Below are 53813 nucleotides of genomic sequence, written 5' to 3'. Positions count from 1 at the left end.
GCGGCCGACTCCTGCTCGGCAGCGGCGGACCGCTGGTCGGCAGGCTGTCCGCACACTGCCTGCTGATCGAGGGCCCGACGGGGCTGATCCTGGTCGACACCGCATTCGGGGCCGACGACGTCGCCGACCCGCGGCGGCTCGGCCGGCAGTTCCTGTCGGTCGTCCGGCCCCGGCTCGACCTCGCGCGCACGGCACTGCACCAGGTCCGCGCGCTCGGGTACCGACCCGAGGACGTGCGCCACATCGTGCTGACCCACCTCGACCTCGACCACGCGGGCGGGATCGGCGACTTCCCGCACGCCCGGATCCACGTCCTCGACGACGAACTCCGGGCCGCCCGGGCCCGGTCCACCCGCGCAGAACGGGACCGCTACCTCCCGGCGCAGTGGGCGCACGGCCCGCTCTGGGTGGAACACCCGCGGGAGCGCGCCACCGAGGGCTGGTACGGCCTGCAGGGGATCCGGATCCTGCCGGGCGAAGTGCCCGACCTGCTCCTGGTGCCGCTGGCCGGCCACTCCCGCGGCCACTGCGGCGTCGCCGTCCGCGAGGCCGACGGCTGGCTGCTCCACTGCGGAGACGCGTACTTCTCGCACACCGACGTCGACCCCCGATCCCCGCGCCGCCCGCTCGGCCTGACGGCCTTTCAACGCCTGGTGGCCGTCGACGACCGCGCCCGCCGCGACACCCTCGAACGCCTCCGCGACCTGCGCCGCACCCACGCCGACGAGGTCCGGCTGATCTGCGCCCACGACCCGTTCGACCTCGCCACCGCGGCAGGCCGGTGATCGGTGTGCACCCCTGAGCCGACCACCCGAGTGCCCTTGAGAACGGCGGGGGGGGGTGGCGTCCGCCCTGGTCAACGAGGGGCGGTAGGCTCCGTGATCGTTTGTCGGCACGTTCGGGTCGGCCGGGCCCGTGGGGGATTTTCGATGTCGTTCCGACTGCGTGCCGTTCGCGCGCTGGTGCTGCTGGCCGGCTTCCACCTGATGAGCGTGGTCCTGCTGGGCGCCATGGGGGTGTTCGACTGGCTGCTCGTCACACGGATGTCCACCGAGCGGGCGGCCTGGTTCGAAGGCATGGTCCTGACCGTCACCGTTCTGCTGGCGGTGGCGATCCTGCGGGGCATGTCCGTCTCCCTGCGGGCCGGACGCCTCGGCCCCGTACCGAACGCGGTGGCGGTCACGCCGGAGGAGCAGCCCGAGTTGTGGGAACAGGTCCGCGCTGCCGCAGAGGTGACGGGGGAGCGGCCGCCGGACGAGCTCTACCTGGTCGCCGAGGTCAACGCGGCGGTCGCCGAACAGACCCGCCTGCTCGGCCTGTTGCCCGGACGGCGCCGGATGCTCCTGGGCGTGCCCCTGCTCGCAGGGCCGTCGGCCCGCAACTTCATCCGGCCCAAGGTCTTCGACGGGCTGGCGGGCCTGGTCCACCTGCACCTTGCTGCGGCCGGACACGCGGCCCCGGACATCGCATGGTCGGGGCGGCCCGGTGTCGTGTTCCCGGAGGCGTGGGAGGAGCACATGGACGACGCCGTCGACGCAGCCGTGGGCGACGCGCCCGACACGGCCCCCTTGCGCGCCCTGCTCGCCGGTACCCGTCCCCTGCCGGCCTGACCGCCCCGGAACTTCCCCTTCCGAAGGCCAGGGCGGCCGGCTCCCCGGGATCAGCTCGCCGACGTGGAAGGCCCGGCGGGCCGTGCCAGGTCTTCCAGATGTGCGTTCAGCACATCGAGGCACGCCTGGGCGTCCAGGAGGTCGGGGTGCAGGACGCCGCTGAGGCCGAGGCCGTCGAGCAGGGCCGTCAGCCGTTCGGTCTCCAGACCGAGGTCGAGCCCGGGACGCAGGGTGCCCGATGCCTCGAGCCGGGCGAGCACCCGGTGCACCAGCTTTCTGGTGCCTTCGGCGGCCCGGTGCGTCAGGTCGCCGAAGGCGGGGTCGGTGCGGGCGGCCGTGTTGAAGTCCAGGAAGACGGTGACCTCGGCGCGGCGGCGCTCGTCGAGCGGCAGGAGCTCGGCCAGGAGCCCGGTTGCGAGCCGGAGTTGTTCCGGCCGGGGCAGGCGGTCGAGGTCCCCGATCCGGCCGAGGTGTTCGAGCAGTCGACCGCCGACCCGGTCGAGCATCGACTGCATCGCGAACCGCATCAGGTCCTGCTGGCCGGCGAAGTAGTGGCGCAGCGAGCCGATGTTGAGCTCGGCCTCGTCGGCGACGGCGCGCAGCGAGGTGCGCTGGAGTCCGTCGCGGACGACGACGCGGAACAGCGCATCGACGACGAGGCGGCGCCGTGCCTCCGGATCCACGTACCTGGGCATGGAACCTTTCTATCACGGCTGTGATACAACGGGATGTATCACAGCCGTGATAGAACCGATGGAGGGTTCCTCGTGGAGACGTTCCTCAATCTCATGCTGATCAGGTTCGGCCTGGTCGTCGGCGGTCTCGTCGTGCTGGCGCTGTCGGCCTTCGCCGTCGCCCTGCACTTCAAGCGCAGGGGCAGGCTCGACGAGGTGCGCCGGTACGCGGACCCCGTGGTGAAGGCCGGGCTGCGCGCCGTCGCCCGGCAGCTCGAGAGCAGGAGCAGCGGCAGCGGCAGCTCCTGGTCGCGGCGGACGGACGGCCGGCGGTGACCGGCCTCGCCGTGGAGTCGTCCGAACTCCTCCACCACCTGCTGCTGGACCGTGCGGTCAAGGCCGCGATCGTCGTCGTGGCACTGGGCGTCCTGGCGCTGGGGATGGCGGCGATCTGGCGGAGGGCCGGACGAGGAAAGGACCGTGGCGACAGTGCCGGCACCGGCACCGGCACCGGTCCGCGTCGGCGCGGTGTCACGGTGCGCCGGTCGACACCCAGATCTTGACGGTGCTGCCCGGGTCGATGCGGGTGACGCTGTCTGGTTCCTGCTTGACCACCTCGCCGCGCGGCCAGATGGCGTCCGGGACGTGGTGCTCCTCCAGCTTGAGCCCGCCGATCTCGGCGCAGGCGCGCGCGGCCTCCACGGTCTTGTACTGGAGTTGCGGCGCCTCCGGGCGTTCCCCGGTCGAGCGGTCGCAGCCGGACAGCTCGCCCACGGCCCTGGGGTCGCCACCCGTGGAGATCCAGACCTTGACGGTGCCGCCGACCGCGATGTCCTCCGACTCCGGCTCCTGCCGGGAGACCTGGCCGGCGGGTGTGAACGGGTCCTGGACCCTGCCGGCCTCCACGAACACCAGGTGGGCGATCTCGGCGCAGACCTTGGCCGTGGAGGCCGTCCTGCCCTTGAGCCAGGGGGTGGGAACCTTGCCGTGGCGCTCCTCGGTCTCGCACACCGAGAGCTCGCCCTTGGCCCGCGGGTCGCCGCCCTGGGACACCCAGACGGTGACGGTCTCCCCCCGCTTGACCGATTTGGTGGTCTCCGGTTCCTGGCGGGTGACGGTGTCCTTGTTGCTCTTGGTGCCGCTGACGGTCTTGCGGTCCACCTTGAGTCCGGCGATCTCCGCACAGGTCTGCGCCTCGGCCGCGGACATGCCGGTGAACGACGGCGGGTCGAAGGTGCCGTCCCGGGACACGTATGGGTCGCACCCCAGGAACGCCCCGGTCGCCCGCGGGTCGGCGGTGCGGGTGCTGTGGCTGGTGAAGTCCGGGAGCAGGTACTGGGTGCCGAGCACGCCCGCGGCCAGCACCAGGACGGCGACCGGGAGCGACGCCCAGCCGGCGACCTTGAGGGAGCGACGGACCTGCCGGGAGTGCGCCTGCAGCATCCCCGAGGTCAACCGGACGCCCGCCGTGAACGCGTCGGCCGCCCAGGCGTCCGCGGCATCGGTACGTGCCCTGGACCCTCCTGCGGTTCTGGTCCCGCCGCCGTGGGGAGCCCCGCCGGCGGGGTCGGCTCCGGCCCCGGAATCCGCACCGCCGTGCGTGCCCGTCCCTCCGGCGGGCCGGGCATCCGCGCTGCCTTCCACGTCCGTCACGGCGCCGACGCCCTCCGCCGCGACGGTGGCTGCGGAGTGCAGGGAGTGCGGCCGGTCGACCATCGTGGCGGACCGGCCGTCGGCGAGCCGGCGGACGTCGTCGGCCATGGCCCGGGCGCTCCGGTACCGCTCCGCCGGGTCCTTGGCGAGGGCGCGGGCCACGACCGCGTCGACACCCGGGGGCAGCGACGGGTTGAGCGAGGACGGGACCGGCGGCGCCTGCTGGACGTGCTGGTAGAGCACGCTCATCGTCGACTCCCCGTCGAACGGGACCGTGCCGGTGGCGAGTTCGAAGAGCATGCAGCCGACGGAGTAGAGGTCGGAGCGGGCGTCGGCCGGCTTCCCCTGTGCCTGCTCGGGGGAGAGGTACTGGGGTGTGCCGAGCACGGTGCCGGTGCGGGTCATCGCGGTGGCGTCCGACTGCAGGGCACGGGCGATGCCGAAGTCCATCACCTTGACCGTGCCGTCGTCCGCCGTCATCACGTTGGCGGGCTTGATGTCCCGGTGGACCAGCCCCTGCCGGTGGCTGTGGTCCAGCGCGTCCAGCACGGCGGCGGTGACCGCCAGCGCACGGTCCAGCGGCACCGTGCCGGGGGCGGGACCGGCCGCCCGCTCCCGGACGAGCTCGCGCACCGACCGGCCCGACACGTACTCCATGACGATGAACTGGACGGTGCCGTCGGCCCCGGTGTCCTCGCCCGTGTCGTGCACGGCCACGATGTTGGCGTGGCTGAGCCCCGCGACCCCCTGGGCCTCCCGGCGGAAACGCTCGCGGAAGGACGGGTCGCGCGCCAGGTCGGAGTGCAGGGTCTTCACCGCGACGGTGCGGTCCAGCAGGGTGTCCCGGGCGCGGTACACGGACCCCATGCCGCCCTCGCCGAGAGGTGCCTCCAGCACGTAACGGCCCTGCCCGACCGATCCGATCGGCTCCGCCGCGTGCGCGTTCCCGCTCTTCCCGACGCCCATGTCCCCCGCCTCGTCCCCCTGCGACCGCCACGGTGCGAGGCCCACCGTGCGACTGACGGTCCTTCACCGGCCGGTATGGGCCCGGCCTCTACTGCCCGTCCCGCGCTCTGTGCATGTCAGGTGACCGTATCGTGCCGTCCGTCCGCGCGTCGAACCGATACCCGTCACAGGGGCGCCGCCGCGGCCCGGCCCGCACACAACGGCGGGACCGGGCCGCGGCTCCTCGCGCGGCCGGCTCAGCCCCGGCCCTGCTGCCCGGGCTTGTCGACGATCGTCCGGCTCAGTACGGCGGTCTCGGCGACCACGTCGCCGGGCTTGCCGAAGGCGCCGGCGCTCACCACGAGCTGGCGCTCGCCGAGGTACTCGAAGGTCTTCCGGTCGAAGATCCATTCGACCCGGACGCCGGCGCTCGAGGTGAGGCCCACCGCCACACCGTGCCGTCCGGAGGCGTCGACCGAGTCCTCGATCACTTCGACCCCCGGGATCTTCGCGGCGGCCCGGTAGAGCGCGGCGGCGACGGCCGGCGGGGCGATCTGCTCGCGCAGCAGGTCGCCGATGGTGCCGAAGGGGCGCTGCTCCGTCCAGCTCTTGGTGCGCGGTTCGGAGTTGAGCAACCTGAACATCTCGTCCGGGTCCGTGGGCAGGGCGGCCAGGTACCGGTACGTCGGACTGTGCAGGTTGGGGCTGGTGTTGGTGTCGAGCGGCAGGGTGCCGTCGGGGTTCGCCCCGTCCCTCCTGAGGGACTCCGGGTCGGTGCCCGAGACCAGGGTGCGGTCGAGCAGCAGGCCCTTCCTGCTGCCGTCGACCGAGAGCCAGACCTCCCGCTCGTGGAGCTTGCCCGGGATCGGCCCGTGCGGCGTGTTGTCCGGGAACTTCACCAGTGACTTCACATGGACGAACTGGTTGTCCTTCACCTCCTGGGCAGGCTTGGCCGCCGCCACCTGTGCGATCCGGTCGAGCAACTGCACCGGGGCGGACGGTTTCACGGGCGTGCCCGACGCCGCCGATGCGTTCGGTGTTCCCGGCGTTCCCGGCGACGCCGGTCCGACCGCCGCGGGCGGCGGAACCGGGTTCGTACCGTCCCCGGTGTTCAGCACCACGGCCAGCGACAGCGCGCCGGCCAGGGCGGGCAGGGCCACCCAGCCGATCCGCCGTACGGGCCGGGCGGTCGTGGCGGTCTCCCTGTTGATCTCGCTCATCAGATGTTCCCTCAACAGCTGGTGGCGGTCGGCGGGAAGCACCGGCCTGTCCTGCTCCGGCATGCCGTTCATGAGACCCTCCCCTGCGTCGACCGGACCGCTCCGACGCGGCCACCCCGTACCTGTCCGCCGCCCCCGGCGGGTTCCGTGCGATCCCGCATCGCGGCCAACTCGTCCTCGGCCAGGACGCGCAGGCGGGCCCGCGCCCGGGAGAGCCGGGACCGTACGGTGCCGACCGGCACCCCGAGCGCCTCGGCGGCGGACGCATAGTCGAGGCCGGACCACACGCAGAGCGCGAACACCTCCCGCTCGCCGCGTCTCAGCCTGGACAACGCCCGTCGGGTCGCCGCCAGTTGGGCGCTGCCGTCGAGCCGTTCCACCAGCTCCTCGGTGAAGTCCGGCACGGCCTCGCGCACCGGCATCCGGGCCAGCGCGGCCCGGTGCCGACGGGCGGCACGCGCGGTGTTGCGCAGCACGTTGGCGGCGATGCCGAACAGCCAGGGCCGTACGGTGCCGCCGTCCTCCTGCAGCTTGCCGCGCAGCCGCCACGCCTCCAGGAAGGTCAGCGAGACGGCGTCCTCGGCGGCCGCCCAGTCGCCCGACGCCCGCAGGGCGTACTGGAAGAGGCCGTCCGCATGGTCATCGAAGATCTCCCCGAAAGCGCTCTGGTGCCCGGCGCGCAGCCGGGACCGCAGTGACAGTTCCACACCCCTACCTGTCCGCTCGCCCGGGGGAGTTCCATGGGCAGGACGACGTCTTTCGGCAAGTTCCCGGCTAGCGGCCCTCGAGGGCGGCGACGAGCTGCGGCAGGTTGCCGCCGGCCGTGGTGAGGGCCAGGTGGTCGTGGAAGTCCCGGCTGTGGACGATCAGTCCGTCGCGGACCCGCAGGACCTGGATGTTGGCGGCCTCGAAGGTCCTGCCGGTGGTGCGGTGGTGCACGTGGTAGTCGAACTCGGCGACGACCACCTCCGGGTCGTCGGTCTCCCGGACCACCACGTTCGCGGCCCGGAGTTCCAGGGGCGAGTGCGCGGCGACCGCGGCGAACCGCTCGTCGAGTGCGGCGCGCCCCTCGATCCGGCGCGGCCCGACCGGTTCGAAGACGGTCTCCACCACGGCGTCCTCGGCGTAGAGCCGGGCCAGCTCGGAGAACCGCCCCGTGGTGATGCCCTCGAGCAGTTCGAGGAAGACGTCGCGCGGCGACAGCGTTTCGGACATGATCAACCCCCATCGACAGACGTCGCTAGAATCGGACTGGCGACTCCGTTTCAAACGATACGGACTGGCGGCTCCGGTTGTCCAGGGGTGGTCCGCCGTGCACGGAAAGGGAACGAGCGGGATGAGCGATGCTCCGGAGCGGCCGCTGCGGGCGGACGCGGCCCGGAACCGGGCCAAACTGCTGGACGCCGCCACAGAGGTGTTCACCACCCGCGGCGTCGGCGTGCCGACCGAGGAGATCGCCCGCGCCGCCGGCGTCGGGGTCGGCACGCTCTTCCGGCACTTCCCCACCAAGGAGGCGCTGCTGGAGGCGGTGATGGTGCGCAGACTGGAGACCATCACGGCCCGCACCGCGCAGCTGGCCGCCGAGGCCGAACCCGCCGAGGCCTTCTTCGCATGCTTCCGCCTGGTGGTCGAGCAGTCCGCGGGCAAGAACGAGTTCGTCCGGGCGCTCGCCGCAGCCGGAGTGGACGTCCACGCCTCCCTCCAGGAGTCGACCACGGCCATGCGGACCCAGCTGGCCGACCTCCTGTCCGGAGCCCAGCAAACCGGGGCCGTCCGCCCGGACCTGGGCCTGCCGGAGCTGCTCGCCCTCCTGGTCGGCACCGGCGCCACCATGGAACAACTCCCCGCGGACCCGTCAGCCCGCGAGCGGATCTACGAAGTCGTCTTCGACGGCCTGCGACCGCACTGAATGCCACGCCGAACGCCCGCCGCCGGATCGGGGCGGGTGTCGGAGGGGGCGGCTACGGTTCGGGACCGTGGACGCTGAAGATCTCGACTACCGCGAACGAACGAGGGCCGGCGGATGGATTCCCCCGGAGCTGGTTTCCCGACTGGTCGAACTCGGGCACGTCGGGGAGGTGGAGCTGCAGGCCCGCGGCGGCGACTGGTCCTGCGTCAGGGAGTGGGTGCGGATTCTCGACGGGCAGGACCGGCGGGACGAGGCCCTGGAGATGCTGGCCCCGTACGTCGCCACGGGCTGGTGGCAGGCCGCCGAGACCGTGGCCGGGCTGCTCGAGCGCCGGGGGCGGGCCGAGGAGGCGGTCGCACTGGCCCGCCCGTACGCGGAGGCCGGGGACCGTTCGGCCCTGCAGTACTTCGCGCGGCTGCTCGCCCGGCACGGCCGGGGCGAGGAGGCGTTCGACCTGCTGCGCCCGCACCTCGAGGACTGGTTCCTGGCCACTGCCCTGGTCGACGTGGCCGCCGACGCCGACCGTGACGAGGAGGCCGCCGCGCTGCTGGCCGCCCGCATCGAAACGCCGCGCCGGTGCGGCAATCCGTGCGACTGCCGGAACATCGAGCCCTCGAATGCCGTCGGCCTGCTCGCCGGAATCCGGGAGCGGCAGGGGCGGGTCGACGAGGCGATCGCCCTGCTGCACACCCGCGAGATCACCTCGGTCAACAACCGCGACCAGCTTGCCGATCTGCTGGCCCGCCACAACCGCCTCGAAGAACTCCGGCAGTACGCGGCGACCGAGCACCTCGGGCACGCTGTCCGGCGCCTCGCCGAACTGCTCGAGGATCGCGGCGACCTGAACGGCGCGATCGAGGTGTACCGGCAGCACGCCGACGACTCGTCGACCTGCCCGGTGAGCTCGGCCGTCCAGCTTGCGCTGCTCCTGGGCCGACACGGCCGAGGCACCGAGGCGATCGACGTGATGCTGGCCCTGGCCGACGGGCCCGTCGGCGCGGACGACTGGATCGTCGACATGCTGTGCGGGCTGTACGCCGACCACGGCCGTGCCGAGGACGGCCTGGCGTACCTCGACGGCCTCAAGGCCCGTCGCGGAGCCGAGGATTGGGAGTACTTCCGGTGCCGGTTGCCGCTCCTCACAGCCCTGGGCCGCCGGGAGCAGGCGATCGAGGAGGCACGGGCGCATCCCGAGGCGAACACCTGGTACGCGGCGTGGAGCGTGGCGAAACTGCTGGCCGACGCCGGCCGAGCGGAGGAGGCCGTCGCACTGCTGGAGGAGCACCCCTCGGCCAACCGCAACGCCCTCGCCGCGCAGCTCGTCGAACTCGGCCGCATCAAGGACGCCGTGGCGGTCCTTCACCGGCCCGAACCGGCGGTATCGTTCAGCAGCCACGGGAGTTGGACCGACTGTCCGCCGTTCTGACGGCGGCCGAACACCGGCCGGACTCAACCTCGTTCTCCTGATCCTTGCGGTGGTGGCCGCATGGGCGGGTGCCGCGGTCTGGCTCTGACCGGGGACGGACGGACGCGGGCCTCAGCCGAAGGTGCGGCGGTAGGCGTGCGGGCTGACGCCGGCGGTGCGCTTGAAGCGGTCGCGGAACGCGGTCGGCGAACCGAACCCGACCTGGGCGGCGATGCGTTCGACGGAATGGTCGGTGGTCTCCAGCAGGTGCTGCGCCCGGCGGATGCGGGCCCGGTGGACCCACTGGAGCGGGGTGGTGCCGGTCTGCTCGCGGAAGCGGCGGATCAGCGTCCGGGTGCTCGTCCCGGCCCGGGCGGCGATGTCGGCGAGCGCCAGGTCGCGGCCGAGGTTGTCGTCCAGCCACGCGAGCAGCGGTTCGAGGGTGGCGCCCTGAGGGCTGGGCGCATAGTCGTGGACGATGAACTGCGCCTGCCCGCCCTCGCGTTCGAGTGGCATGACGGACAGCCGGGCGGCGTCGGCGGCGACCGCCGAGCCGTAGTCACGGCGGATCATGTGCAGGCACAGGTCCAGCCCCGCCGCGGCGCCCGCCGAGGTGAGGATCTGCCCGTTGTCGACGTACAGGACGTCCGGGTCGACCTCGACGTCCGGATGGGCGGCGGCCAGGAGGTCGGCCGCGATCCAGTGGGTGGTGGCCCGGAGCCCGTCGAGCAGACCGGTGGCGGCCAGCGGGAAGGTGCCCGAGCAGATGGAGGCGATGCGGGTGCCCTCCGCGGCGGCGGCCCGCAGCGCGTCCCGGACGGCGGGCGACAGCGGGTCCGCCGCCGCGGCCGTCCCGGGCACGACGATCGTGTCCGCCCCCTTCAGCCCGTCCAGCCCCCACGGCGCGCGCAGCGTGAAGGCACCGGCGTCGACCTCCGGCTGCTCGGCGCACACCCGCACCCGGTAGCCGGGTCGGCCGTCGGGCAGCCGGGTGCGGCCGAAGACCTCGATCGGGGTGGACAGGTCGAACGGAATCACCTGGTCCAGCGCGAGAACGGCGACGGTGTGCATGGCCAGAACCTACCTCCCCGCCGGACGGACCCACCCGCCGCCGCCCGCCGGGAGACCCGGTTCTTCCCAGCTCGACAGCCCTGCCGACCCGACTGGCAATTTTCCGTCGGAAGCAGTCACTACTGCCACTGGGAGCGGGCGCGGAAGCCGAATACGTTCGGGGCGTACCCGGCCGAGGCCGAACCTGCCACGCCCCCGAAAGGCCCACCATGCACGCCCAGATCGTCCTGTTCGACGGCTTCGATCCGCTCGACGTCATCGCCCCCTACGAGGTCCTGCACGCCGGCGGCACCGCCTCCGCTGGCGCGGTGACCGTCGAGCTCGTCACCGCCGAGGGACCGCGCGAGGTGGTCAGCGGCACCGGCGGGCTGGCGCTGCGCGCCACCGCCGCCCTCGACCCCCGGCGTCCGGGACTCGTCCTCGTCCCCGGAGCCTCCGGTCGCGTCGGCGAGCCCGACGAGGTGCCCGACCAGGACGCGGGAGCAGTGGGGCCGCAGGAGGACGAACCCATCCCCGTGCTGCTCGGCCGCACGCTGACCACCGGCCTGCCCGCCCTCCTGAAGGAGGCGATGGACAACCCCGAGGTCCTGGTCGGCACCGTGTGCGGCGGCTCCCTCGTCCTCGCCATGGCCGGCCTGCTGGAGGGGCGCCGCGCAACGACCCACCATCTCGGACTGGACATGCTCGACGCCACCGGCGCCCACGCGGTGAACGCCCGAGTCGTCGACGACGGCGACCTGGTCACCGGCGCCGGCGTCACCTCGGGCCTCGACCTGGGCCTCTACCTGCTGGAGCGCGAGCTCGGCCCGCAGATCGCCCACGCCGTCGAAGAGCTCTTCGCCTACGAGCGCCGCGGCACCGTCTGGTGCGCCCGCGGCCCGGAGCCCGTCGGATTCTGACCAGGCGCCCGATCCCGTACAACTCCGCCCGTCCCCGCACCGTGAGGAAGAACAACGGCATGTCCGTCGAAGGCACCTGGGACCTGGTCATCTCCACCCCCATCGGAAGGATCAAGGCCGTGGTTGACATCCGACAGCAGGACGGCGTCCTGGCCGGCACCGCCCGCGGGGCCGGAGAAGAAGTACCGCTCGGCGACCTCGCCCTCGACGGCGACCGGCTCACCTGGACGCAGGCCGTCACCAGGCCCCTGCGGCTCAACCTTGCCTTCGCCGTGAAGCTCGCCGGCGACACCCTGACCGGTACCTCCAAAGCCGGACGCCTCCCGGCCTCACAGGTCACCGGCGAGCGCCGCACCCGCCTCGGCGGCACCGGGTACTGACCACGGCGAGACTCCTGCTCTCCCGTCAGTTCCGGCGGGTGCCGCGGACGATCCGGTCGAGGACGGCTGCGGCCTGCTCGGGGTGCTGCTCCAGCCAGCCGGGCAGGTGTTCCCGGACCGCCTGTCCGACGCAGGCGCGTACGGCGTCGCCGCCCAGCACGTCGTAGTGCGGGGGGCCGTGGAACTCGGGACGGTCCACCTTCACCGACACGATCGCCGTCAGGCCCTCGCAGACCCGGTCGCTGCCGAGATCCGCATCTGCCGGGCCCAGCAGGCGCAGGCTCCTCGCGTACGCGTTGACCGCGGCCGTCACCCCGCCCCGGAAGCCCGCCTCGTGCGTGCCGGCGGGCAGCCGGGCGCCTGGCCGGGAGCGGTCGGCCGCGGGGCCGCAGACCGCCGCCGAATCGCGTCCGAGGGCCCGTGGAGGCCGCGTACGACGGCGTTTCAGGTGGCCCTGGAGCCCTCGATTCTCGCTGCCGCCCTGCGGGCGTCGGTCAGGGGTAGTTGGGGATGGGGTGGTCCGGGGAGAGTGCGGCGGCGATGCGTTGGGCGATGGTGTGGGCGGTGTGCCCGGCCGGGGCGGTGGGGCCCTGGGTGGTCGAGACCGCGATGGCCAGCCGCTCGGAGGGGAGGTAGTCCATCGAGGCGGAGTAGCCGAAGAAGAGCGGGTGCTGGGAGATCCAGTCGTCCAGGACGATCACACCCATGCCGTAGTGGGTGGCTTCGGTGTTCGGGATGCAGACGCCGGCGGGGCACGTGTCGGTGGGACGGCCGAGCCCCACCGTCCCCGGGTTCAGCAGTTCCCGGTAGGCGGACGCGGAGAGCAGCTCGCCCGACCCGATGCCGACGGCCGAACGGGCCAGGTCGCAGATGTCGGTGGTCTGCACCGCACCGGGGGCCGTGGTCCACGAGGGGTTCCAGAAGGTGGACTCCTCGTACGTCCCGCGGTCGGCGGTGAAGGCGTGCAGGACGGGCGTCGGGATGTCGGGCGTGAAGCTGTTGCGGGTCTCACGCAGCCCGAGCGGGCCCATGATCAGCCGCTGGAGCAGGACGTCCAGCCGGGTCCCGGTGATCCTCTCCAGGGCGACACCGAGGAGGACGAAGTTGGCGTGCGAGTAGCTCCAGTTGGTGCCCGGGTCGTACCAGCGTTCCTGGCCGGTCGAGATGGCCACCAGTTCCTCGGGCGTCCAGTGGCGGAACGGGTCCGCGGCGACGGCCTCGGGGAAGCCGGGGGTGGTGACGTAGTCGCGCAGGCCGGTGGTGGAGTCGGCCAGCATGCGCAGGGTGATCAGCTCGCCGTCCGGAAGGTCGGGCAGCCAGCGGGAGACGGGGTCGTCGAGGCCGACCCTGCCCTGGTCGGCGAGCCGCAGGAGTGCCGTGCCCATGTAGCTGATGGCGATGTTGCCGTTCCGGAAGTGCATGGCGGGCTCCGCCGGGACCCCGGTCATGGACTCGCCGAGCGCGGCGGTGACGACCTCGCGCCCGTCGGCGGTGACCCGCAGGATCACGGACTTGAGGTCCAGCTCCGCCTTCGCCTGCTCGGCGATCCGCAGGATCTCGCGGGCCGGACCGCCCTTGGGCAGGCGGGAGATGACACAGGATCGGCGGTGGCCGCCGTCGCCCGACAGGCCGCCGGCGGCCACGGCCGGGGTACCGATGGCGACGAGCGCGGTGACCGTGGTGGCGGCGGCGAGGCGCAGCAAAAACGTCGGGCGGGCGTGTCTCATGCCCGCAGTATCGGCAGCGAATGCCCCGACACCCGGCCCGCCGGCCACCGACCCGCAGGAAGATCACCCGTCGGGCCCGCGCGGCCGGGTCGGGACGTGGTAGCGGGCGCTGCCACCCCTGGCCCGGCGGAACGGGGCCGGTTCAGTCCAGTGCGATCCTCTCGTACGGGGCGGCCTCGTGTCGTAGTTCGGCCGTGCTCGCCGCGTCGAACCGTCGCAGCACCTCGGCCACCGCGGCCACGCCCCGCTCCAGCGAGTCCCGTACCCGGATGTCGACCGTGGTGGACACGGTCCGGTAAGTGCCGTCCGGGCCCTTCGTCGAGGTGCTGCCGACGATCTCCGCCCAGCCCAGGCCGGCTGCCCGCAGCGCGTCGTCCATCGCATGGGCCGCGGCCCCCGGTACATCGGCGGGGAGGGTGAGCAGCAGGTCCCAGTACCGGGCGTCCGTCAGCGGGCTGCGGCCGAACCAGCGGCGGACCACCGTGCCCGGTGCGAGCCCGGCGAGCGTCTCCACCGCCCAGCACGCCTCGGCCCGGCTCACCGGCGTCTCCAGCGCGCGCAGCAGCACCTCGGCGCCGAAACCTCCGTACCCGGCCGCCCTCAGCGCGTCCGCCAGCCCGCCGACCGCGCCGTACCCCCGCGCTCCCGTGCAGCGCTTCAGCGCCGCCCGCACGCCCGGGCCGTCCAGCGCCGGATCGGAGGCCACCGTGCCCACCAGCTCCGCCGCCCGTGCCAGCAGCTCGCCCCAGCCCTCGAACGGGAAGTCCTCCGCCCCCGGCTGCCGCAGCGAGTACAGCGGCCGGATCGTCCTCGGATCGTCGGGCTGGCTGACCGCCGACCGCCGGCCCTCGTCCGTCCACGTCAGCCCGGTGCCCCGCAGATCGCGCAGCTCGAACCAGTCCCGGGTCTCCGCCCGCACCCCTGCCCCGCCGGGTGCCTCGCCACCGGGCCGCACGAGCCCGAACGCGGCGTCGACCAGCGGCGTGATCACGTCCGCGGTGTCCCCCTCGTCCAGCATCACGAACCGGGCCAGCAGCGCCAGCACCGGACCGGGGTGCCGCAGCGCCGGATCGTGCAGAGCGAACGCCCGCGCCAGCAGTTCCAGCTCGGCCCAGCGCATCACATGCGGATGGAAGTGCGCCTGGTCGTCCCACCCCAGCTCCACCGGCTCGCCCTGCCCGGGAAGCCGCAGCCCCAGCCCGACGTACTCGTTGTCCAGCTCCACGTCGAGCACCAGCGACGGCCCGTCACCGAGGCCGAACTCCGCCCGGTGGGCCTCCACTGCGTCCTCGTCGTCCTCCTCGTCCGAGTCCTCGCCGTCCCAGCCGTCCTCGAAGAGGTACCGCGGCCAGAAGTCCGGCTCGCCCATCCGTTCGTACAGCGTGTCGTCGAGTGGCATGCCGCGCAGCATAGGGGCGGGCACTGTCAGCAGGCGCCGAGGGCGGCACCGGCGAGGAGCGGTGCTGCGCCGGCGGTCCTCCCGGTCGTCGCCCGGAATTCGCGACAGGATTCTTCGGTCGGCCTGTCGATTCCTCCGCCGCCCGTTCGTCATACCTGCACTACCGACCCGACCTACCAGGAGCGCACCGTGAAGTACCTGCTGCTGATCAACACCCCGTCGCCCGACTCCACCGACGAGCGGCCCGCCGAAGGCCCGACCGTGGAGGAGTTCATGGCGTTCGAGAAGGCCGTCTCCGATGCCGGCGTCAAGCTCGACGGCAACGCCCTGGACCTCTCGAACGCCACCACCGTGCGCGTCCGGGTGGACGGTGAGCGCGTGGTGACCGACGGGCCCTTCGCCGAGACCCGGGAGATCGTCGGCGGCTACTACCTGCTCGACGTCCCCGACCTCGACGCCGCGCTCGACTGGGCGGCCCGGTGCCCCGGCGCCCGGCACGGCACCGTCGAGGTCCGCACGGTCTGGGAGCCGAACCGGCCGTGAACGAGCAGCGAGCGGCCCGCTCCGTGGAGGCGGTGTTCCGCGAGGACCGGAGCCGGCTGCTCGCTTTGCTCGCCGCCCGGTTCGGTGACCTCGACCTCGCCGAGGAGACCGCCTCCGAGGCGATCGAGGCCGCCCTGGAACGCTGGCCGGTCGACGGGGTACCGGACAAACCACTCGCCTGGCTGCTCACCACGGCACGCCGCAAGGCCGTCGACCGGCTCCGGCGCGACCGCGCCTACGCGGAGCGGCTGGCCGTGCTGCAGGTGGAGAGCGACCGGGCCGCCGCCGCTCTGCCCGCCGAGCCGGGCTTCGACGACATCCCCGACGAACGCCTGCAACTGTTCTTCACCTGCTGCCACCCCGCGCTCTCGCCGGAGGCACGCACCGCACTGACCCTGCGCTTCCTCGCGGGCCTGACCACACCCGAGGTCGCCCGGGCCTTCCTGGTGCCCACCGCGACGATGGCCCAGCGCATCGTGCGCGCCAAACGCAAGATCCGCACCGCGCGCATCCCGTTCCGCGTCCCGGAGCCCGACGAACTGCCCTCGCGCCTGCCCAGCGTCCTCCGGGTCGTCTACCTCGTCTTCACCGAGGGGTACGCAGCCAGCTCCGGCGACGACCTGCTGCGCCCCGGCCTGGCCGACGAGGCCGTCCGGCTCGCCCGGATCCTCCACCGGCTGCTCCCCGCAGAACGCGAGGTGACCGGGCTGCTCGCACTGCTCCTCCTCACCGACGCCCGGCGCGCCGCCAGGACCGACGAGGCAGGCAGCCAGGTGCTGCTCGAGGACCAGGACCGCACCCTGTGGGACGCCGACCTCATCGCCGAGGGGCAGCGCCTCCTCGTACCCGCCCTGACCGGACCGGGCGTCGGACCGTACGCGGTGCAGGCGGCGATCGCGGCACTGCACGACGAGGCGGCGGACTTCGAGACCACCGACTGGCCGCAGATCGCCGCCCTCTACGACGTGCTGCAGCAGATCGACCCGTCCCCGCTCGTCGCACTGAACCGGGCCGTGGCCGTCGCCATGCGCGACGGCCCCGAGGCGGGCCTCACCCTGCTGGACGGACTCGCCGATGCCGAGGAACTGCGCGGCTACCACCTGCTCCCCGCGGCACGGGCCGACCTGCTGCGCCGACTGGGCCGCACCACCGAGGCGGCCGCCGCCTACCGGGCCGCCCTCGCCCTCGTCGGCAACGAGCCCGAGCGAGCCACTTTCGCCCGCAGACTCGCGGAACTCGCCGGTCACTGACGCCGAGGGAGCGGGCTATCGCGCCGGGTCGCAGTCCTCGGGGAGTGCGGCGACCACCAGGGCGACGGCCTCCTCCGGGGTCGCGGTGGTGGCGACGTCCGCGCCGCCGATGGCGCGGACGAGGTACGACCCGTCGCGCAGCGGGTCGACGGAGTGCCCGACCCGCTCGTACGGGAACTCGCCGCGGGTGGAGAACCAGAGCATGTAGTGGCTGGTGACCGGCGTCAGCCGGCGCAGCCTCGGGTGGGCGTGGGCGGCCTTCAGCAGCGCATGGGAACGGGCCTCCCGGCCCTGTCGTGGCGGCATGAACAGGAAGTGGTCGAGCCTGTGCCACCAGGCCAACTCGACGGGAGGGAGCGGCTCGCGTTCGTGCGCGACGGCCCAGTCGCCGAAGTGGACGAACGGGGCGGCGGCCCGGGTCTGTTCGAGGTCCGCACCGCCCATCCAGGCCGTCACGGCCCTGACCGCCGCCGCCGGGTCCGCCGTCCGCCCGTTGGCCAGCCAGGCACCCTGCTTCCGGCAGCGCACCAGGTAGTCCCCGTCCTCGCGGAAAGCATGCACGGCCACCCTGCGCCCATCGGCATCCTCGAAGGCGGCGTGGTACGACTGCTGCGGGTCCGGCGCGGGCAGGGAGAGTCCCGACTCGTCCGCCGCACGCCGCAGACAGGCCACGATCTCGTCGGCGCGGGTCGGTTCGGGGCAGGCGGACGGCTCCGGGGCGACGCCCGGCGAAGAGGAGGTCATACCCCCAAGTCTGCAGGGGAATTCGACCTCGGCACGGCGATTCGACCCGCCCTGCGACCATCGGGCCGGCGTCAGCCGACCGCGCCGCGCCAGATGTTGTTGAAGGCCGCTTCCTCGATCGCACGGCGCTGCCGTACGGCGTCCAGTTCCCTGACCGCGTCGTTGACCGCGGCGAGCACGGTCGCCACGGCGTCGTCGGCGATGTCCGGCTGGTCGCCCGGCGGCGGGTCGTCGATGCCGACGGCTGCCCCGAGGGCCGCGAGCACGGGCTCGCGCGACGCCCAACGGTCCACTGCCGCACGGCGCTCGGGCGCATCGGCCGGTACCGCCCCGCCACCCTCCGCCTGCCTCCGGTGGAAGCGGTGGTGACGGCTCTGCCCTTCGGCCCGGAGTTCGGCCGCGTAGGCCGCCGCGAGACCGCGGCCCCGGCGCCACAGCCAGTCCTCCACCGATTCGAACGGCGGCTGCCGGACGATCGCGGCCGCGGCCCCGGCCAGCAGCCGATCGGTGACGGCCGGCGGGCCGAGGGGCAGGATACGGGTGTCGGCCAGCCGGACGGCCCCGACGTCGAGGAGGTCGACCAGCTCGGCCCCGGCGAGCGCCAGCGACAGCTCGCCCTGTTCGGGACGGCGACCGGCCCTCGCCTCCAGGGCGACGACCAGCAGGTCCTGCGGTGTGGTTTCCATCGATGGCCCAACGTCCGGCGGATCGGCGGCGGTGCGACAGCAGTGCGGCGGCGAGCGGAGCAGTGCCTGTTGCCAGTCTGCCTCGCCGGTGTTCGTACCGGGGGCGATTCCCCGGCCGACCCGGAACGCGCTGTCGGAATCCCGCCAGCACCCCGTGCCCCCACCGCGCGATGCTGACGCACATGACCAGCACCTACCGGCCGCAGCCCATCACCCCGACCGTCCTGCAGCAGCTCCGCGTCCGCGACGACGCCGGGCAGCCGATGACCCCGTACCCGGACGGGGAGGGCGGCGCCCCGCTCCGCTGCTGCCTGCGGCCGAGCACCGAGGGAGACCGGATCGCCCTCGTCTCGTACGCGCCGCTGCGCCGCTGGGCGGCACGGACGGGCGCCGAGCCCGGGGCGTACGACGAGCAGGGCCCGGTCTTCATCCACGCCCAGGACTGCGGCGGTCCCGCCCCGGACGCCACCGGCTACCCCTGGGCCAGGCCCGGCGCCCTGCGGGCCTTCCGCCGCTACGACAGCCGCGGGCACATCACCGGCGGCCGCATGGTGGAGCTGCCCGAGGACGCCGACGCAGCCTTCGACCAGGCCCTCGCCGAGGCCTTCGCCGACCCGGAGACCACCCAGGTCCACGTGCGGGCCGTCGAATACGGCTGCTACCACTTCCGAGTCGACCGGCCGTGACGGGAGGCACGCCCTCCGAATCGCGCCGGCCTGCGGAAACAAGTGGCAACGGCGGGCGCGGCCATGACAGGGTGACGGGCTGTGACAGGCACCGACAGCACCGACACACTGACGATCACCACGCTGGCCGAGCGGCCGCACCTGGTCTCCCGGGTCTACGAGATCGACGAGACCTGGCCCGCGTTCGTCCCGCACGACCTGGTGGCCTCCGCCCTGCTGGACCGGGTCGTGGCCGAGTTCCCCCAGTACTGCGCCGTGGCGACCGACGGCGACCGGGTGGTCGCGCGGGCCCTCGCCGTCCCGTTCGACGCACACGCGGAGGGCCGCGAGGAGACGCCCGACCAGGGGTGGGACCGGGTGCTGTCCTGGGCCTTCCGCGACCTGCGCCGCGCCGCCGCACCGACCGCGGCCAGTGCCCTGGAGATCACGGTGGACACCGCCTACCTCGGCCGCGGCCTGTCCTACCGCATGCTGCACGTCCTCCGAAGCGCCGCCGAGAGCCAGGGCCACGCCGCGCTGCTCGCCCCCGTCCGCCCGACCGCCAAGCACCTCCGGCCGCAGCTGCCCATGAAGGAGTACGTCACGCGAACCCGTGCGGACGGACTGCCGGAGGACCCGTGGCTGCGGGTCCACGTGAAGGCCGGCGGCAGCATCGTCAAGGTCGCACCGGCGTCGATGACCGTCAGCGGCTCGCTCGCCCAGTGGCGGCAGTGGACCGGCCTGCCCTTCGACCGCGACGGCGCCACCGAGGTACCCGGTGCCCTGGTGCCCGTGCACGTCGACCTCGCCCACGACCGCGCGGTCTACGTCGAACCCAACGTCTGGGTCCGGCACCCGCTGCGCCCCGGCACGCCCGCGGAGGCCACCGCCGGGCGCTGACACAGGACGAACGTCGCCCGGACGGCGTCAGACCTCCTCGTCCGGGTCGGCCCGCAACCTCGGGCTCAAGGCCGTCGACACCTCGGTCGCCATCCCACTCGAAGGTCGGTGAGGAAGTGTTCGGCCGTGTTTCGTCCCAGGGGGTACCCGGCGAAGTGGCCGCTGACGAGCGGACGCGTCGTCAGATAGCGTGCACGGCTATGGGTGAGCTGATAGTGATCAGGCACGGCCAGACGGAATGGAGCCTGTCGGGCCGGCATGCCGGCCGCACCGACGTTCCGCTGACCGCCGCGGGCGAGGCTGCCGCCGAGGCGCTCGCTCCGAGGCTGGCCCAACGCCGTCCGGTCGCCGTGTTCAGCAGCCCGCTGAGCCGCGCCGTGCGGACGGCCGAGTTGGCCGGCCTGACCGGCGCCAAGCCCGACCCCGACCTGCTGGAATGGGACTACGGCGGCTACGAGGGCCTGACCGCCGAACAGATCCGAGAGTCGAGGCCGGACTGGGACCTGTGGCGGGACGGCGTTGTTCCCGGCGACGCCGATCATCCCGGCGAGCAGCTCCAGCAGGTGGCCGCGCGCACGGACGCGGTGCTGGACCGCATCCGTCCGCTGCTGGGCGACGGCGATGTCGCCGTCGTCGCGCACGGCCATCTCGCCCGCGTCCTCACCGTGCGCTGGCTCGGCCTCGACGCGTCCGCCAGCCGACTGCTCGGCCACCCGCATCCGGGCACCCTCAGCTTCCTGGCCACCGAGGACGGGCAGCCGTGCATCGCCGCCTGGAACGTCCCGTAGCGCCGCCGCCCCCACTCCGCGGGCGCGTCGGCGCCATGGGCACCACTGAGAGGACGTCCTCTCAGAGGGTTTCAGCAACTCCCACCGGGCGTCGGACAGTCACTCGGGTACGGCCGCCCTCGAGGCATGTTTCCCAGACGGGGGCGAGACGTCAGTCGGGCGAGGGGTCAGACCCGCCGACAGCGTCACCACGACACATCCTCACCGTCACACGAGGGTGACGAGACGTTTGGTGGCCCGGGTGAGGGCGACGTAGAGGTCGCGTTCGCCGCAGGGGCGGGCGGTGGTGATCTCGTCGGGGCCGGCCACGAGGACGGTGTCGAACTCCAGGCCGCGGGCCTCGGAAGCGGGCACGATCGTCGCCCACCCGTCGACGCCGGCCTGCGCGAACTCGACCGTCCGGTGGTCGGCGCAGACCACGGCGCGCAGGTCGCCCGGGTGCTGCTCGGCCTGGTGCCGGAGCTCCGCGACGAGAGCTTCGACGAGTGGCCGGGGCCGGGCGGTGACCGTGCGGGGGACCTCGCCGTGACGGATGGAGCCGGCGGGCGTCTGGTCGGGTGCGATCCGGGTGAGCAGGTCGCGGGTGGAGGCCAGGATCTCCTGGGTGGTGCGGTAGCTGACGGTCAGGGTGTGCAGGGCGAACCGGGTGCCGAGGTGGGGCGCGAGGGCCCCGGTCCAGTCGCGGGCGTCGGCGGCGGGTCCGGCCTGGGCGAAGTCGCCGACCAGGGTCATCGAGCGGGTGGGACAGCGGCGGAGGACCATGCGCCACTGCATGGCGCTCAGTTCCTGGGCCTCGTCCACGACGACGTGTCCGAAGCTGCGCTCGGGCGGGCCGTCGACCAGGGCGGCGGCCTCGTCGAGCAGCGGCAGGTCGGCGCCCGTCCACGGGCCTCCGGCCGTACGCAGCAGGCAGGCGAGCTCGGCCGTGCTGAGGGCGGGCAGGTGCGCGGCGAGCGCGTCCGGGTCGGTGAGCAGGGCGTCGACGAGGGTGCGGGCGCTCAGACGCGGCCAGAGCCGGTCGACGGCGTGGTCGACCTGGGCCCGCTGCGCGAGGTCGGCGCGCAGGGCGTCGTGGTCGATCTCGTCGGTGACGTCCGTGGCGGGCCCGTCGAAGCCGAGGTTGCGCAGGTCGGCCCGGGTGGCGCGGTCGAGGTCGAGGCCGGTGGCGCGGGCGACCTCGGCATCGATGCGCTCCAGCGTGTCGGTGGTGGCGCGGGCCGCCGCGTCGGTGACGGCGTCGACCAGTTGCTCCTTGAACACCTCGCGGGCCCGGTTGTGGGCCAGGCCGCTGCGCAGCGCCTCGTTTCTGGCTGCCGCGACCTCGTGCCGGTCCAGGCGGATCCACTCCTGGCCGACCTGTACGGCGAAGTCACCGGCCGGTGCCTGGCGGGTGCGGACCAGCGCGGCAAGGGCCTCGGCCATGACGGCGGTGCCCTTGAGCCGGGCGACGGGTGCCGGGGCGTGGGCGGTGGGCCGGACGCCGGCGAGGTCGGCGGTGGTGGCCAGGACCACGTCGTTCTCGCCGAGCGAGGGCAGCACGTGGGAGATGTAGTCGAGGAAGCGGGTGTTGGGGCCGAGGACGAGCACGCCCTGCTCGGCGGCCCGGGGGAAGGCGTACAGCGCGTAGGCGGCGCGGTGCAGGGCGACCACGGTCTTTCCGGTGCCCGGTCCGCCCTGCACCACGCTCACCCCGCGGTGCGGGGAGCGGACGATCGCGTCCTGCTCGGCCTGGAGGGTGGAGACGGCCGTGCCCATGCGGCCGGTTCGCCGGGCCTCCAGGGCGGCGATCAGCGGGCCGTCGGCGACCAGGTCGTCCGGGGCGGGTGGGGTGCCGTCGAGGAGTTCGTCGCTGATCTCGCGCACCGTGCGTTCCTCGAGCCGCAGGTGGCGGCGCCGGCGGAGGCCCAGGGGGTGGACGGGAGTGGCGGTGTAGAAGGGGCGGGCGGCGTCGGCGCGCCAGTCGACCAGCAGCGGGAGTTCGCGGTCGTCGGTGTGCAGGCCGAGGCGCCCGATGTGCAGGGCCGTGCCGTCGGCGTGGTCGATCCGTCCGAAGCACAGTCCCTGCCCGGCGCCCTCGAGCCGGCGCAGCCGTCCGGTCAGGTGCTCGGCGGCGGCGTCGCGCGCGTACGCTCCGCCGCTCTCCTCGGCGGGTGCCTTCAGGAGGCGCCCGAGTTCGTCGCGGAGCTCGGCCGTCTGCCGGTCGAGGAGTGCGTACATCGCGGAGACGTGGGACTGCTCCGCGACGAGCCGGCGGTCGGGGGTGCGGGTGGCGGGGTGCGGCAAGTGGGCTCCTGGTCGGGTGCCGGTGAGTGGGCGTGGTGCGAGCGGGGCGGGCCTGCGAGGAACGGTCAGCGGTCGAGGCCGCGGTAGCGGCGGACCGACAGGGGGAGGAACACCGCGACGATCAGCAGCGGCCAGAGGACCGCCGTCAGGACGCTGTGCCGGGCGATCCAACTGTCGCCGCCCCAGCCCGGATTGCCGAACAGTTCGCGGGTGGCGGCAACGGTGGAGGAGAGCGGGTTCCACTCGGCGAGGGCGGCGAGCCATCCGGCATGCCGGAGGTCGGGGCGAAGGCGCCGGAGAGGAACCCGACGGGCCAGACAAGGACCTGCAGGGCCACGACGGCCTCCGGGGAGCACAGCACGAGTCCGAGGTGGATGCCCACCCACAGGAACGCGAAGCGCAGCAACAGCAGGAGCCCCACGGCGGCCAGGGCCTTGGCGGCGCCCTCGTGCCAGGACCAGCCGATGAGCAGACCAGTGCCCATCACGACGGCGAGCGAGACGACGGAGTTGAGCAGGTCGGTGGCGGGGCGGCCGACGACGACCGCGGACGGTGCCATCGGCAGGGTGCGGAAGCGGTCGGTGACGCCCTTCTTCGCATCGGTGCTGATCGCGGTGAAGGTGCCTTCGATCCCGAAGACCACGGTCATGCCGAACATGCCGGGCAGCAGGAACTCCTTGTAGTCGCCGCCGCCCGGGACGACCATGCTGCCGCCGAGCAGGTAGGCGAACAGCAGCAGCACCATGATCGGGAACAGCAGGCCGGTGAGGAGCTGGGCGGGCCGGCGCGCCCAGTGCAGGAGCGCGCGGCGGGTGAGGGTCCAGCCGTCGGCGGCGGCCCAGGCGAGGCTGGTCAAGAGCGGTTCTCCTTCTCCGGTCCGGTGAGGTGCAGGAAGACCTCGTCGAGGGTGGGGCGGCGCACGGCGGCGTCCTCGACGGCGATGCCGGCGCCCTCCAGCGCGTGCAGGGCCTCGGCGAGGGCCCTGGTCCGCTCCCGGACGGGCACGCGGATGCGGCGGGTGTCGGGGTCGGTGTCCGCGGGTGACGCGCCCAGGCGTTCCAGCAGCACGGCGGCGGCCGGCAGGTCGGCGGCATCCCGGACGACCAGGTCGAGCCGGTCACCGCCCACCAGGGACTTCAGCTCCGACGGGCTGCCCTCGGCGGTGACCCGCCCCCGGTCCACCACCGAGATGCGGGAGGCGAGCCGGTCGGCCTCCTCCAGGTACTGGGTGGTGAGCAGGACGGTGGCACCGTCGGCGACCAGGGCGCGCACCGCCTCCCAGACCTCGCTGCGCCCGCGCGGGTCCAGGCCGGTGGTCGGCTCGTCCAGGAACAGCACCGTCGGCGCGCAGATGAGGGCGGCTGCCAGGTCCAGGCGGCGGCGCATGCCGCCGGAGTAGGCGGCGACCGGTTTGCCGCCGGTGTCGGCGAGGCCGAACCGTTCCAGCAGTTCGGCGGCGCGGGCCCGGGCGGTGCCGGCGCCCAGGTGGTGGAGGCGTCCGAACAGCTCCAGGTTCTGCCGTCCCGACAGCACCTCGTCCAGCGCCGCGTGCTGGCCGAGCAGCCCGATCGAGCGCCGGACCCGGTCGGCGTCCCGCGCCACGTCGAACCCGGCCACCTCCGCCCGGCCGGCGTCGGCGCGCAGCAGCGTGGAGAGCGTGCGTACCGCGGTCGTCTTGCCCGCGCCGTTGGGCCCCAGCAGGCCGTGGACGGTGCCGTGGGGCACCTCCAGGTCGAGACCGTCCAGTGCCCGCTGTTTCCCGTAGGTCTTCACCAGTCCGCTGGTGCGGATCGCGATGTCCAAGTCGTGCCCCCATCCCCCCAGAAACTCAGTACCTCGTACGGAGTAGCCATTCAAATATAGCCGTACGGCATACGGAGTTAAACCCGTACGCCGTACCGAATTCTTGTGATCCAGGTCACTCCGGCCGCCTCCGAGTGGGGCGCGACCCGGTGCGGCACCATTCAGTAGGCTGTACGGAGATAAGGGGGTCGGACCTGATGGGCGACAAGAAGCGGACGGATCCGGGGCGGACCCTGGAGCTGCTGTGGGGCACCGGCGCGCCGCCCAACCGCGGGCCGAAGCCGAAGCACACCCTGGAGCAGATCATCGAGGCCGGGATCGCCGTGGCCGACACCGACGGCCTGGAGAACCTGTCCATGCGGCGGGTCGCCGAACGGCTCGGCTCCGGGACCATGTCGCTCTACACCTACGTCCCCGGGCGCGCCGAACTCCTCCACCTCATGCTCGACCGCGTCACCCGCACCCTCCCGCCACTGCCCGAGGACGCCGCCTGGCGCCCCGCCCTGGAGCAGTACGCCCGTGACGCCCGCGACCTGGCCGCGCGCCACCCGTGGACCACCGCCGCCTCCGCGCCCGGACTCCTGCTCATGGGCCCCCACACCACCGCGCGGTCCGACGCGCTCTACGGCATCCTCGAACCGCTCGGCCTCGACCCCCGCGAATGCGTACGGATCGCCACCAGCGTCGACGCCTACGTCCGCGGCGTCTGCCAGGCCCTCGCGGACCAGCAGGCCGACACCCGGCAGAGCGGCGTCGACTACGAGCAGTGGTGGGCCCAGGCCACCCCCCACCTCACCCGGCTCGTCACCCGCGAACGCTTCCCCCACCTCCACCGGATCTGGGAACACGGCGCCTTCGACGAACCGACCGACGCCGCCTTCGAGTTCGGCCTCCAACGCCTCCTGGACGGCATCGAGCACCACCTCGCCGCACGCTGACACGTCCTCACAAACCCGCCGACGCGGCGTGGAGTTCTTCGCACTTCCCGGCGGGGCCTCCGCGACGCAGGCCGGGACGGCGCGGCCCGTCCGGCCGGACAACTCGCCGTGCTTCCCGGCACCACCCACTACGACTCTTCGCCTCCCAGCCCCGGCGGCCGCCGTCCATCCGTTCCCGGACGCACCGGCGCCCCGGCCACTCCAGCCCGCTGACGCGTGAGAGGCAGCGGATCGACGCCCGGGGCCTCCTGACGGACCGTAGGCTGACGGTGCATCGACGGGGGCGGCAGCTCCCGGGCCGTGCTCCGGTACGTCAGGACCAGGGACTCGGCACGTCGGGGCCGGATCCTGCGCCCTCCCCACGGCCATCCGCCCGCCCACCGACACCGACCGATACCCACCGACCGAACCGCCTCTGCAGACGGAGCAATCGCAACATGACCTGGACGTCGCACACCGTGCCCCGAGAGGGGATGCGCCTGCACTGCCGCGACTGGGGAGGCGACGGGCCCGCGGTCCTCCTCCTGCACGGGCTGGCCGGGCACTGCGGCGAGTGGGACGCGGTGGCCGCCCGGCTGAGCAGGCGTCACCGCGTGGTCGCCGTCGACCTGCGGGGCCACGGGCACTCCGAGCGCCGGCCAAAGGACGTCTCGCGCGCCGCCCACGTTGCCGACGTCCTGGCGGTCGCCGATGCGTTCGGCCTCGACCGGCCGGTGCTGGTCGGCCAGTCGCTCGGCGGCCACACCGCCCTGCTCGCCACCGCCGCCCGGCCCGAGCGCATCGCCGGCCTCGTCCTGGTCGAGGCCGGTCCCGGCGCCCCCGACCCCGGCCTGCCCGCGATGATCGGCGGCTGGCTCGACAGCTGGCCGCTGCCGTTCCCCGACCGCCCGACCGCCGTCGCCTTCCTGGGCGGGGGCGCGGTGGGCGAGGGCTGGGCCGGTGGGCTGGAGGAGCGCGACGGCGGCTGGTGGCCGCAGTTCGACCGCGACGTCATGGTCGCCACCATCAGCGCCCACACCCGTTCCAGCTGGGAGGAGTGGGAACGGATCACCTGCCCGACCCTGCTCGTCCTCGGGCAGCACGGCATCATCCCCGCCGACGAGATCACCGAGATGCTCACCCGCCGCCCCCACACCACCGCCACCAGCCTGCCCGGCACCGGCCACGACGTGCACCTCGAACAGCCCGACGGACTCCACCGGCTGCTCACCGACTTCCTCGACGCCGCCCACCAGCAGCGGTGAGGTTCCCCCGCACCCGCACCGAATCGCACCACAGACAGGAACACCCATGCTCCAAGGCTCCCTCGTCCGCTGGTCCGCGGCCGACGACCCCTGCTTCGGACCCGTCACCGCCGAAGCCGTCGACATCGCCTTCGCCACCATGCTGCGCCTCGTACCGCGCGAGGCAGCCGTCCTGACGATCGAGCGGCTCACCGACGGCCGGGTGATCGGCACGGCCGACTACCGCGACCTCGACCCCTACAGCGGCACCGCCACCCTCGGCGTCACCATCGGCGAGCGCGACCTGTGGGGCACCGGTGAGAGTCGGCGAGTGCCGTCCGGTGGGTCGTGCAGGTTGTGACCGGTCACGGTGCCGTGGCGCGGGTGGTGCTCCCCGGGCGCCCGGCCCGCACCGGCCCCGCGGCCCACCGGCCTTGCGAAGGTTGTTTCGCTGAGAATGCTCAGTGCTCGGCGGCGTTGCGGAACTGGAGGGCGAGAGTCGACGCCTGTCGGATGTCAGTGGTGTCGGAGGTCGCCACGGTGCCGCCGGTGCTGGCGTCCTGCCAGCGGCAGATGACGAGGTTGCCGCTCTTGATGTGGCCGCAGCGCATCAGCCCGCCGAGTGGCCCGGGGTCGACGTCCTGCGCGTCCTCGACCTTGGCGCCGGCGAAGAAGTTGACGAGGAGCCATTCCAGGGAGTGCTCGGATCTCTCGGCGGCGCCCCTCGGATCCCATGCGGCTGTCGATGCGGTGAACATGACGCTGGGCTGCGTTCCGCCCGGAGTCGTCGAGTAGAGCCAGAAGCGTTCGGAAGTCGCACTGCTCTTCTCCGCGGCGAACCGGGCCGCGGCTTCATCGGTGATGAGGTGATAGCCCGCGACGGCGTCGGGCGCGTCGACGGTCCGGTTGGTCGGCCCGGTTTCAGCGGCCGCACCGTACGGGTCTTCATTTCGCAGATCCAGGACGAACTTTGTTGCGTAGAGGGCGCAGACCAGGACCATGGCCAGAGCCAGCAGAGCCTGGCGCTTCTTCCGCAGCGCGGTGACCCGGGGCAGGTCCTCCGGCATCCGGGCAACCGGATTGCGCCACTTTCGGGTGAACACCCAGACGAGAATGACGCCGACGGCCAGGACGACGGCCAGGCCGAAAACCCGTCCTTGCAGGTAGGCCGTTGAATGGGTGTCGATGGCGAGAAGCATGCGCGGCACCCTAGCGGTCGCTCATATGCCGCCGACCGAGTTGTTGCCGGGCGATCATCGTGAAACAGGACGAATCGCCGGCGAATGAAGGTGAATTCGTTATGCACCGGTCGACGGCACGGGGCGGGCGCCCGGTGGTGCGGGCCCACTGTGAGGGTGGTGGGCTGGCACTCCCTAGGATGCGGGGCCATGACGAGACGCGGCCTGACCTTGGCCCTTGCGATATCCCTCTGTTCCGCGACGGGTGCCGGAGTGGCGCACGCGGACGGCTGTACGACGGGGACACCCGGCACCTACCGGATCGACGGCGTGTTCGGCGGGGTTCCCCAGGTGCGCATGGGCGGCTCGCTGACCATCGACAACAAACTGCACCTCGACGCTCCGGACCAGGGCACCAGCGCTTTCGAAGTGATGGTGATCCCGGTGCGGCAGCAGGGCGGGTACACGCCCGGGCGGGCGCCGTCCGTGTCGCTGAGCGTGGACGGCGGCCCGTCGCACCGCTTCTCGCTCACCTGGAGGCCGGCCACCCGGTCCGGGGACCTCGGCACCTGGATCTCCAACCGCGTGGAGTTCGGCGGGCTGTCGCGCGGGGTCCACGTGCTGCACGAGAACCTGTCGGTGCCCGTCGGCAGCCCGAACGGGATCTACGAGCTCGGCGCGTACGCCTTCATGGAAGGGCCGTGCGGGATGGTCACCGGCACCAGGATGGGCCATGTGAGCTACGAGTTCACCGGCGGCACCCCCGCCCGGGCGACGGCCCCGGCGTCCGGCGGCAGCACGACCGGCAGGCCGAGCCCGCGGGCGACGGCGACCGGCACGCCGGAACCCGTCCCGACCGCGAAGTCGCCGTTCCCGGTGCCGTCCGGCTCACTGCCGTCCTCGCCCTCGACCGCCTCCTCGCCGTCACCGCAGACGACCTGGACGCCGTCGCCGAGCCCGACGCCGCCGCTGGCGGACTCGCCGGCCGTGGTGCCACTGACGGCCACGCCGGCGGCGAACGGCAGCTCCGCGCTGCCGTGGATGCTGGGAGCGCTGGTGGCGCTGGCCGCGTCCGTGGCGGGCGGGACACTGGCGCTGCGCCGCCGTCGGGCCGTGGGTGACACGGGCGGTGCGGGGGCGGCCGAGACCCCAGGACCGCCGGCGCCCGGCACAGGTTCGGTCGAGGCGGCCCAGGAGCAGGGGTCCGCCGCGGCGACCGAGACGACTCCCGAGTAGGGGCCCGGGAGGTCCGCGCCCGCGGCAACGGCGTCGGCCGCTGGGGGCAATCGGGCCGGCTCGGCGGGTGGCTCGGGCTTGTGCGGGTGAATGCCGGGTCCGCCGGTCACTCGGGTTCCGCTACGGCGTCCTTCTGCAGTTGTACTGCGGCCAGCAGACTCAGCTTGGGCTCCGCCTGGCGCAGCGCCCTCACCGCAGCGACCGAGTCGATGGCCCCCGTGAAACCGGCGGCGGCCAGCCGGGCGCGGACCCAGCGGGCGCGGACCTGGCTCTCAGTGGCGGAGGCGGTGGACTCGACGAGCGCGGCGGCTCGTTCCAGGCCCGGGCGATCCTCGGGCGAGGCCTCGGCGAGCGCCTGATCCAGGGCCGCCGCGATAGAGTCCGCGTCCCGGATGAGCAGGACCACGTTGTGCTTGGTGTTCACTCCCAGGAATCCAGTCATACCGATCATCGTGCGGGTCATGTCCGTGTACAGCAAGGAACTTGAGGAACCGCAGAGGTTCGGCCGGGATGATGCACTGTCACCCGCCGTTTTCCGGGGTGCCGGGGCGGGCGGGGCGGCCGAAGCGGACCGGCACGCCGGGGGAGTAGAGCACGCTCACCGGCGGCCCGGTGGGCGTCGGCAGCCCGGCTGCGGTCACCAACTCGTCCTCGCAGTGGAGGAGTTCCGCTCGGTGCAGCGGCCAGCGCGGGTGGGCGTTGGGCAGGTACACCGTCCGTCCGAAGAAGGCGTTGTGCATGCCCCAGCGGGCGGTCAGAAAGTGTTCGAGGGCGGTCGGGTGCTCGATCCGCTCGCCGATGCGGACCGCGATCCGGCTGCGCGCTCCACGCGGTCCGGGCCAGCGCCGGCTGCTGGTGTAGCTGATGCTGTCCGGGTCGCGCCGGATCGCCATCCCGGCCCACACGTACGGCAGCCGGAACACGCTGCGGGCGATGGCCACCGGCAGCAGCCGCGAGGCCTCCAGCGAGCGGAACACCACGCCACGCCGTCCGTGCCGGTCCACCGAGTAGAGCCGCACGTTGGTCTCCGGAAAGGTGCCGAGGTACGGGATGCCCGGCAGGTTGAACCAGCCCACCCGGTACATCCGGAACGCCACCAGGCCCACGTAGGTGAGCCCGTCGTGCGTGTCCGGCACCGTCCCGGCCGGCAGCAGCGGCGCAACGTCCGCGGGGTCGGCCGCCCAGTGCAGGAACGACAGGTCGAGCCAGGACTGGGTGAGCAGCGTCTTCGGCACCTCGCGCACCGGATCGGGCGTGATCGGCTCCGCAGGGACAGGGGCGGACGACATGCCATCAGGGTCCCACGCCCTTGCCTCGGCCGGCCCGGTCCCCGGCCGGCCGAGTGCTCGGGTCGCCACCGCCGGGTCGTCGAGCGCACGATGTCCTGGCTCGCCGGCTGCCACCGGCTGCACCGCCGCTACGAACGCGAGGCCGAGTACTTCCTCGCCTTCGTCGGCATCGCGGCGGTCTTCACCTGCTTCCGCCGCTGCCGCCGACGGTCGTCCGAGGCTCCTGCCCGGCGGGCGTGAGCTAGGTTGCCTGTCATGACTGAACTCGGACACGACGCCTGGCCGCCTGCCCCGATACGGACCGATCGGCTCGTGCTGCGCGGGCCCGAGGCCCGGGACCGTGCGGCGGTCATAGAGTTGTTCACCTCGCCCGAGGTCGGCACCTACATCGGTGGTCCCCGACCGCGTGATGAGTTCGAGCGTGCGGTGCCCGAGGTGCCCAGGCGGCGCCCCGGCCTTTTCGTGGTCGATCTGGACGGAGCGATGATCGGCATCGTCACGCTCGACCGGCGCGACGCGGAGCGGCCCGGCCACGTCCGTCCGGATGCCGGGGAGACCGAACTCGGCTACATGTTCCTGCCGGAGGCGTGGGGATGCGGGTACGCCGCCGAGGCGTGCGCGGCGGCGCTCGGCTGGTTCGCCGAGGCGCTTCCCGGCGAGCCGGTGGTGCTCTGCACCCAGACCGCCAACGACCGCTCGATGCGCGTCGCGGCGAAGCTGGGGTTCACCGAGGTGGAGCGGTTCGAGGAGTACGGTGCCGAGCAGTGGTTCGGCGTGTGGTCCTCGGTCACGCCGTCCGGTTGAGCTCGTGGACGACCGCGCGGATCCACGGGGCCGCCGATCGGTCATCGACAGGGAGCGGGCCGTTCCACCCTCGGCACTGTTGCTGCTCGGACCGGTCCGGGCGCTGGAGGCCGGAACGCCTGCCCGCCGGGTCGCGGGGGGACGAGGTCTGCGGTCACGCGACCCGTTCCGTTCCTGAGTCAGCCGCCGCTTGCTGCCGGTCGACCTGTAGTCGGGTCGGCCGACGCGTGTTGGTAGCGTGACACCGGTCGTGGTGTTACGAGTCGGGGGTGTCGCGATGGCCACGGAGGTTGTCGTCAGGACGGGGCTCGAGTACGGGGCCGGCGGCAAGCTCATGGACGTCTACCGGCCTGCGGATGCGTCGGAGGCTGTGCCCGCGGTGCTGCTCTGGCACGGCCGGGGCCCCGACGAACGGGACGTCCTCGCGCCGGTCGCCCGCGCTGCGGCGGAGCTGGGCGTCATCGTCCTGGTGCCGGACTGGCGTCCCGACGCTCCGGACGGCGGGCGGGCGCACCTGTTGGAGTCGGCCGCCTTCGTACGGCAGAACGTGGCCGACTTCGGCGGGGATCCCGAGCGGATCGCACTCGCCGGCTGGTCGCTGGGCGGCAAGGCCGCGGTGGGCGTCGCCCTGAATCCGGCCGCATTCGGCAACTGGAGGCCGCAGGCCGTCGTTGGAATCGCCGGTGCATACGGATCGGCGGCACCGACCACCGGCACCGTCCCGATCGACGACCTCCGCCTGGGCGGCAGCCCGGTGCCGCCCGTACCGGTGTGGCTGGTGCACGGCACCGCCGATCCGGTGGTGGGCGTCGAACGTTCACGCGAGCTGCGCACGGCCCTCGAGGAACAGGGCCGGCCGGTGTCGCTCGAAGAGGTTGCGACCGATCACGCCGGCGTCATCATGACCGAGTTCGTCCCCGAGCACGACCGCTGCCTGCCCAGCACCGCCGACCACGCCGTCGAGGCGGGGTCGCGGACCGCCGAGGTACTGGCCCGCGCCGCTGGAATCACCGTGCAGTGCTCCAGCCGTCGATCGTGACCTTGCAGAGGGAGACTCCCTGCTCCGCGGGACCCCGAGCCGGCTCCTGAAGGACTGCCAGGCTCGACCGACCTGGCCCGCATCCCGGAAGGAACCGGTCAGGCGGGCAGGAGGGCGGTGAGTGCGGATTCGGCGGCACGGGTGCGTGGGTGCTCGGGGCCGAAGTGTTCGCGCCAGGCGGTGGTGCAGCGGGTGAGGTGGTCGCGGGCCTCGGTGTGACGGTGCTGGGCGGCGAGTGCCGTGCCGAGGGTGGTGGCGGCTTCCAGGGTGCTGTGGTGGGTGGGGCCGAGCGGTTCGGCGAGCTCGACGGCCCTCCGGCTCGCGGCTTCGGCTTCGTCGGCTCGTCCGAGGCCGAGCAGGGCCTGCGCGGTGACGGTGGCAACCGGTGCCGCGAGGGCGACGGGGTGGCTGGGGTCCTCCCGGAACTCCGCCTCGGCCCGGGTGGCGATCTGCAGGGCCTCCTCGTGGCGGCCGCCGCCGCTGAGGCTACGGGCCAGCCCGAGGCTCAGGGCGATCCGCATATTGCTACTGGACTGCGTGACCTCCCGCTGCCGCCCCAGTGCGCGGCGTGCGGTGTCCTCCGCCTCGTCGTGGCGCCCGAGCCCGTTGAGTGCAAAGACGAGGGCGTTCATGACGGACAGCCAGAGCAGGCTGGGCGTGCCATGCCGCTCGATCAGATCGCGGCACTCGCGTTCGACCTGCTCGTACTCACCGAGGTAGACCAGGTTCTGGACGCGTTCGGAGGCGACCTTCAGCGTGCGGATGTCGTTCGCGCCGTAGACCCGGGCGGTCTCTTCCTGCAGCACCCGGGACCCGTCGACGGCTTCGCGGTGCCGGCCCTGGGCGGCGTGCGCCCGCAGGCCGGCGTCCCCGGCGGCCAGGGCGCTCAAGTCCGGGGCCGACCGATGACGCAGCACGGCCGCCAGGAGCCCCTCGGCCTCCGCGGGCCGGCCCCGGGCGATCAGCATGTTGGCGAGCTCGATCCGCACCTCTGCGGTGGCAGCATGGGCCTCGCCCAGGACGGCCGGGCAGCGCGCCAGCAGCTCCTGCAGCTCGGCCAGGGCCTCGTCGTCGCGGTCGAGATGCCGCAGGACGGCCGCCCGGCCGGTGCGGATGACGAGCGTCCACCCGTCCTCCGCCCCGAACCGCCGGGTGCACAGCTCGATGGCCTGCCGGAACGTGCTTTCGGCTTCGGCCCACCGCTCCTGCTCCCAGAGCCGGCCGCCTTCGTCGTACAACCGGTTGGAGAGTTCGAGGTCCCGCCGCTGTGCCCGGTTCCGCAATGCCGCGAACATGCCCGCTCCCTTACCAGCACTCGATGTGGCGATGATCGTACTGGCTGGTGGTGCGTGTACCTCGGCGCCCCCGGTGCTACGTGAGGGCCGTGGTCCGGTCCAGTGCCTTCGACGCCAAGCGGTGCAGGTCGGCGGGCGAGAAGGTGCCGAGGCTCGTGACGTTCAGAAAGACCAGGAGCCGGCCGCGGCGGATGTACAGCTGGTTGAAGTACACGTCGGCCCCGTGCGTGGTGTCGTGGACGAGGAAGTGCCGGACGTTGTCCCCGAGGTCGCGGAACGGGGCGGCGTTCTGCTCGTACACCCGGTGGCCGTGCTCGCTGAGGTTGGCGACCCACGCGGGGTAGCGGGAGACGGCGTCGGCCTCCGTGCCCGGGCGCTCCAGTTCCTCGTTGATCTCCTCCGTGTCCTCGCGTCCGTCGAAGGCGGCCGACTGGAGGATGTCCCGGGTACCGGGGTCCTCGAAGTCGCACGGGGCGCCGGTAGCCCGGCTCCGGAAACCGGCGGGGACGTCCTGCACGGTGAGGAGCGCGTCGCAGAGCGCCTGAGCGGAACCTGCGGTGGCCGCCGTGGAAGTCTCTGTTGCGTCGTCGCCCACCGGGGAGCAGGCGCAGGCGAAGGCGAGGACAAGCGCCGCCCCGAGCGCGGCTGTTCTGATCGTGCGGACACCTCGGCCGTTCATGCGCGCCCCCCATGTTGCGTCCGTCGGTGGCGAAGCGTACAAGATCGGCTCAAGCCCCTGGCGGGCGGCTGGTGGAGATGTCCTGGTGTGCAGCTTGCGCGGTCGCGGTGGATGCACGGTCGGGGTCGGCCGGAAACGACGGTGCCGTCGACGACTACGACAGGCCTGTGTGGTCGAAGGCCGCATCGGCCTGAGACCGGTCGTTCTGTTCGACGCGGCCTGGAACGCCGTCGGGCTGACGATCTGCCGCCGAGCCTGACGCCTCGATTCGGTGGGGACGTCTAGAAACTCCGCGGTTCCTCTTCGCGCTGGCGCTCGGCCATCATGTCGTCCCACCAGTCGTCCTTGGCCGGCTTGCGCCGCGGTCTGTCCTGGTGGTCACGACGCCTGCCGGCGCCTCGCGGGGCTTGCGGATACCTGCGCTCCATCCTGGTCTCGTGGACGATCACCACGACGACGAAGGCGGCGCCGCCCAGGACGAGCAGCGAGATCCACGCACCGGACTCGACGAGCCAGTACAACGCAGCCGCTGTCGCGAGGAGCATGGCGATGCGTCCGGGCAACGGGAGCTTCTTGAACAGCCGCTCGTACTGCTTCCCGGGCCAGTCGGTCGCCCGGATGAGCGCTGCCAGGAACTCCTGGTCCTCCTGCGCCCTGGAGCCGGTTCTGCTGCGGTTCGGCGATGGATCGTGTGATTGCGGCGGCACTGACGACCTTTCTGCGCGCCCCTCGGACGAGGGTTCTCGCCCGCCGACGCGACCGTACCGAGCGGCCGTTGTGGACCGGGCTTCTTGGCTGCAGGTGGCAGCACCGGGCCGCCCGCCGTCGTAACATGGGGATTTCGCCCGGCCGGGCCGTTACCGACGGCCGTGCGCGGCGTTTGCCAGGTCGTGCGACTTTCACGGCGGCGGCGGTACGGCCGCGAGGAGCCGTGCACAGGACGACCATCACTCTCCGGGCAGGTGCGGCACAGTGGCAGACGGCAGTCGGCAGGCAGGCCCGGCGATGCGGCCCCAGGTGCGCGAGACGTACGGGCCGGCCGATCTGAGCCGGGATCCGGTCTTTGCCGGAGGGTTCATCAACTTCGGCTACTGGCGGGCGATCGACCTGGGGCTTCCGCTCGACGAGGCGGACCGGGTCCGCAGTCAGGAGGATCTCTACCGGCGTGTCCTGGAGGCCGCCGGACTGCCGGAGGAGCCGCAGGTCCTGGAGGTGGGCTGCGGGCTCGGCATGGGATGTGCACTGGCCCTGCGGGAGTGCGGCCGTGCCGCGGTCACCGGCATGGACATCCATCCCGACCAGTTGCAGCGGGCGCGTGCTGCGCATGCCGGTCTGCTCCGGGAGGAGCCGGGGCGGCTGCGGTTCGTCCGAGGGGCCGCCGAGTGCATGCCGCTGGACGACGACGGGTTCGATGCCGTCATCAGTGTGGAGGCGGCCCAGCACTTCCCGGACCTCACCGCCTTCGCGGCGGAGACGTCGCGGGTCCTGCGGCCGGGCGGCCGGGTGGCGCTCGCCGGCTTCTTCACCGTGGACGACGCGCCCGGCCGGCCCGGGGAGCTCGCCGGACTCCTGGAGACCTTCGCGAACGGCCTGGACATCGCCCGTCCGGTGCAGGCGCTCACGGACGCGATGACCGCGGCAGGGCTGACCGGGGTCCGCGCCGAATCGATCGGGAAGCACGTCTGGCCCGGGTGGGACCTGTGGCTCGGCCGTCGGTGGGCTCCGGGGACGTGGCCGCGGAACTTCCTGCACGCCTACGAGCGGCACATCCTCGACTACTACCTCGTCACGGCGGAGCAGCCCGGGTAGCCGCGAACACGGGCCGGGGCGGCGGGTGGCTGGGCCGGGCGGGTGGGGGTCGGGGTGTCGTGCTGCGGTGTCCGGGGGAGCGGCGTGCGGTCGTAGGACGCTGATCTCCCGGAGGCAGGCGGGAGAGCGCGTGTGAGCGGGCACGACGGTGACGGTTCCCCGGGCGGTGGGGCTGCGGGTGGCGGTGCCGCGGGCGGTCGGCGGTCGGTGGGCGATGCGGGCGTACTGGGGACCGCGCTCGGCGTGGTGCTGGCGTTCTCGTTCGCGCAGGGTTCGTGGCAGTGGTTCTCCACCTACCTCGGTGTGACGCTGCTCGTGGTGGTCCTCTCCTTCGGCCGCGTGGCGCAGCGGGCGCCGGGCCGACAGGCCGCCTACGGGTGGAGTCTGGCGGCCTATTCGCTGGTGGTGGGTCTGTGTGTGGCGCTGGCGATCGCTCCTGCACTGCAGCGCTGGGACTGGCTCTTCCCCATGCCGGGGACGCGGCAGGGGTGTGCGCAGTCGGGCCGGTACGAGAGTCTGCGGACGGAGGCCGCGCTGGGGGGCCTGGCCGCTCGTGACGCCGGCGCGCTGGCCCACGCACAGCAGGAGCAGAGCCGCGAGGCCGTCGACGACTGCCTGGCGGCGACCACGACGCGCTGGCTGCCGGCGTACGCGCTGGGAACGGCACTGCTGGTCGGTGCCGGTACGTGGTGGTGGGCGCGGTCACGGGCGCGGAGGCCGGAGCCCGCCTCGGTCCGAGGCGGCGCCTCGGACGCCGGCACGGTCAGCCGCCGGAGTTGATGCATTCGTCGTTGGTGCCACCGCTGCGGCAGGGGCCGTAGCCGGGCCGGATCTGCTCGGTGGTCTTCGTCGGGGCGGGTGCGGGCCGCTCCTGGTGCGTGCCGGCGAAGGCGAGTACCAGCGCGAGCAGGCCCGCCGCAACCGCGACGAAGCCCTGGACGGTGGCAGTGATCGGCGCCTGCCGGCGCAGCCAGTGGGCGACCGCACCGGCAGCGATCGCCACCCCACCGGCCAGGACGGCCTCCTTGCCGGTGCCCGGCATCGCACCCTCGTGCTGCCCGGCCCACCCCTTGACGGCCACGGCCAGCAGCACGTTGCCCAGGAACGCGGCTGCCACCACGAGTCCGGCGATGGCCATGAGGAGATCACCCGCCCAGTGACCGCTGCGCCGAGGGGATTGCGAGGCCGGTGTTGTCGAAGTCATGACGACAGCTCACACCACGGGCCGTCAGGTACACCTGAGTACACGTACTCATTCGAGGACGAGCCCCACACGCACCCGCCGAAGCGCGCGCCTCTCCGCGGTCTGCTGGTCGCCTGCCACCTGCTGCGCATCGGGACCATGGCCCTGCTGCTGGTAGTGGACGAGTTCGCCGTCCTGCTGGTCGCGGTGGCCCTCACCTGCCGGGGCGAGCGGGCGGCCAAGACGCTGGAGATGCTCTTCGCCACCCGGGTCGCGGGCGAGCGCAGAGGCGTCTACCAGGCACTGTTCCGCACCGTGGCCGACGCCGGCTACGCGCTCGGCGCAGGCCTCGCAGCCCTCGGGCCGGCGGTGGGCACCGCCAGCGCCCACCGCGCACTGATCCTGGCCTGGGAGCTGGCCGTCAGCCCGGCGCCGCCGCGGGCCGGGGCCTCCTACCTGGGGTCGCCGGGATGGCCCGGTCGGTGCAGAAGTCGGTGGGACCGCTGCTGCTGACCGGGGTGATGATGACCGCCGGCCCGTTCGGCTGGATCGCCCTGGGGGCGGCGGCGGCCGGCCTCGGCCTGGTCCAGCGGCGCGCCGGCCTGCGCCGGCTGACCTCGTTGCGGCCGTTGGCCTCCGGCCGGGCCGACCGGTTGCCGGCCCGCAGCATGTCGTCCTGAGGGCCGGTAGCCGGTCGTCCATGGTTCCGGGCTTTCGTTCGTCGTCGTCCGGTTCCTGGAACCCCCGGGGCCCGACCGGCCGACCCGGCGGCCCGGCCCTTCTATCTCCGATCTGCATTGTTCCTAGAATGGCCGGGTGAAGGACATCGACGCGATCGCGGTGCTGCAGGATCCGGTGCGACGCCGCCTGTACGAGTACGTGGCGGCGCAGGGCCGCGAGGTCGGCCGCAACGAGGCGGCGGAGGCGGCGGGGGTGGCGCGTACGCTCGCGGCGCATCATTTGGACAAGCTGGCCGAGGCGGGGCTGCTGGAGACCGGCAGCCGCCGCCTGACGGGCCGTTCGGGGCCGGGGGCGGGCCGTCCCGCCAAGGTGTACACGCGAGCGCGGGCCGAGCGGTCGGTGTCGCTGCCCGCCCGGGACTACCGCACCGCCGCCGAACTTCTCGCCGAGGCCGCGGAGCAGGCGGGGCTGGACGCCGGACTCTGCGCGGCCGCGCGTCGCCGGGGGGAGGCCCTCCGCGGCTCGGCGGCGCCCTGCGGCAGCCTCGACGAGGCGATGGAGATGCTGGCGGCCCGTGGCTACGAACCGCGACTGGAGGGCGCGGAGCGCGACAGGGGCGCCGAGGGTGTCGAGGTTGCGGCCGGCGCGGCCGCGCCCGTCGTCCGGATGCTCAACTGCCCCTTCCACGCGGTTGCGGAGCGCTTCCCGCCGCTCGTGTGCGGCATGAACCTCGCGTTGCTGGAGGGGCTGCTCGGGGCGGGCGGTCCGGTCCGCGCCCGGATGGACGCCAGGCCGGGGGAGTGCTGTGTAGTGGTCGAGGCTTCTAAAAACAATACTGATTGACATAGAAAACGGCGCCGTGCTGAGATGAGGCCATGAGCCCGTCCGCGCACGCCGCCCACCTCGCCCAGCTCAACGTCGCCACACTCCGCCATCCCTTGGACGACCCGCGCACGGCGCCGTTCGTCGGGATGCTCGATTCGGTCAACGCCGCCGCGGACGCCGCGCCCGGCTTCGTCTGGCGGCTCGTGGCGGAGGGGGCCGACGACGCCACCGGCCTGCGCCCGGCGGGCGAGGACGTCATCGTCAACCTGTCGGTGTGGCAGACCCAGGAAGCCCTCTGGGACTTCACCTACCGCAGCGGGCACCTGGAGGTGATGCGGCGGCGGCGCGAATGGTTCGAACGGCACGTCGAGGCGCACCTGGTGCTCTGGTGGGTTCCCGCCGGCCACCGTCCGACCGTCGGCGAGTCCCTGGAACGGCTGGCGGACCTGCAGGCGCACGGACCCTCGCCGCGCGCCTTCACCTTCGCCTCCTCCTTCACCGCCGCCGAGGCCGCCGAGGCCCTTCGGGGCGCCCCGGCGGCGCGGCCCGAGCAGGCCGCCCCGGGCACACGGCCCACGCCGCCCCGGGACGCGGCGGCGGTGCAGGGCGCGGCGGGGTAAGGCGCGGCGGGGTAAGGCGCGGCGGGGTAAGGCGCGGCGGTGCAGGGCAGGGACGCCCGGCCCGGCAGGCCTCCGGCCGGAGCGGTGCCTCGCCCGTACCTCGGAACCATCGACCGCGACCGCGACCGCGACCTCGTCGGCATCGGCATCGGCGTCGGCATCGGCGGCCGCTGACGGAGGCCACTCTGCGCCCCGACTGGCCAGTGATCACCGGTCCGTGGCCGCTGGCCGCCGGTCGGCCGTACGGCCGGCGCCCTGGTGCCGACGGCGCCAGAAGACGGTGTCCCAGCGCGTTTCGCGTCCGTACACCGCGGCCTGCACGCGCAGGTACTCGGCGTGGACGGCCGCGATGCGCCGGGCGTAGGCCGCCAGCGCGTCGGGGTCGCCGGCCCGGTCGGCCAGGATCGCCCGTGCCGCGGCGAGGCCGGTGGCCATGGCGGTGAGGATGCCGCGGGCGGCCAGAGGGTCGGTGGCGGTGGCGGCGTCACCGACCGCCGCCCAGCCCGGGGCGCCGGCCGCGGGAGTGGTGCACGCGGAGCCGGCGGCCAGCACCCGCAGGCGAGGGGGTGGGCCCTGGTGGCGGGCGACACGGTCCCAGAGGTGGCCGGCCTGCTTCGCCCGGTTCCACCACACCACCGGATCGAGCAGGTGCAGGCCGGGGACGAGGTCGGCGTCGGTGAGCGCCATGACGACCCGCCCGCCGTCGGGCAGCGGGGCGGTGTACCACCAGCCCCAGCGCGTGGACTGCACCAGCGAGGTCCGCTCCGGCTCGCCCGCTCCGTTCCTCGGGCCGAGCAACCCGGCGACCGCGATCAGACGGTCGTGGCGGGTCGGTGTCGCGCCGATCCGGCGGGCCAGCCGGGCCGCCCGGCCCGTGGCGTCGACCAGGCAGCCGGCCCGCAGCACGTCGCCCTCGGCGGTGACGACCTGCCAGTGGTCCTTCTCCCACCGGGCGTCCCGGACGCGCCGGGCGTACCGCTCGGCGCCGCAGTCCTGGGCCGCCGTCAGAAGCGCGGCGTCGAACCGGGCCCGGTCCAGGTGCCAGCCCTCGCCGTACGGTCCGAGACGGTGGTCCACCGCGGCGAGCGTGTCGGTGCCCCAGGCGGCCAGGTTGCCGTCGCAGGACGCGTGGCGGCCGGCGAGACGGTCGAGCACCCCCAGCCGTTCGAGCAGCGGGCGGGCGGTGGGCGCAAGGCTTTCTCCGACGCGCCAGCCGGGTGAGCCCTCCGGGGCGACGAGAAGGACCTCCGCCCCGGCCTGGGCGAGAGCCAGCGCGGCGGCGCACCCCGCGGGGCCGCTCCCGGCGACGAGAACGTCGCAACGCCGGACCCTCGCGCCGCCGATCGAGCCGCTGTCGTTCACCGCATCACTCCCGCACCGGCCCGCCCTACGCGGGCCCGAGGGAGCTCCGCTCCGTCTCGACCAGGATCTCGCCGCCGTCAGGGCCGGGCCGGGCCACGACGAACCCCAGAGTGCTCCACCGGGCGGCCATCTCGTTCATGCCCTTGAGTGGCCCGGCTCCGTCGGCGACACCGCGGTCCCACTCCCGGAACGCCTCGGCCGAGACCTGGATCAGTGCGTCGTGCTCCGGCTCGGGCAGCACCTCGTCGGGTCGGGCGGCCGGCCACCAATGGGTGTTGCACAGGTAGAAGTCGGCCTGCCAGGGGACGGCCATGTACTTCGTGACGTCCCCGGCAACCAGGTCCTCGCGCAACCGGAAGGGGGCGGCCCAGGTCGCCGGTTCGTCGGCGATGTACGTCATCTCGATGCCCGGGAAGAATCCGCCGCCGTTGGCCGCCTCCAGTGCGGCCCGTACCAGGGCGTGCGGCTGGTCCGCCGGGGCGAGAGCCCCGAACGGGACCGGTACGGGCACACCGGCCCAGTCGGCCAGGAAGTCTCCGGCGGCCCAGCGCCGCATCCGCTCGTACTGCCCGGGCAGCAACGCCAGCCAGGTCCGCGGCCGGTCGTCCTGCAGATCGCCGTCGTCGCCGGCGAGCACGGGCATGAACCCCGCGTTCGCCTGGCCGATGTCGGTTCCCCCGGGTGCGCGCAGTCTGCGGAAGACGGCTCGGCGGAGCGGGGCGTCGGCGGCGGCGTTCGAGGACAGCTGGGCCAGGCGGCCGGGCGCGAGGAAGTTCCGCGCGGGATCGCCGTGCCTTCTGCGGGCGACCTCGTTGACCCAGGCCAGGCCGACCGGTCGGGCGAGGATCGGGTAGATGTCGCGGGTGAAGGAGACCTCCGGCGGCACGGGCAGCCCGCCCGATGTGCGGGCGACCTCGAGGGCGACGTCGTACAGGGTGATCATGCTCGGCGTGTGGGGCGCGAAGTCGGGCGGGGCGACCAGGCACCAGGCCGGGGCCACCGGCACCTGGCGACCCTGGGGGCCGCCCAACCGCACGGTCGCACCGATCGGGCCGTCGGAGATGTCGTCGAACCAGAAGTCGTTGTTGGCGAAATGGCTGATCGGATGGGCGGGTCTGACCGAGCCGGACTTCCCGAAGCCGCCGAGGACGAGCAGCCGTCCGTCCTCGTCGGTGCGCAGTTCACCCAGCGGCACCGGGGTGCCGAGGAAGGTCCCCGTGTCGAACCGGGCGTCCCTGCCGTCCTGGGACGGCCCGGTCACGCTGCGCGGGCCGGGCCGGACGACCAGCCGCGCCCGGGCGGCGGGATCGGCGGGATCGATCTCCCGGTTGCGGCGGTCCGCGTCCGCGGTGGACACGTGGAACCGCCCGGCGAACCTGAACCACTCCCCCTTGGCGTTGGCCAGCTCCGCGGTCCAACTGATCTGCGCGTCGGCCGAGGTGAGCTCGCCCAGGACGGCACCAGCTTGGTCGTAGGCGTACAGGCGGAACCGGGCGGCCTGGCGTTTGACCCGCCCGGCGGTGTCCTTGAACCCGCCGTCGGGCCGTGGCGGGGTGCCGGGTGTCTCGGGGCCGACGAAGAAGCCGTCGGGGCTGTTGCCGAGCCGTGCGATGCCGACCGTGGGATGGATCTCGCAGCGGACGACGTCGTCGAGATTCATGACCGCTCCAGGCGAGGCGAATCGGCGCCGACGGGTGCGGACGACCGCCGGCGGTGGCGTGGGGCGTGGGGCGTGGAGTCGTGGGACGTGGAGTTGTGGGACGTGGATCAGTGGGAATGGCCGCCGGTGGCCAGCTCTCCCTCTTCGAGGTAGAACTCCTGTCCCATTGCGAGCCGCAGATCGAGGCCGGCCGATCCGTTGACGAAGACGTTCCCCGTCACCTGGTCGCTCTCCTGCAGCCGGTCCTGCGGACGGTCGGTCCTCCCGGCGATCTCGAGCCTCGGCCCGGTTCGCAGGATGTCGTCGGTGACGACGGCGCCCGAGGCGGCCCGGGCGTTTTGGACCGCGATGACGTGGTCGAAGTCCGGGGGAGCGGTGATCAGATGCGACAGGAACAGCTCGTCGCCCTTTCCGAACACCAGATAGGTCAAGGCGCCGGGCCGGGTTGCGTGGTGCTCGAACTGCCGGAAGTGGACGACGTTCTGGACCTGGACCGTCACCGGGTCGAGAAGCTCGGTGCCGCCCCGCTCGAAATGGCCGCGGAACAGCGTCCCGGTGAACGAGGTGAGCCGGGGTCCTCCGCCCGCGCCTGCGAGATCGGAGATGCGGAACGGCTCGGGGTTCAGCGTGTAGACGTCGGTGCCCGTCCTCCGGCGGTCTTCGGCATAGACCTGCTGTGCGTCACCCGCCCCGTTGCTCAGGGTGACTTCGAGCAGGACCTGAAAGTGATGAGGGGGCATGAACATGGGCAGGTGGGACAGGTAGACCGTGTTCTCGCCCACCACCAGCATTCCGTGAGCGGCCTTCGGTTCGGTGTTCGCCACCGGGCTCACCTCCGTCGTGAAGCCCATCTGCCGTTCCGCGGATGGGACTTCCTCCCAGGGCCACTTCCAGGCTTTCACACGGTTCGGACGGTCGCCATGCGAGTCCGCACGGCTGCAAGCGGCACAGAAAGGCTGGTGCGCACACATGGTGACGATCGCCGGTGACCCGTCGCTGACCGTGCATGCCGCCGCGCACGGGCATGCGCCGCGGACGCTGAGCAGTCCGTCGAAGACCTGCTCGCCGGGCGACCTGTCCCTTGGCCGCCGTGTCGTCCCGTTGGCCTTCGAGGGGGGCGAAGTGGAGGCCCCATCTCGATGTGCAGAGTCGGAACAGCCCGGTCTGACGGGCCGGCAATCCGGGTAGGCTGCCCGGCCGTGACCGAACCGGACTTCCTGCGCGCCACCCGCGACTCGTACGACACCGTGGCGGCGGACTACGCCGGCCACTTCCGTGCCGAGCTGGCGGCGAAGCCGCTGGACCGGGCCCAGCTGGCCGGTTTCGCCGACCTGGTGAAGGCGTCCGGGCTGCCGGGAGCGGTGGCCGACGTCGGCTGCGGGACGGGGCGGGTGACGGCCCATCTTGCCGGGCTGGGGCTGCCGGTGTTCGGGATCGACCTGTCGCCGGGGATGCTGGCGGCGGCCCGGCAGGCCCATCCGGAGCTGCGGTTCGAGGAGGGTTCGATGCTCGCGCTCGACCTGCCGGACGGCGGCCTCAGCGGTCTGCTGGTCTGGTACTCCATGATCCACGTCCCGGACGAGCGGCTGCCGGAGGCGTTCGCCGAGTTCCACCGGGTGCTCGCCCCCGGCGGCCACCTGTTGGCCGGGTTCCAGGTCGGCGATGCACCGGCGCACCGCACCGAGGCCTTCGGCCACGAGATCGACCTGGTGTTCCACCGCCGTCGGCCCGAGCAGGTGTCCGAACTGCTCGGTGCCGCCGGACTGCCGGTGATCGCCCGGATGCAGCGGGAACGCGACGACGAGGAGCCCTTCCCGGAGAAGACCCCGCAGGCGTTCGTGGTGGCCCGCAAACCGCGGGCGGCCACCGAGCCTGCCTGAACCTGACGCAGGACCCTGCGTCAGTGGATGGCGTGGCTGCGGCGCTCGAGGAGGACGACGCCGCGCCGGCGGCCGTGGTGGCGGCCGAGGCGTTCGCGGGTGCCGACGGTGCGGAAGCCGGCCTTGGCGTGGAGGGCGAGGCCGGCGGTGTTCTCGGGGAAGATGCCGGACTGCACCGTCCAGATGCCGGCGGCGTGGGCGGAGGCGGGCAGGGCCCGGAGCAGGGCGAGGCCGATGCCCTGGCCGCGGGCGTCGGGGTGGACGTGGACGGAGCAGCCGCAGCCGCACCGGGTCGGCGAGCGCCTTGAGCATCCTGGCCAGGTCGACGGCCACTCCCTCGTCCAGCGGTTCGCGGACCATCGGTGAGCAGCACGCCCGCGGCGTCGTCCCGCCCGAGGACGACCGGCTCTGAATTCGACACGCATCTATGTTGACAGGCGTCGAATTTGAGAGGCAAGCTCACTGCATCGACACCTGTCGATGCAAGACCTCGGACGGGGAGACCGCCATGTCCCGTGTACAGCTCGCCCTGCGCGTCGCCGACCTCGAAGGCTCCGTCGCCTTCTACTCCAAGCTCTTCGGCACCGGGCCGGCCAAGCGCCGCCCCGGCTACGCCAACTTCGCCGTCGTCGAGCCCCCGCTCAAGCTCGTCCTCATCGAGGGCGACAGCGGCGAGGACACCCGCCTCGACCACCTCGGCGTCGAGGTCGCCTCCACCGACCAGGTCGCCGCGGCCGCCGCTCGCCTCAAGGGTGCCGGCCTCGCCACCTTCGAGGAGAACGACACCTCCTGCTGCTACGCCCTGCAGGACAAGGTCTGGGTGCACGGCCCCGGCAAGGAGCCCTGGGAGGTGTACGTCGTCAAGGCCGACGCCGACACCCTCGACAAGGCGGCCGACACCCCGGACGCCTGCTGCGGCACCACCGACTGCTGCACCCCGGACGAGCAGGCCGTCGACGCCGCCCGGCAGCCGGCGGAGGCCGAGGCCGCCGCCGGCTGCGCCTGCGGCAGCTGACACGCCGGCCGGACCGGTTCTCGCCGCGGAACCCGCCGGCGCGGTGTCGGGCGACGGCTGTCCGTGTGATGCGCCGCCGCCCGTCCCCGCCCGCGGGCCGGGCACTGCCGTTGTTCACGAACCCCCGGAGCCGCCGACGTCCGGCGCGAGCCGCGTGACCGTGATCGTGCCGTCCGGACCGAGCGTGAACCGGACGGGTTCCAGGTCGGCGGTGTAACCGTCGTTCGCGCCGTAGGCCTTGAGCGTGACCGCTGCCGCCTTGCCGTAGTGGAGGTCGGCCTCGGCCGCGTAGGCCCAGCTGTTCACCCGGACGCGGACGGACCAGTGCTCCACCTCCTCCGACCGCCAGTGCCCCAAACTGCTGTCCGGCAGGAACCCCGCCGCCGCCCCGCTCCGGACGCCGAGGCCGGCGAGTGCGACGGCGGCGGCCGCCGCAAGGCAGACAACCCCCTTCAGCTTCATGATCGTGAACCTGGCAGCCGTCCGGAGCCCCACGCGGACGCCGGCAAGGACCCGTACCCGGCCGCGGCCGCCGAACCCGCTGCCCCGGCCGGCTCCGCCCGCCCGGTGACCGGTCGGCGTCGGCGGAGGTCGTCAGGGGGGCTGGAGCCGGGCGCGCAGGAGGCAGAATTCGTTGCCCTCCGGATCGGCCAGCACGTGCCAGCTCTCGGTGCCGGTCTGGCCGATGTCGGCGGGCCTGGCGCCGAGAGCGAGCAGCCGCTCCAGCTCGGCGTCCTGGTCACGGTCGGTGGCGTTGACGTCGATGTGCAGCCGGAGTTTCCCGGCCCGCGGGTCGCTGCTGGGGCTGAGGATGAGTGTGGGCTGCGGGCCGCCGAAGCCGGCGTCGGCCGGCCCGATCTCGATGCTTCCGTCGTCCTCCCGACCGAGTTCGACGTAGCCGAGGACCTCGCCCCAGAATGCGGCGAGCCGCTCGGGGTCGGCGCAGTCGATGACCAGCTCACTGATGCGGCATGCCATGGCCCGTCAGTGTACGTCGACCAATGGGAAATCGGCCGTAGCCCACCGCGGTGCGGTCTGCCAGGTCGCGGGGTGCCCCCCGACGGATGGGGTGGCGCGTGGATCTCCCTTCGGCACCATCGAGGCAACACGTGTCACCGGCAATGGGTCGGGCCCCTGCCGCGAGGCGCGGCCGTCCTCCCGCTCATCGGTAGTAGCGTCGCTGGGGCCGCGCGGGCGGGGGAGTGCGGCACGGGGCGATGTATCCCGCTCTCTTGACTGTCGTCAGGGCAGCGGAATACTTGTCCTACTCCCTGCTGAACCCGAATGAGGTGCGCCCGTGGAGCTCTCCCCCTCTGCCCATGTGGACACGTTCTGTCGAGACCGGCTCCCACCGTTCGAGCAGTGGCCCGAACTGATCTTCGAACTGCCGGAGTTGGCCTACCCCGAACGGCTGAACTGCGCGCAGGTCCTGCTCGACGAGGTGATCGAGCGGCTCGGGCCCGACCGCCGCTGCCTGGTCACGCCGACCGAGGAGTGGACGTACGGCGAGCTGCGGCGGAGGGCCGACCAGGTCGCCCAGGTCCTGACCGAGGACCTGGGCCTGGTGCCCGGCAACCGGGTGCTGCTGCGCGGCCCCAACAACCCGTGGCTGGTGGCCTGTTGGTTCGGCGTTCTGAAGGCCGGCGGTGTGGTGGTGACCACCGTGCCGCTGCTGCGGGCGCAGGAGCTGGTCACGCTGCAGGAGATCAGCGCGCCGGTCCTCGCCCTGTGCGACCACCGCTGGCTCGAGGAGCTCGCGGCCGCAGCGGCGCCGGGTCTGACGACGCTCGCCTACGGCGGCAGCGGTCCGGACGACCTGGTCGCGCGCTGCGACGGCAAGGCGGGCGCGTTCGCCGCGGTGGAGACGGCCGCCGACGACGTCGCGCTGATCGCGTTCACCTCCGGCACCACCGGTCGGCCCAAGGCCACGCTGCACTTCCACCGGGACGTGCTGGCGAACGCCGACACCTTCTCCCGGCACATCCTGCGGCCGGGCCCGGAAGACCTGTTCGCGGGGACGCCGCCGCTGGCGTTCACCTTCGGCCTCGGCGGCCTGGTGGTCTTCCCGTTGCGGGTGGGCGCCGCGTCGCTGCTGCTGGAGCAGGCGACCCCGCAGCAGCTGGCCGAGCAGGTCGCGGAGCACCGGGCCACCGTGCTGTTCGCCGCGCCGACGGCGTACCGGGCGATCCTCGCGGCGGGCCTCGCCGGCCGGCTGTCGGGGGTGCGCCGCTGCGTGTCCGCCGGTGAGTCGTTGCCCGTGGCGGTCTGGAAGGCGTTCCACGAGGCCACCGGCATCCGGCTGATCGACGGCATCGGGGCGACCGAGATGCTGCACGTGTTCATCTCGGCGGCCGACGGCGACATCCGCCCGGGTGCCACCGGCCTGCCGGTGCCGGGGTACCGTGCCGCCGTGCTCGACCAGGACGGCAATCCGGTGCCCGACGGGCAGCCGGGCCTGCTGGCGGTGAAGGGGCCGACCGGCTGCCGGTACCTGGACGACGAGCGGCAGGCGGTCTACGTACGGGGCGGCTGGAACGTCACCGGCGACACCTACATCCGCGACCGGGACGGCTACTTCTGGTACCAGGCGCGCAGCGACGACATGATCGTCTCCGCCGGCTACAACATCGCCGGCCCCGAGGTCGAGCAGGCCCTGATCGGCCACCCCGACGTGGTGGACTGCGCGGTCGCCGGAGCGCCGGACGAGCGGCGCGGAGCGGTCGTCAAGGCGTTCGTGGTGCTGCGCGAGGGGGTGCCCGCCGGGCCGGAGACGGTCAAGGAGCTGCAGGACTTCGTCAAACGGGTGATCGCGCCGTACAAGTACCCGCGGGCGGTGGAGTTCGTGCCGGAGCTGCCCCGCAACTCCAGCGGCAAGGTCCGCCGGGCGGAGCTGCGGCGCTGGGCGCGGGCCGGTTCGGCGGTGCCGGAGGCGAGTCTGCCCAGTGTGGTGGTCGAGCGCAGGGTGGAGTGGTCGGACACGGACGCGGCCGGGCACTACCACTTCTCCTCCGTCCAGCGCTGGGCCGAGGCGGCGGAGGCGGTGCTGCTGAGGCGGCTGGGCCTCGCGGAACTGTTCGGCAGCATTCCCCGGGTGCACTTCGAGGCGGACTACCGCGAGCGGCTGTGGTTCGGCGACCCGGTGAAGGTCGAGTTCCGGGTGGCGAAGGTCGGGACGTCGTCGCTGCACTACACCTTCGACATCCACGGGCCGCACGGCGTCGCGGCCACCGGGCGGATGTCGGTCGTCCACTCCGCAGCCGGCGCCAAGGGCACCGTGCCCTGGCCGGACGGCGCACGGCGACTGCTGTCCCAGGCCGGGCCGCAGGCGTCCGAGTCCTACGTCTGAGTGCACGCCGGGCCCGGGTGACGTGCCCGGGCCGGCCGTGCGTGGGCGACGCCATGTGTGGCTGTTGATTGACGATCGCAAAAATGCCGCAATACTTGGAGCACTGCCGCAGATCCACTGGAGGACGTCATGCGCGTAGCGGTCATCGGGGGAGGGCCCGGCGGGCTCTACACGGCGGTCCTGGCCAAGAAGCTCTCGCCCGAGTGGGAGATCACGGTCTGGGAGCGGGACCCTCGCGACGCAGCGTTCGGTTTCGGCGTGGTGTTCTCCGACGAGACGCTGGGCGGCATCGCCCAGGCCGACCCCGAGGTGTTCGCCGCGATGGAGACGGAGTTCGCCCGGTGGAGCGACATCGACATCCACTACGGCGGCGAGATCCGCACTTCCGGCGGCCACGGCTTCGCCGCACTCGACCGCAACCGCCTGCGGGAGATCCTGCAGAAGCGCTGCGCCGAGCTGGGGGTGGACGTGCGCTACAGCACGCCGGCCCCGCCCGTCGGGCAGCTCTCCGCCGAGTACGACCTGGTGGTCGCCGCCGACGGCGTCCGCTCGGCCACCCGCGAGGCCCACGCCGAGAGCTTCGGCGCGCAGCTGGACGAGCGGACCTGCCGCTACATCTGGCTCTCCACCGACCTGGTCTTCGAGGCGTTCACCTTCATCGTGGAGGAATGCGACTTCGGTGTCCTCCAGGTCCACGCCTACCCCTACGACGACAAGCGCTCCACCTTCATCGTGGAGATCGAGGAGGGCGCCTGGCGGCGGGCGGGCTTCGCGGCCCTCGCCGACCGCGAGTTCGCGCGGGGCGAGAGCGACGAGGCCGCCGTACGGCTGTGCGAGGAGATCCTCGCGGACCACCTCGACGGCCACCGGCTGATCCCCAACGCCTCGAGGTGGATCACCTTCTCGACCGTGCGCACCTCCTCCTGGAGCCACGGCAACGTCGTCCTGCTCGGCGACGCCGCCCACACCGCGCACTTCTCGATCGGCTCGGGCACCAAGCTCGCCATGGAGGACGCCCTCGCCCTGGTCGCGAACCTTCACGAACACCCCACCGTCGCCGAGGCGTTGGCCGCCTACGAAGCCGAGCGCAGGCCCGCTGTCGAGTCCGTGCAGCGCGCCGCGCAGGCCAGCCTGGAGTGGTTCGAGACCGTCGGCCGCTACACCGGTCAGGACCCGGACCGGTTCGCCTTCAACCTGCTCACCCGCAGCCGCCGCGTCACCTACGACAACCTGCGCGCCCGCGACGCCGCCTTCATCGACGCCATCGACCCCGAAAGCGCCGGAGTGCCGCCGATGTTCCGGCCGATGCGGCTCGGCGCACTGACCCTGCGCAACCGGGTCGTGGTGCCGCCGCTGGCGACGTTCACCGCGGTGGACGGCATGCCGGGAGCCTTCCCGCACGCCCAACTGGCCGCGCAGGCCCTCGGCGGGGCCGGCCTGGTCCTCGCCGGTATGACCGCCGTGAGCCCCGACGGGCGCGCCACCGCCGGCTGCCCCGGCCTGTGGACGGACGAGCAGGAGGCCGCCTGGCGGAGCACCGTCGAGGCGATCCGCCGGATCTCCGACACCCCGCTGGGCATCCAGCTCACCCACGCCGGACGCCGCGGATCCACCACCACCCCCGGCCCGAACGGGATCGGCCTGCCGCTGGGCCGGGACGGCTGGCCGATCCTGGCCGCCTCGCCACTCGCCTGGGACGAGGGGTACCCCGTGCCGCACGAGGCGACCCCGGCCGACCTGGCGGCCGTCACCGCGGACTTCGCCGGGGCCGCCGCGCGGGCCGACCACGCCGGATTCGACGTGCTGGAGCTGCAGTTCGGTCACGGTCACCTGGTCTCCGGCTTCCTCTCCCCGCTCACCAACCGCCGTACCGACGCCTACGGCGGCAGCCTGGCGGGCCGGCTGCGTCTCCCGCTCGAGGTGCTGTCCGCCGTGCGCACCGCCTGGCCCGCCGGCAAGCCGCTGGTGGTGCGGATCTCCGCGACGGAGTGGGCCGAGGGCGGCACCACCGAGGCCGAGGTGGTGGAGATCTGCCGGGCCCTGGCCGCCGCCGGAGCGGACGCCGTCGACGTGTCCACCGGCGAGGTCGTGGCGCACCAGAAGCCGCCGTACGGCCGCAGCTACCAGACCCCGTTCGCCGACCTGGTCCGCAACGTCACCGGTATCCCGACCATCGCCGTCGGCGCCGTCTCCACCCACGACGACGTCAACTCGATCCTGATGGCCGGCCGTGCCGACCTCGTCGCCGTCGGCCGCGCCCACCTGCACGACCCGCTGTGGACGCTGCACGCCGCCGCCGACCAGGGCTACACCGGCCCCGGCGCGAGGTGGCCCGAGCCGTGGCGGCCGGGCAGCCGCAAGCCCCCGGGCCCGCGCGGCGACCGCGTGCCGCCCCGCCTCGAGCTGCTGCGCGCCGAGGCCGTCCCCGTCCACCGGCGGTGGCGGCCCGGGCCCGCGGCGCGGCCGCTCCCCGCCACCGCCTCACGCTGAGCCGGGGGAGAGGAGAGCCCGATGGACAACCTGCCCCGTTTCACCGCCGCCGCCGTCCAGACCGCCCCCGTCTACCTCGACGCCGCCGCGACCGTCGACAAGGCCGTCTCGCTCATCCACGAGGCGGCCGGCAACGGCGCCGAACTGGTCGTCTTCCCCGAGGTGTTCGTCCCCGGATACCCGTACTGGAACTGGACGATGAACCCCGTCCAGGGCTCGCCCTGGTTCGAGCGCCTCTACCTCTCGTCCGTCGACGTCCCCGGCCCGCACGTCGACACCCTGCGCGCCGCCGCCCGCCAGGCCGGCACCACCGTCGTCATCGGCGTCAACGAGCGCGGCACACACAGCCTCGGCGTGCTCTACAACACCCTGCTCACCATCGGCCCGGACGGCGAACTCATCGGTGTACACCGGAAGTTGGTGCCCACCTGGGCCGAGAAACTGACCTGGACGGGCGGCGACGGCAGCTCACTGCGCGTCCACCGGACCCCGATCGGCCCGCTCGGCTCCCTCGCCTGCGGCGAGAACACCAACACCCTGGCCCGCTTCACCCTCCTCGCCCAGGGCGAACTCGTCCACACCGCAAGCTACATCGCGCTGCCGGTCGCCCCCGAGGACTACGACATGGCCGACGCCATCGCGGTGCGCACCGCCGCCCACAGCTTCGAGGGCAAGGTCTTCTCCGTCGTCGCATGCTCCACCGTCTCGCCCGAGATCGTGGACGCGATCGCCGGCGACGACGAGAACGTCCGCACCATGCTGGGACGCAAACGCAGCGCCCTGTCCGGCGTCTTCGGCCCCGACGGCCGCCCGGTCACCGACCCCCTGATCGACGACGAGGGCATCGTCTACGCCGGGATCGACCTCGCCAAGTGCATCCAGCCCAAGCAGATGCACGACATCGTCGGCCACTACAACCGCTTCGACATCTTCCAACTCCACGTCGACAACCGCCCCCGCGGACCGGTCACCTTCACCGTCCCCACCGCGGACGAGTCCGGCCCCGGCCTCCCGAAGGAAGACGAGCAATGACCGACTACGACGACAACCGACTCGGCCGCGCCCGGGTGACCGACAGCCCCGAACTGCTCGCCTACTACGACGACCTGGCCAAACTGGACGCGGGCGCCCTGTGGACGGTCGCCAACGACATCGAACCCTGGTACCCGCAGCCCAAGTCCGTTCCGGTGCTCTGGCGCTACGACGAGCTGCGCCCGCTCGTCGCCAAGGCCCTGCCGCTGGTCAAGGCCGACGACGCCGGCCGCCGCGTGGTCATGCTGGTCAACCCCGGCCGCCGCGAACTCAGCGCCGCCGTCGGCCTGCTGTACACCGGCCTGCAGATCATGGGCCCCGGCGAGTCCATGACCGCCCACCGCCACGCCGCCGCCGCACTGCGCTTCGTCCACGAGGGCACCGGCGCCTGGACGATCGTCGACGGCCAGAAGCTCAAGGTCGGCCCCGGCGACTTCGCCATCACCCCCAACGGCACCTGGCACGAGCACGGCAACGAGTCCCACGACACCCCCGTCATCTGGCAGGACGGCCTCGACATCCCCCTGGTCAACACGCTCGACGCGAACTTCTACGAAGTCCACCCCGAGCTGCACCAGGCACCCGGAAAGGTCGTCAACTCCTCCGTGCTCAGCCACGGCGGCAACCTGCTGCCGTACGGCGCGGAGAAGTGGACCCGCCCCTACTCGCCGCTGCTCGCCTGGCCCTGGGAGCCCACCTACCACGCCCTGCTCGACCTCGCCCGGGCCGCCGAGGGCTCCCCGTACGACGGCGTGATCATGGAATACACCAACCCCGTCACCGGCGGCCCCGTGATGCCCACCATGGGCGCCCACATCCAGCTGCTGCGGCCCGGCCAGGCCACCAGGGCCCACCGCCACACCGGCTCGGTCGTCTACACCGCCGCCAAGGGCCGCGGATACTCCGTGATCGCCGGCCGCCGCTTCGAGTGGAAGAAGGGCGACATCTTCTGCGTCCCCTCCTGGGCCTGGCACGAGCACGCGAACCTCGACCCGTCCGAGGACGCCTGCCTGTTCTCCTTCAACGACTTCCCCGTGATGCGCTCGCTCGCCCTCCACCGGGAAGAGGCGTACGCCGACAACGGCGGCCACCAGCCCGTCCTCCAGGACGGCCGGTAGCCGACCCCGGCCCACCCCCGCACCCCCTTCCACCGATCCCCACCGCAAGGAGCCGTCGATGCGCCTGGTCACCTACACCCTGAACGGCGGCGGCCCCAGGCTGGGCGCCCAGCTCGGCGACCGCATGGTCGACCTCACCGCACTGGCCGCCGCCGCCGGGAGCGAGCTGCCCACCGACCTGCTCGCGCTGATCCGCTCCGGCCGACCGGCCGTCGACGAGGTGCGCTCCCTGCTCGGCCGTACCGAATCCACCCCGCCGGGCGGCGCCGTCCACGCACTCGCCGACGTCCGCCTGTGCGTGCCCTTCCGCCCCGGAAAGATCATCGGAGTCGGCCTCAACTACGTGGAGCACGTCGCCGAGTCCCACCGCACCCTGGACACCGAACGCGAACTGCCCGACCGGCCCGTGCTGTTCTCCAAGCCCGCCACCGCCGTCACCGGCCCCGGGCAGCCGATCCTGCACAACGCCGGCCTGACCAAGCAGCTCGACTGGGAGTGCGAACTCGCCGTCGTCATCGGCCGCCCCGCGTACCGGGTCGCCGAGGAGGACGCCTGGG

General features: G+C 73.1%; 57 protein-coding genes and 4 pseudogenes (2 of these 61 only partly in view). 34 read left to right on the top strand and 27 right to left on the bottom strand.

The window, feature by feature from the left end; all coding sequences use genetic code 11:
• Together ACQ614_RS02760 and ACQ614_RS02755 are read left to right on the top strand one after the other, a co-directional pair.
• On the top strand, positions 1-785 hold the 3' portion of the coding sequence (locus tag ACQ614_RS02760) for an MBL fold metallo-hydrolase (protein WP_431676532.1). It extends 43 nt beyond the left edge of the window; only the last 785 of its 828 coding nucleotides appear in the window; its start codon lies beyond the left edge, outside the window; the stop codon is at positions 783-785.
• 144 nt (positions 786-929) lie between these two features.
• The gene (locus ACQ614_RS02755; RefSeq protein WP_431676531.1) at positions 930-1610 is read left to right on the top strand and encodes a M48 family metallopeptidase; all 681 of its coding nucleotides are present in this window, start codon (positions 930-932) and stop codon (positions 1608-1610) included.
• Between the two features lie 50 nt (positions 1611-1660).
• Here the strand turns inward: ACQ614_RS02755 and ACQ614_RS02750 are convergent, their stop codons facing one another.
• On the bottom strand, positions 1661-2305 hold the full coding sequence (locus ACQ614_RS02750) for a TetR/AcrR family transcriptional regulator (protein ID WP_431676530.1): 645 nt from the start codon (positions 2303-2305) through the stop codon (positions 1661-1663).
• Positions 2306-2377: 72 nt separating this feature from the next.
• Here ACQ614_RS02750 and ACQ614_RS02745 point away from each other — a divergent pair, with 72 nt between their 5' ends.
• Positions 2378-2620 carry a hypothetical protein gene (locus ACQ614_RS02745; protein ID WP_431676529.1) on the top strand — a complete coding sequence of 81 codons (243 nt, stop codon included), beginning with the start codon at positions 2378-2380 and terminating at the stop codon, positions 2618-2620.
• A complete protein-coding gene (locus tag ACQ614_RS02740; protein ID WP_431676528.1) occupies positions 2617-2847 on the top strand; it encodes a hypothetical protein in 231 nt (76 codons plus the stop codon). Before ACQ614_RS02745 ends, ACQ614_RS02740 begins: the two co-directional genes overlap by 4 nt.
• On the opposite strand, the gene ACQ614_RS02735 is transcribed toward ACQ614_RS02740, so the two are convergent.
• From ACQ614_RS02735 to ACQ614_RS02720, 4 genes are all read right to left on the bottom strand, one after another.
• Positions 2816-4903 carry a protein kinase domain-containing protein gene (locus ACQ614_RS02735; protein WP_431676527.1) on the bottom strand — a complete coding sequence of 696 codons (2088 nt, stop codon included), beginning with the start codon at positions 4901-4903 and terminating at the stop codon, positions 2816-2818. The two genes, ACQ614_RS02740 and ACQ614_RS02735, sit on opposite strands and share 32 nt — an antisense overlap.
• A gap of 236 nt (positions 4904-5139) precedes the next feature.
• Entirely contained in the window at positions 5140-6174 is a 1035-nt protein-coding gene (locus tag ACQ614_RS02730; protein WP_431676526.1) for a CU044_5270 family protein, read from the bottom strand.
• Complete coding sequence (locus tag ACQ614_RS02725) at positions 6171-6809, bottom strand: RNA polymerase sigma factor (protein ID WP_431676525.1); 639 nt, start codon at positions 6807-6809, stop codon at positions 6171-6173. Before ACQ614_RS02725 ends, ACQ614_RS02730 begins: the two co-directional genes overlap by 4 nt.
• Positions 6810-6876: 67 nt before the next feature.
• Positions 6877-7317: a nuclear transport factor 2 family protein gene (locus tag ACQ614_RS02720; RefSeq protein ID WP_431676524.1), complete on the bottom strand. Its 441-nt coding sequence runs from the start codon at positions 7315-7317 to the stop codon at positions 6877-6879.
• A 121-nt stretch (positions 7318-7438) separates the two neighbouring features.
• Here ACQ614_RS02720 and ACQ614_RS02715 point away from each other — a divergent pair, with 121 nt between their 5' ends.
• Positions 7439-8011 (top strand): TetR/AcrR family transcriptional regulator, encoded by a 573-nt coding sequence (locus ACQ614_RS02715; RefSeq protein ID WP_431676523.1) that lies wholly within the window; start codon positions 7439-7441, stop codon positions 8009-8011.
• 67 nt (positions 8012-8078) lie between these two features.
• Positions 8079-9437, top strand: a complete 1359-nt coding sequence (locus ACQ614_RS02710; protein ID WP_431676522.1) for a hypothetical protein — start codon at positions 8079-8081, stop codon at positions 9435-9437.
• Positions 9438-9548: 111 nt separating this feature from the next.
• On the opposite strand, the gene ACQ614_RS02705 is transcribed toward ACQ614_RS02710, so the two are convergent.
• Complete coding sequence (locus ACQ614_RS02705) at positions 9549-10487, bottom strand: GlxA family transcriptional regulator (RefSeq protein ID WP_431676521.1); 939 nt, start codon at positions 10485-10487, stop codon at positions 9549-9551.
• 209 nt (positions 10488-10696) lie between these two features.
• Here ACQ614_RS02705 and ACQ614_RS02700 point away from each other — a divergent pair, with 209 nt between their 5' ends.
• Both ACQ614_RS02700 and ACQ614_RS02695 read left to right on the top strand, forming a co-directional pair.
• On the top strand, positions 10697-11386 hold the full coding sequence (locus ACQ614_RS02700) for a DJ-1/PfpI family protein (protein WP_431676520.1): 690 nt from the start codon (positions 10697-10699) through the stop codon (positions 11384-11386).
• Between the two features lie 59 nt (positions 11387-11445).
• Positions 11446-11766, top strand: coding sequence for a hypothetical protein (locus ACQ614_RS02695; RefSeq protein WP_431676519.1), 321 nt, complete (start codon positions 11446-11448; stop codon positions 11764-11766).
• 25 nt (positions 11767-11791) lie between these two features.
• Here the strand turns inward: ACQ614_RS02695 and ACQ614_RS02690 are convergent, their stop codons facing one another.
• From ACQ614_RS02690 to ACQ614_RS02680, 3 genes are all read right to left on the bottom strand, one after another.
• Positions 11792-12118 (bottom strand): hypothetical protein, encoded by a 327-nt coding sequence (locus ACQ614_RS02690; RefSeq protein ID WP_431683809.1) that lies wholly within the window; start codon positions 12116-12118, stop codon positions 11792-11794.
• A 142-nt stretch (positions 12119-12260) separates the two neighbouring features.
• The gene (locus tag ACQ614_RS02685; RefSeq protein WP_431676518.1) at positions 12261-13493 is read right to left on the bottom strand and encodes a serine hydrolase domain-containing protein; all 1233 of its coding nucleotides are present in this window, start codon (positions 13491-13493) and stop codon (positions 12261-12263) included.
• 142 nt (positions 13494-13635) lie between these two features.
• Positions 13636-14892, bottom strand: coding sequence for a hypothetical protein (locus ACQ614_RS02680; RefSeq protein WP_431676517.1), 1257 nt, complete (start codon positions 14890-14892; stop codon positions 13636-13638).
• 189 nt (positions 14893-15081) lie between these two features.
• On the opposite strand from ACQ614_RS02680, the gene ACQ614_RS02675 reads away from it, so the two are divergent.
• Positions 15082-15435, top strand: a complete 354-nt coding sequence (locus tag ACQ614_RS02675; protein WP_431676516.1) for a YciI family protein — start codon at positions 15082-15084, stop codon at positions 15433-15435.
• Positions 15432-16685 (top strand): RNA polymerase sigma factor, encoded by a 1254-nt coding sequence (locus ACQ614_RS02670; protein ID WP_431676515.1) that lies wholly within the window; start codon positions 15432-15434, stop codon positions 16683-16685. The genes ACQ614_RS02675 and ACQ614_RS02670 overlap by 4 nt, the downstream gene beginning before the upstream one ends.
• A gap of 15 nt (positions 16686-16700) precedes the next feature.
• Here the strand turns inward: ACQ614_RS02670 and ACQ614_RS02665 are convergent, their stop codons facing one another.
• Complete coding sequence (locus ACQ614_RS02665; protein WP_431676514.1) at positions 16701-17429, bottom strand: DUF6193 family natural product biosynthesis protein; 729 nt, start codon at positions 17427-17429, stop codon at positions 16701-16703.
• Positions 17430-17500: 71 nt separating this feature from the next.
• A complete protein-coding gene (locus ACQ614_RS02660) occupies positions 17501-18115 on the bottom strand; it encodes a GPP34 family phosphoprotein (protein ID WP_431676513.1) in 615 nt (204 codons plus the stop codon).
• 182 nt (positions 18116-18297) lie between these two features.
• Between ACQ614_RS02660 and ACQ614_RS02655 the strand changes: the two genes are divergently transcribed.
• From ACQ614_RS02655 to ACQ614_RS02645, 3 genes are all read left to right on the top strand, one after another.
• A complete protein-coding gene (locus tag ACQ614_RS02655; protein WP_431676512.1) occupies positions 18298-18801 on the top strand; it encodes a DUF1203 domain-containing protein in 504 nt (167 codons plus the stop codon).
• Between the two features lie 81 nt (positions 18802-18882).
• Positions 18883-19680, top strand: coding sequence for an N-acetyltransferase (locus ACQ614_RS02650; RefSeq protein WP_431676511.1), 798 nt, complete (start codon positions 18883-18885; stop codon positions 19678-19680).
• Positions 19681-19880: 200 nt separating this feature from the next.
• The gene (locus ACQ614_RS02645; RefSeq protein WP_431676510.1) at positions 19881-20468 is read left to right on the top strand and encodes a histidine phosphatase family protein; all 588 of its coding nucleotides are present in this window, start codon (positions 19881-19883) and stop codon (positions 20466-20468) included.
• Between the two features lie 207 nt (positions 20469-20675).
• Here the strand turns inward: ACQ614_RS02645 and ACQ614_RS02640 are convergent, their stop codons facing one another.
• The 3 genes and pseudogenes from ACQ614_RS02640 to ACQ614_RS02630 all read right to left on the bottom strand — a co-directional run bounded on the left by ACQ614_RS02640 (position 20676) and on the right by ACQ614_RS02630 (position 24554).
• The gene (locus ACQ614_RS02640) at positions 20676-22685 is read right to left on the bottom strand and encodes a HelD family protein (RefSeq protein WP_431683808.1); all 2010 of its coding nucleotides are present in this window, start codon (positions 22683-22685) and stop codon (positions 20676-20678) included.
• Positions 22686-22816: 131 nt separating this feature from the next.
• A pseudogene (locus ACQ614_RS02635) lies at positions 22817-23607 on the bottom strand (ABC transporter permease).
• Complete coding sequence (locus tag ACQ614_RS02630) at positions 23604-24554, bottom strand: ATP-binding cassette domain-containing protein (RefSeq protein WP_431676509.1); 951 nt, start codon at positions 24552-24554, stop codon at positions 23604-23606. Before ACQ614_RS02630 ends, ACQ614_RS02635 begins: the two are co-directional and overlap by 4 nt.
• Before the next feature lie 197 nt (positions 24555-24751).
• On the opposite strand from ACQ614_RS02630, the gene ACQ614_RS02625 reads away from it, so the two are divergent.
• The 3 genes from ACQ614_RS02625 to ACQ614_RS02615 all read left to right on the top strand — a co-directional run bounded on the left by ACQ614_RS02625 (position 24752) and on the right by ACQ614_RS02615 (position 27076).
• The gene (locus ACQ614_RS02625; protein WP_431676508.1) at positions 24752-25492 is read left to right on the top strand and encodes a TetR/AcrR family transcriptional regulator; all 741 of its coding nucleotides are present in this window, start codon (positions 24752-24754) and stop codon (positions 25490-25492) included.
• Between the two features lie 437 nt (positions 25493-25929).
• Positions 25930-26736, top strand: coding sequence for an alpha/beta fold hydrolase (locus ACQ614_RS02620; RefSeq protein ID WP_431676507.1), 807 nt, complete (start codon positions 25930-25932; stop codon positions 26734-26736).
• Between the two features lie 46 nt (positions 26737-26782).
• Entirely contained in the window at positions 26783-27076 is a 294-nt protein-coding gene (locus tag ACQ614_RS02615; RefSeq protein ID WP_431676506.1) for a GNAT family N-acetyltransferase, read from the top strand.
• Between the two features lie 100 nt (positions 27077-27176).
• Here the strand turns inward: ACQ614_RS02615 and ACQ614_RS02610 are convergent, their stop codons facing one another.
• Positions 27177-27914 (bottom strand): hypothetical protein, encoded by a 738-nt coding sequence (locus ACQ614_RS02610; RefSeq protein ID WP_431676505.1) that lies wholly within the window; start codon positions 27912-27914, stop codon positions 27177-27179.
• Positions 27915-28103: 189 nt separating this feature from the next.
• On the opposite strand from ACQ614_RS02610, the gene ACQ614_RS02605 reads away from it, so the two are divergent.
• The gene (locus tag ACQ614_RS02605; protein WP_431676504.1) at positions 28104-29129 is read left to right on the top strand and encodes a hypothetical protein; all 1026 of its coding nucleotides are present in this window, start codon (positions 28104-28106) and stop codon (positions 29127-29129) included.
• A 106-nt stretch (positions 29130-29235) separates the two neighbouring features.
• Here ACQ614_RS02605 and ACQ614_RS02600 read toward each other — a convergent pair whose 3' ends face one another.
• Together ACQ614_RS02600 and ACQ614_RS02595 are read right to left on the bottom strand one after the other, a co-directional pair.
• Positions 29236-29571, bottom strand: coding sequence for a hypothetical protein (locus ACQ614_RS02600; RefSeq protein ID WP_431676503.1), 336 nt, complete (start codon positions 29569-29571; stop codon positions 29236-29238).
• Between the two features lie 79 nt (positions 29572-29650).
• On the bottom strand, positions 29651-30418 hold the full coding sequence (locus ACQ614_RS02595) for a YqjF family protein (RefSeq protein WP_431676502.1): 768 nt from the start codon (positions 30416-30418) through the stop codon (positions 29651-29653).
• 24 nt (positions 30419-30442) lie between these two features.
• Between ACQ614_RS02595 and ACQ614_RS02590 the strand changes: the two are divergent.
• The 3 genes and pseudogenes from ACQ614_RS02590 to ACQ614_RS02580 form a co-directional block, all read left to right on the top strand.
• A pseudogene (locus ACQ614_RS02590) lies at positions 30443-30658 on the top strand (hypothetical protein); the annotation flags it as partial.
• A 15-nt stretch (positions 30659-30673) separates the two neighbouring features.
• The gene (locus tag ACQ614_RS02585) at positions 30674-31222 is read left to right on the top strand and encodes a GNAT family N-acetyltransferase (protein WP_431676501.1); all 549 of its coding nucleotides are present in this window, start codon (positions 30674-30676) and stop codon (positions 31220-31222) included.
• 277 nt (positions 31223-31499) lie between these two features.
• Positions 31500-32261, top strand: coding sequence for an alpha/beta hydrolase (locus ACQ614_RS02580; RefSeq protein WP_431676500.1), 762 nt, complete (start codon positions 31500-31502; stop codon positions 32259-32261).
• Between the two features lie 98 nt (positions 32262-32359).
• On the opposite strand, the gene ACQ614_RS02575 is transcribed toward ACQ614_RS02580, so the two are convergent.
• From ACQ614_RS02575 to ACQ614_RS02565, 3 genes are all read right to left on the bottom strand, one after another.
• Positions 32360-33556 (bottom strand): tetratricopeptide repeat protein, encoded by a 1197-nt coding sequence (locus tag ACQ614_RS02575; protein ID WP_431676499.1) that lies wholly within the window; start codon positions 33554-33556, stop codon positions 32360-32362.
• Positions 33557-33632: 76 nt separating this feature from the next.
• Entirely contained in the window at positions 33633-34235 is a 603-nt protein-coding gene (locus tag ACQ614_RS02570; protein ID WP_431676498.1) for a hypothetical protein, read from the bottom strand.
• Between the two features lie 281 nt (positions 34236-34516).
• On the bottom strand, positions 34517-34942 hold the full coding sequence (locus ACQ614_RS02565) for a hypothetical protein (protein ID WP_431676497.1): 426 nt from the start codon (positions 34940-34942) through the stop codon (positions 34517-34519).
• Between the two features lie 265 nt (positions 34943-35207).
• Between ACQ614_RS02565 and ACQ614_RS02560 the strand changes: the two genes are divergently transcribed.
• Together ACQ614_RS02560 and ACQ614_RS02555 are read left to right on the top strand one after the other, a co-directional pair.
• Positions 35208-36044 carry a class I SAM-dependent methyltransferase gene (locus ACQ614_RS02560; protein ID WP_431676496.1) on the top strand — a complete coding sequence of 279 codons (837 nt, stop codon included), beginning with the start codon at positions 35208-35210 and terminating at the stop codon, positions 36042-36044.
• Between the two features lie 207 nt (positions 36045-36251).
• A complete protein-coding gene (locus tag ACQ614_RS02555; protein ID WP_431676495.1) occupies positions 36252-36824 on the top strand; it encodes a hypothetical protein in 573 nt (190 codons plus the stop codon).
• Here ACQ614_RS02555 and ACQ614_RS02550 read toward each other — a convergent pair.
• Positions 36808-37248 (bottom strand): DUF6234 family protein, encoded by a 441-nt coding sequence (locus tag ACQ614_RS02550; protein WP_431676494.1) that lies wholly within the window; start codon positions 37246-37248, stop codon positions 36808-36810. The genes ACQ614_RS02555 and ACQ614_RS02550 overlap by 17 nt on opposite strands.
• 138 nt (positions 37249-37386) lie before the next feature.
• On the opposite strand from ACQ614_RS02550, the gene ACQ614_RS02545 reads away from it, so the two are divergent.
• From ACQ614_RS02545 to ACQ614_RS02530, 4 genes are all read left to right on the top strand, one after another.
• Positions 37387-37740, top strand: coding sequence for a hypothetical protein (locus ACQ614_RS02545; RefSeq protein ID WP_431676493.1), 354 nt, complete (start codon positions 37387-37389; stop codon positions 37738-37740).
• Entirely contained in the window at positions 37722-37907 is a 186-nt protein-coding gene (locus ACQ614_RS02540) for a hypothetical protein (RefSeq protein WP_431676492.1), read from the top strand. Before ACQ614_RS02545 ends, ACQ614_RS02540 begins: the two co-directional genes overlap by 19 nt.
• Positions 37908-38043: 136 nt before the next feature.
• The gene (locus tag ACQ614_RS02535; RefSeq protein WP_431676491.1) at positions 38044-38751 is read left to right on the top strand and encodes a helix-turn-helix transcriptional regulator; all 708 of its coding nucleotides are present in this window, start codon (positions 38044-38046) and stop codon (positions 38749-38751) included.
• 32 nt (positions 38752-38783) lie between these two features.
• The gene (locus ACQ614_RS02530; RefSeq protein WP_431676490.1) at positions 38784-39353 is read left to right on the top strand and encodes a DUF3291 domain-containing protein; all 570 of its coding nucleotides are present in this window, start codon (positions 38784-38786) and stop codon (positions 39351-39353) included.
• A gap of 207 nt (positions 39354-39560) precedes the next feature.
• Here ACQ614_RS02530 and ACQ614_RS02525 read toward each other — a convergent pair whose 3' ends face one another.
• The 3 genes from ACQ614_RS02525 to ACQ614_RS02515 all read right to left on the bottom strand — a co-directional run bounded on the left by ACQ614_RS02525 (position 39561) and on the right by ACQ614_RS02515 (position 43199).
• Entirely contained in the window at positions 39561-40715 is a 1155-nt protein-coding gene (locus ACQ614_RS02525; RefSeq protein WP_431676489.1) for an NAD(P)/FAD-dependent oxidoreductase, read from the bottom strand.
• A gap of 25 nt (positions 40716-40740) precedes the next feature.
• Positions 40741-42375 (bottom strand): LodA/GoxA family CTQ-dependent oxidase, encoded by a 1635-nt coding sequence (locus ACQ614_RS02520; RefSeq protein ID WP_431676488.1) that lies wholly within the window; start codon positions 42373-42375, stop codon positions 40741-40743.
• Positions 42376-42482: 107 nt separating this feature from the next.
• A complete protein-coding gene (locus ACQ614_RS02515; protein ID WP_431676487.1) occupies positions 42483-43199 on the bottom strand; it encodes a hypothetical protein in 717 nt (238 codons plus the stop codon).
• Positions 43200-43574: 375 nt separating this feature from the next.
• Here ACQ614_RS02515 and ACQ614_RS02510 point away from each other — a divergent pair, with 375 nt between their 5' ends.
• Positions 43575-44255, top strand: coding sequence for a class I SAM-dependent methyltransferase (locus ACQ614_RS02510; protein ID WP_431676486.1), 681 nt, complete (start codon positions 43575-43577; stop codon positions 44253-44255).
• A 20-nt stretch (positions 44256-44275) separates the two neighbouring features.
• Here ACQ614_RS02510 and ACQ614_RS02505 read toward each other — a convergent pair.
• Positions 44276-44527 (bottom strand): annotated as a pseudogene (locus ACQ614_RS02505) (N-acetyltransferase family protein); the annotation flags it as partial.
• 236 nt (positions 44528-44763) lie between these two features.
• Here ACQ614_RS02505 and ACQ614_RS02500 point away from each other — a divergent pair.
• Positions 44764-45270 (top strand): ArsI/CadI family heavy metal resistance metalloenzyme, encoded by a 507-nt coding sequence (locus ACQ614_RS02500; protein WP_431676485.1) that lies wholly within the window; start codon positions 44764-44766, stop codon positions 45268-45270.
• A 114-nt stretch (positions 45271-45384) separates the two neighbouring features.
• Here ACQ614_RS02500 and ACQ614_RS02495 read toward each other — a convergent pair whose 3' ends face one another.
• A complete protein-coding gene (locus tag ACQ614_RS02495) occupies positions 45385-45732 on the bottom strand; it encodes a hypothetical protein (protein ID WP_431676484.1) in 348 nt (115 codons plus the stop codon).
• 132 nt (positions 45733-45864) lie between these two features.
• Complete coding sequence (locus ACQ614_RS02490; RefSeq protein ID WP_431676483.1) at positions 45865-46248, bottom strand: VOC family protein; 384 nt, start codon at positions 46246-46248, stop codon at positions 45865-45867.
• A gap of 319 nt (positions 46249-46567) precedes the next feature.
• Here ACQ614_RS02490 and ACQ614_RS02485 point away from each other — a divergent pair.
• The 6 genes and pseudogenes from ACQ614_RS02485 to ACQ614_RS02460 all read left to right on the top strand — a co-directional run.
• Positions 46568-48190: pseudogene (locus ACQ614_RS02485) on the top strand (AMP-binding protein); the annotation flags it as partial.
• On the top strand, positions 48191-48616 hold the full coding sequence (locus ACQ614_RS02480; protein WP_431683807.1) for an acyl-CoA thioesterase: 426 nt from the start codon (positions 48191-48193) through the stop codon (positions 48614-48616). It abuts the pseudogene before it with no gap.
• A gap of 129 nt (positions 48617-48745) precedes the next feature.
• Positions 48746-51106, top strand: coding sequence for an FAD-dependent monooxygenase (locus ACQ614_RS02475; RefSeq protein ID WP_431676482.1), 2361 nt, complete (start codon positions 48746-48748; stop codon positions 51104-51106).
• A 21-nt stretch (positions 51107-51127) separates the two neighbouring features.
• On the top strand, positions 51128-52138 hold the full coding sequence (locus ACQ614_RS02470) for a carbon-nitrogen hydrolase family protein (RefSeq protein ID WP_431676481.1): 1011 nt from the start codon (positions 51128-51130) through the stop codon (positions 52136-52138).
• Positions 52135-53256: a cupin domain-containing protein gene (locus tag ACQ614_RS02465; protein ID WP_431676480.1), complete on the top strand. Its 1122-nt coding sequence runs from the start codon at positions 52135-52137 to the stop codon at positions 53254-53256. Before ACQ614_RS02470 ends, ACQ614_RS02465 begins: the two co-directional genes overlap by 4 nt.
• 58 nt (positions 53257-53314) lie before the next feature.
• Positions 53315-53813 carry the 5' portion of a fumarylacetoacetate hydrolase family protein gene (locus tag ACQ614_RS02460; RefSeq protein WP_431676479.1) on the top strand. It continues 407 nt past the right edge of the window, so only the first 499 of its 906 coding nucleotides appear in the window; it begins with the start codon at positions 53315-53317; its stop codon lies off the right edge, out of view.

The sequence above is a fragment of the Kitasatospora dryopteridis genome (assembly GCF_050749075.1).
GTDB lineage: Bacteria > Actinomycetota > Actinomycetes > Streptomycetales > Streptomycetaceae > Kitasatospora.
This window is presented reverse-complemented; position numbering and strand designations above follow the sequence as displayed.

What these genes read in the sequence shown, in the direction of transcription:
- ACQ614_RS02600 (WP_431676503.1), bottom strand. Translation starts at nt 29,571, where the DNA reads ATGACTGGATTCCTGGGAGTGAACACCAAGCACAACGTGGTCCTGCTC.
- ACQ614_RS02715 (WP_431676523.1), top strand. Translation starts at nt 7,439, where the DNA reads ATGAGCGATGCTCCGGAGCGGCCGCTGCGGGCGGACGCGGCCCGGAAC.
- ACQ614_RS02605 (WP_431676504.1), top strand. Translation starts at nt 28,104, where the DNA reads ATGACGAGACGCGGCCTGACCTTGGCCCTTGCGATATCCCTCTGTTCC.
- ACQ614_RS02595 (WP_431676502.1), bottom strand. Translation starts at nt 30,418, where the DNA reads ATGTCGTCCGCCCCTGTCCCTGCGGAGCCGATCACGCCCGATCCGGTG.
- ACQ614_RS02575 (WP_431676499.1), bottom strand. Translation starts at nt 33,556, where the DNA reads ATGTTCGCGGCATTGCGGAACCGGGCACAGCGGCGGGACCTCGAACTC.
- ACQ614_RS02665 (WP_431676514.1), bottom strand. Translation starts at nt 17,429, where the DNA reads ATGACCTCCTCTTCGCCGGGCGTCGCCCCGGAGCCGTCCGCCTGCCCC.
- ACQ614_RS02470 (WP_431676481.1), top strand. Translation starts at nt 51,128, where the DNA reads ATGGACAACCTGCCCCGTTTCACCGCCGCCGCCGTCCAGACCGCCCCC.
- ACQ614_RS02545 (WP_431676493.1), top strand. Translation starts at nt 37,387, where the DNA reads ATGGCCCTGCTGCTGGTAGTGGACGAGTTCGCCGTCCTGCTGGTCGCG.
- ACQ614_RS02625 (WP_431676508.1), top strand. Translation starts at nt 24,752, where the DNA reads ATGGGCGACAAGAAGCGGACGGATCCGGGGCGGACCCTGGAGCTGCTG.
- ACQ614_RS02615 (WP_431676506.1), top strand. Translation starts at nt 26,783, where the DNA reads ATGCTCCAAGGCTCCCTCGTCCGCTGGTCCGCGGCCGACGACCCCTGC.
- ACQ614_RS02705 (WP_431676521.1), bottom strand. Translation starts at nt 10,487, where the DNA reads ATGCACACCGTCGCCGTTCTCGCGCTGGACCAGGTGATTCCGTTCGAC.
- ACQ614_RS02755 (WP_431676531.1), top strand. Translation starts at nt 930, where the DNA reads ATGTCGTTCCGACTGCGTGCCGTTCGCGCGCTGGTGCTGCTGGCCGGC.
- ACQ614_RS02550 (WP_431676494.1), bottom strand. Translation starts at nt 37,248, where the DNA reads ATGACTTCGACAACACCGGCCTCGCAATCCCCTCGGCGCAGCGGTCAC.
- ACQ614_RS02735 (WP_431676527.1), bottom strand. Translation starts at nt 4,903, where the DNA reads ATGGGCGTCGGGAAGAGCGGGAACGCGCACGCGGCGGAGCCGATCGGA.
- ACQ614_RS02680 (WP_431676517.1), bottom strand. Translation starts at nt 14,892, where the DNA reads ATGCCACTCGACGACACGCTGTACGAACGGATGGGCGAGCCGGACTTC.
- ACQ614_RS02520 (WP_431676488.1), bottom strand. Translation starts at nt 42,375, where the DNA reads ATGAATCTCGACGACGTCGTCCGCTGCGAGATCCATCCCACGGTCGGC.
- ACQ614_RS02655 (WP_431676512.1), top strand. Translation starts at nt 18,298, where the DNA reads ATGACCAGCACCTACCGGCCGCAGCCCATCACCCCGACCGTCCTGCAG.
- ACQ614_RS02530 (WP_431676490.1), top strand. Translation starts at nt 38,784, where the DNA reads ATGAGCCCGTCCGCGCACGCCGCCCACCTCGCCCAGCTCAACGTCGCC.
- ACQ614_RS02750 (WP_431676530.1), bottom strand. Translation starts at nt 2,305, where the DNA reads ATGCCCAGGTACGTGGATCCGGAGGCACGGCGCCGCCTCGTCGTCGAT.
- ACQ614_RS02620 (WP_431676507.1), top strand. Translation starts at nt 25,930, where the DNA reads ATGACCTGGACGTCGCACACCGTGCCCCGAGAGGGGATGCGCCTGCAC.
- ACQ614_RS02660 (WP_431676513.1), bottom strand. Translation starts at nt 18,115, where the DNA reads ATGGAAACCACACCGCAGGACCTGCTGGTCGTCGCCCTGGAGGCGAGG.
- ACQ614_RS02640 (WP_431683808.1), bottom strand. Translation starts at nt 22,685, where the DNA reads ATGTACGCACTCCTCGACCGGCAGACGGCCGAGCTCCGCGACGAACTC.
- ACQ614_RS02730 (WP_431676526.1), bottom strand. Translation starts at nt 6,174, where the DNA reads ATGAACGGCATGCCGGAGCAGGACAGGCCGGTGCTTCCCGCCGACCGC.
- ACQ614_RS02465 (WP_431676480.1), top strand. Translation starts at nt 52,135, where the DNA reads ATGACCGACTACGACGACAACCGACTCGGCCGCGCCCGGGTGACCGAC.
- ACQ614_RS02580 (WP_431676500.1), top strand. Translation starts at nt 31,500, where the DNA reads ATGGCCACGGAGGTTGTCGTCAGGACGGGGCTCGAGTACGGGGCCGGC.
- ACQ614_RS02495 (WP_431676484.1), bottom strand. Translation starts at nt 45,732, where the DNA reads ATGAAGCTGAAGGGGGTTGTCTGCCTTGCGGCGGCCGCCGCCGTCGCA.
- ACQ614_RS02720 (WP_431676524.1), bottom strand. Translation starts at nt 7,317, where the DNA reads ATGTCCGAAACGCTGTCGCCGCGCGACGTCTTCCTCGAACTGCTCGAG.
- ACQ614_RS02700 (WP_431676520.1), top strand. Translation starts at nt 10,697, where the DNA reads ATGCACGCCCAGATCGTCCTGTTCGACGGCTTCGATCCGCTCGACGTC.
- ACQ614_RS02685 (WP_431676518.1), bottom strand. Translation starts at nt 13,493, where the DNA reads ATGAGACACGCCCGCCCGACGTTTTTGCTGCGCCTCGCCGCCGCCACC.
- ACQ614_RS02500 (WP_431676485.1), top strand. Translation starts at nt 44,764, where the DNA reads ATGTCCCGTGTACAGCTCGCCCTGCGCGTCGCCGACCTCGAAGGCTCC.
- ACQ614_RS02570 (WP_431676498.1), bottom strand. Translation starts at nt 34,235, where the DNA reads ATGAACGGCCGAGGTGTCCGCACGATCAGAACAGCCGCGCTCGGGGCG.
- ACQ614_RS02490 (WP_431676483.1), bottom strand. Translation starts at nt 46,248, where the DNA reads ATGGCATGCCGCATCAGTGAGCTGGTCATCGACTGCGCCGACCCCGAG.
- ACQ614_RS02475 (WP_431676482.1), top strand. Translation starts at nt 48,746, where the DNA reads ATGCGCGTAGCGGTCATCGGGGGAGGGCCCGGCGGGCTCTACACGGCG.
- ACQ614_RS02610 (WP_431676505.1), bottom strand. Translation starts at nt 27,914, where the DNA reads ATGCTTCTCGCCATCGACACCCATTCAACGGCCTACCTGCAAGGACGG.
- ACQ614_RS02645 (WP_431676510.1), top strand. Translation starts at nt 19,881, where the DNA reads ATGGGTGAGCTGATAGTGATCAGGCACGGCCAGACGGAATGGAGCCTG.
- ACQ614_RS02585 (WP_431676501.1), top strand. Translation starts at nt 30,674, where the DNA reads ATGACTGAACTCGGACACGACGCCTGGCCGCCTGCCCCGATACGGACC.
- ACQ614_RS02695 (WP_431676519.1), top strand. Translation starts at nt 11,446, where the DNA reads ATGTCCGTCGAAGGCACCTGGGACCTGGTCATCTCCACCCCCATCGGA.